The sequence below is a fragment of the Streptosporangium album genome, from assembly GCF_014203795.1.
Classification (GTDB): domain Bacteria; phylum Actinomycetota; class Actinomycetes; order Streptosporangiales; family Streptosporangiaceae; genus Streptosporangium; species Streptosporangium album.
Genome location: NZ_JACHJU010000002.1, coordinates 729,311 through 785,491, shown reverse-complemented (window position 1 = coordinate 785,491; position 56,181 = coordinate 729,311). Strand labels below are relative to the sequence as shown.

Below are 56,181 nucleotides of genomic sequence, written 5' to 3'. Positions count from 1 at the left end.
CAGGGAGTCGCTGACCTTCCAGACCGTCTCGGGGTCCGAGTCCTTCGTGGCCGCGGCCTTCTCGTAGAGCAGGAAGCCCCGGGGGATGCCGGGTGCGGCGGCGGCCGTACCCGCTACGAGGGCGGCGCAGGCCAGTGCGATGATCTTCTGCATCGAATCCACCTCCAGTGTGATCCGACGCACCATACGACCAAAAGGCTTATCCCCGCCCGAGACGTCGCAGAAGCAGCACCGAAGGAACCGGCCGCGCCCCCATCCGGCGCACGGACTCGGCCACCTCACGGTCGGAGGAGACCACCGCGACGGCACGGCCGGCGGGCTCGGCGCGGACCAGCTGGCGGATCAGGTCGTCGGCGATCTGATTGGGAGCGCTGAACATCACCCGGACCCCCCGGGGAGCCGAGACCGGGACCGGGGCGTTCAGCTCGGCCCCGTCGAAGACGCAGGTCAGCTCGGTGCGGGTCTGCGCGTAGAGCGCGCCGAGACCGGTGAGCAGACGGTTGCGCTGGTCGGCGAGGGTGAGCGTGCCGTAGCCGCTCTTGGTCACGTTGTAGCCGTCCACGATCAGGTGGATCTGCGGCAGCGCGAGCAACTGGTCGAGGAGGACCGGATCGTCGTCGGCGAGGGCCCTGGCGGGCACCGCCTGGACCCCCTGCCTGCCGGGCGCGACCGAGGCCACCGAGTCGGCGGGCCTGCTGATGCTGGAGGGCAGGGCGAGCTCCCTGCGCAGCCCCGCGGCGGCGTCCTGGAGCGCGTCGAGCAGCATGCGGACCTTGGTGTCCTCCACGCTGCGGCCCTCGCGTGCGGCCCGGCGGGTGGCCTCCAGCTGCCGCTCGGCGTCGGCCAGCCGCTCACGCAGGCGGCGCAGCTCGCTCTCCCCCGCGCTGCCCGCCGACGCGGCGGCGGCCCTGATCTCCTGGGCGGCCTCCTCCACCTCGGCGGCCCGCGCGTCGGCGGCCTTGGCCCGCTCGCGGGCGTCGTGCAGCTTGCGACGCAGGTCGGAGATCTCCGAGCGCGCCGTCTTGAGCTGGTCGCGCAGCCGGTCGGACTCCTCCTTGGCCGCGGTCTTCTGCGTGGCCAGCTGCTCGCGCAGCCGGTTGAGCGTCTGCTCCTGCGCCGAGCCCTCGGCCGCGACGGCCGACCGCTCCAGGTCGGCGCGGGCGGCCTCCACCATCTCCGCCCAGCCGGGCGGCCGGGTCAGGTAGGCGGCGGCGGCGACCAGGACGGGCTCGGCGGCCGGCGGCACGACGCCCTCGGCGAGGCTCGCCACCAGCTCGGGCCAGCCCGCGCTCAGAGTCTCGGCGACCAGCTCCCGGAACTCCTTGTCGCTCTCCAGTTGGGCGGCGATCGGGGCGCTGCCCAGTTTGGCTCGTTTACGGGGGTCGAATTTCGCGATCCCCCTGAGCGGCAGGGGCACGGTGGCGGTGGGCATCGACCCCAAAATCTGGGACGCCAGCTCCACGACATGTAAGCGGACCTGCTCGGGTAACGGACGAGACAGGCCTTCTCCGGCTGAACTCATCACGGCCCCTACTCGGATTGGTCTTCACGTCAAGGGTACGGCTACCTCACCCCGCCCCGGACATGGCTGGAAACCATGCTTTTGTCGGGCATAAAGGTGAACTGTATGTGGACAAGTGGTTGATCATAGGTATACGACTGTGCCCAGCGACTCGTGACGCACGCCACCGGGAGAGCGCGATGGGCGGACAGCGCGGCCAGACCGAACAGATTCGCACCTCCACCCGCGACCTCGGCGAGCTGCGCGAACGGCTCCGTTCATGGCTCACCGGCCGCCTGGGCGGCCCCGTCACGGTGTCGCGGCTGTCCGCCCCCTCGGGCAACGGCATGTCCAGCGAGACCCTGCTCTTCGACGCCTCATGGGACTCCGCCGGGGACGGCCGCGGGGTCAGCCCCGCACGGCTCGCGCCGGCGGCGTGACGCCCTCGGGAGTGAACGGCCGGGTGAGGAAGCGGATCGGGATCATGCCGACCGTCGCCGCGGTGGCGCAGGGCCGTGACCGTCGCGGCGGCCGGTACGCCGGGCGCCGGAGTGTTAAATGTCGGTCCGGGCTCCTATGGTCTGAGTCGTGGATTACGCCGTGCAGGGAACGCTGGACGAGCTCGGCACACCGCTCGACCAGATCACGTTCGTCGTGTTCGACCTGGAGACCACCGGGGTTTCGGCGGCCGAGCACGCGATCACCGAGATCGGGGCGGTCAAGGTCCGGGGGGGTGAGGTCCTGGGCGAGTTCGCCACCCTGGTCGATCCCGGGTCGCCGATCCCGCCCTTCATCTCGGTGCTGACCGGCATCACCGACGCCATGGTCGTGGCGGCGCCGAGGATCGAGTCGGTGCTGCCGTCGTTCCTGGAGTTCGCCGAGGGCGCCACCCTCGTGGCGCACAACGCGGGATTCGATCTGGGTTTCCTCAAGTCCGCCTGCGCCGCCCACGGCTATCCCACGCCCGCCCATCCGGTGGTCGACACCGTCGTGCTGGCGCGCAAGCTGCTGACCCGCGACGAGGCGCCCAACTGCAAGCTCTCCACGCTGGCCCGGATCTTCAGCAGGACCGAGCCCTGCCACCGCGCGCTCGCCGACGCCCAGGCCACCGTGGACGTGCTCCACGCGCTGCTGGAGCGGGCGGGCTCGTTCGGGGTGCACACCCTGGAGGAGTTGAAGGGTTTCGTCCGCGCGCCGACGCCGGAGCAGCGGCGCAAGCGGCACCTGGCCGACGCGGTGCCGAGCGGCCCCGGCGTCTACGTGTTCGAGGACGAGCGCGGCGACCCGCTCTACGTCGGCAAGAGCACCAACCTCCGTAACCGCGTGCGCAGCTACTTCACCGCCGGCGAGACCCGGCCACGGATCCGCGAGATGATCGGCATCGTCGAGCGGGTCCGGCCGATCGTCTGCGCGACCGCCCTGGAGGCCGAGGTCAGGGAGCTACGGCTGATCGGCTCGGCCAAACCGCGCTACAACCGCAGGTCGCGCTTCCCGGAGAAGATGGTCTGGCTCAAGCTCACCGACGAGCCGTTCCCCCGCCTGTCGGTCGTCCGCGAGATCAAGGACGACGACGCCGGCTATCTGGGCCCGTTCACCAGCACGCGCGCGGCCGAGGACGCCCGCACCGCGCTGCACGAGGCGATCCCGTTACGGCAGTGCACCGAAAAGATCACCCCGCGCACCAGGCGCTCCGCCTGCGCCCTCGCCGGGCTCGGCAGGTGCGGGGCGCCGTGCGAGGGCCGTCAGGGCGTCGAGGAGTACGGCCGGCACGCCACGGCCGCGCGGCGGGCGATGGAGCTGGACGTCACCCCGGTCTTCTCGGCCGTCCAGGAGCGGATGGAGCGCCTGGCCGCCGACGAGCGCTACGAGGAGGCCGCGGCCGACCGCGACCGGCTCGCCTCCTACGTCCGCGCCTCCGCCCGCATGCAGCGGCTGCGGGCGCTGACCGCGATCCCCCAGATGGTCGCGGCCTCCCCCGCGGCGGGCGGCGGCTGGCAGATCCACGTCGTCCGGTACGGCCGGCTGGCATCGGCCGGGGTGATGCCCCGTGGCGCCCATCCCACTCCGTTCGTGGACGCGCTGGTGGCCACCGCCGAGACCGTCGTGCCGGGACCGGGCCCCGTTCCCGCCGCCAGCGCCGAGGAGACCGAGTGCGTTCTGCGCTGGCTGGAGTCCCCGGGGGTGCGGCTGGTGCAGGTGGACGGCGCCTGGAGCCTGCCGATCGACGGCGCGGGACGGTTCAAGGCGCGCCTCGACCGCGCCTACCGGTCCTCCGAACCGCACCAGGCGCGTGAGGGCCGCCCGGCGCGCTGATAGCTTCAGACCTGCAAGCCGTACTCAACGAGGAGGAAGCTCGTGGTCACCGCGATCGTGCACATCAACGCCGAGGTGGACCGGATCCCCGAGGTCGCCCAGACGATCGCCGGGATCGACGGGGTGAGTGAGGTCTACTCCATCACCGGGGAGTACGACCTGATGGCCATGGTCCGCGTCTCCGCCTACGAGGAGATCGCCGAGGTCATCCCCGGTCGGATCAACAAGGTCGAGGGGGTGCTGCGCACCGAGACGCACATCGCCTTCCGCACCTACTCCAGGCACGATCTCGACGCCGCCTTCTCGATCGGGCTCGGCGAGTCCGACTGACACTCGCGCGAAGGGGCGGGGGTTGACTTCCTCCCCACGGCTGAAGCCGGAGGATTCCCACCCTCACGGGTGGAGTTTCCTGCTTCACCGCCAGTCGCCCGCCGGGCCTGCGCCCTTGAGGTCTTACACCGGCTCCACAGGCGTTTCACCTCTCCGCCAGCCCGGCGGCGAGGATGTTCTTCGCGGCGTTCACATCACGGTCATGGACCACGCCACAGGCGCACACCCAGTCGCGGACGTTCAGCGGCATGAACCGCTGGAGCGCGCCGCACGCCGAGCACAGCTTCGAGGAGGGAAACCACCGGTCCACCACCAGCAGCTCCCGCCCGTACCACTGCGCCTTGTACTCCAGCATGGTGCGCATCCGCCGCCAGCTCGCATCGGAGATCGCGCGGGCCAGGCTGTGGTTTTTCACCAGGTTACGCACGGTGAGATCCTCGATCACGACCACTTGGTTCTCGCGGACGATCGCGGTGGTGAGCTTGTGCAGGACATCGCGGCGACGGTCGGTGATCCGGGCATGCACCCGGGCGACCTTCACCCTCGCCCTGCCCCGATTCGCCGACCCCTTCTCCTTGCGGGCCGGTATCCGCTGCGCGCGGGCGAGTCTCCTGCGGTCGGCGCGTTCGTGGCGGGGGTTGGTGACCTTGCCGTCGTCGTCGGTCACGCCCGGAATCGGACGCGACAGGGTGACCAGCGCGGTGATCCCGGCGTCCACCCCGACCATGTCCGAGGTCGGGTCCAGAGGCCGGACGGTGTCCTCACACAGGATCGACACCGACCAGCGCCCGGCCGCGTCCTTCGACACGGTCACCGTGGACGGATCGGCCCCCTCGGGCAGCGGGCGCGACCACACGATGTTCAGCGGGGCGTCCATCTTCGCCAGGGTGAGCCGCCCGTCGTGGTAGCGGAACGCCGAGCGGGTGTACTCGGCCGACAGCCGGGACTTCTTCCGGGACTTGAACGCCGGGTACCCGGCCCGCTGGGCGAAGAAGTTCGCAAACGCCGTCTGCAGGTGCCGCAACGCCTGCTGCAACGGCACCGACGACACCTCGGCCAGGAAATCCAGCTCCTCGGTGCGTTTCCACTCCGTCAGCGCGGCCGACGATTCCACGTAGGAGACCTTGCGGCCTTCCGACCGGTAGGCGCGGGTCCGCTCCTGCAGGGCCTTGTTGTAGACGAGGCGGACGCAGCCGAACGTCCGGGCAAGCTCATCAGCCTGCTCGGGGGTCGGGTAGAAGCGGAACTTGAACGCCCGCTTCACGATCTGCGCCACGCCTCGCATCGTACCGAACGATCAGCTGAAAATCGCGCGCATGTTCGATTTAAACCGTGCGGCACCGTGCCGCGTTTCCTCCCCAGGGCCAAAGCCCGGGGTCTCCACGCTGGAGGTTTTCGATGACGGCCCCTCGCCCGCCGTGGGCAGCCGGGCCCGCACCTCGAACCCTCCTCCGGGGACGGCCACCGCGTCGAGCGTCCCACCGAAGAGCGCCGCCCGCTCGCGCATGCGCACCAGCCGATGATCGGGGGCCGCCGGCGCGCCTTCCTGGCCGTCGTCACGGACCACCACCTCCAGGAGGCCCGGCTCCCAGCGCAGGGCGACATGAGCCGACCGGGCCCGGCCTCGCCCGGAGGCGCCGCCGAGCGCCTCCTGGACGATCCGGTAGACCGACAGCTCAAGGGCGAGGCCGATCTCCGCGGGACTGTCGTCCTCGGCCATGTCCACCCGCAGGCCCGCCGTACGGGCCCGGGCGGGATCCTTCTCCATGACCATCCGGCCGGCGCCCACGCCGAGCGTCATCATGCTGATCCCGTGGGCGACCAGGCAGAGACCTGACGTCACGGGCAGCACCAGGATGAGCGGTATCGGCTCGGCCGGGAGGGCAACACGCCACATGGGCGCAATCTAGGGCGGAGCTCACCGGGGCCGCGTCCCCTCACAGGTGGATCTTCCATCCGCCCGTGAGGGGAGAGCCGGGGTCAGCGCGGCTTCAGCGACTGGCTGATCTCGACCCAGCGGTCGAGGGTGGCCGCGGCGGCGCCGGAGTCGACGGCCTGGACGGCCCGCGCGTAGCCGGCGGCCATCGCCGCGTCGAGGTCGTCGCCCGTGCGGTCGAGGGCGACCAGCGCGGCGGCGGCGTTGAGCAGCACCGCGTCGCGGACCGGGCCGGTCTTGCCCTGGAGCAGGTCGTGCACGGCCCGGGCGTTGAACGTGACGTCCCCGCCGCGCAGCGCGTCGGCCGCGGACCTGGGGATGTCCAGCACGGCCGGGTCGAAGACGGTCCGCGTGGCGGTGCCATCGCGCACCACCCAGACCGTGGAGGTGGTGGCGGTGGTGAGCTCGTCCAGCCCGTCGTCGCCGCGGAAGACCAGCGCCGACACCCCCCGTTCGGCGAAGACGCCCGCGACCACGGGGAGCATGCCCGGATCGAAGATGCCGATCGCCTGTGCCTGGGGCCGGGCCGGGTTCGTCAGCGGGCCCAGGAAGTTGAAGACCGTCGGGAGGCCGAGCTCCTTGCGCGTCGGCCCGGCGAAGCGCAGCGCCGGGTGGTAGAACGCCGCGAAGCAGAAGGCGATGCCCGCCTCGGCGGCGAGCGCGGCGGTGGCGGCGGGCGGGAGGTCGAGCACGACCCCCAGATGCTCCAGCACGTCGGCGGCGCCGCACAGGGAGGACGCGGAGCGGTTGCCGTGCTTGACCACCCGCGCGCCCGCGGCGGCCGCCACGATCGCGGCCATGGTCGAGACGTTGACGGTGTGCGCGCGGTCACCGCCGGTGCCGACGACGTCGACGATGGGCCCCTCCACCGACAGCGGGGTGGCCCGCTCCAGCATCGTGCGCGCCAGTCCGGTCACCTCCGCGACCGTCTCCCCCTTCGCCCGCAGCGCCACGGCGAAGCCGGCGATCTGCGCGGACGTGGCCGAGCCGGACATGATCTCGTTCATCGCCCAGGCGGTCTCATCGGCGGTCAGGTGCTCGCCGGCGATCAGGGCCGTCAGCAGCGCGGGCCAGGTGGTGCGCGCGTCCATGGGGGTCTCCAGGGTGTTTCTACCGGGCGGTCAGGCGGGTGGAGAGGCGGCGGCGCATCAGGTCGGCGACGGTGTCGGCCAGGACCACCGGGTCGATCGGCTGCGGCACGACGGCCTCGGCTCGGGACCATTCGGCCAGCCAGCGGTCGTCGCGGCGGGCGATCAGCAGGCAGATCGGCGGGCAGTCGTGGACCTCGTCCTTGGCCTGGCGGGCCACGCCCATGCCACCGGCGGGCTGGGTCTCGGCGTCGAGCACGGCGACGTCGATCTCGCCGGAGTCGAGGTGCTGGACGACCTTCGCGTGGGTGGCGCACTCCACGATCTCCACGAGGGGCACGTCGGCGGCGGGACGCCGGCCGATCGCCTGCCGCACCTTCTCGCGGGTGCTCGCGTCGTCGCTGTAGACGAGGACCCTCATCTTGTCGTCGGTGCTCACGGTCGCGCTCACTATCCCTTGTCGATGTATGGTCACCTGGGATGGTACCGGTCACCCGGCCCGAGGGCCCAGGCCGGAGGCATCGGCGAGAAAAAAGCCACATATATCCGGTTTGGATGTACCTTTGCGGCCGCTAGTGGGGGGTCGTGCGGCGACCCGAGCCGGAGAGCCGCAATAATGCTGGCGTGGCGACAGCATCCGCAATCTCAACGACGACGACAGCACATTCGTCCCGCAGGCCCGATCTGGTCAGCGTCGGGACGATCGTCTGGCTGTCCTCCGAGCTCATGTTCTTCGCGGCGCTGTTCGCGATGTACTTCACCATCCGGTCAGTGAGCCTCGGCCAGGGCCTGCCCTGGCCCGAGGCCGATTTGAACGTCAAGTTCTCGCTGGTCAACACAATCATCCTGGTCCTGTCGAGTGTGACCTGCCAGATGGGCGTGTGGGCGGCCGAGAAGGGCCAGGTCGCCAAGCTGCGCTTCTGGTACATCGTCAGCTTCCTGATGGGCGCCGTGTTCGTCGGCGGCCAGCTGTACGAGTACAGCCAGCTGGCCCATGAGGGGCACACCCTGTCGCACTCCGCGTACGACTCGGTGTTCTACCTGACCACGGGCTTCCACGGCCTTCACGTGACCGGTGGACTGATCGCGTTCCTGTTCATGCTGGGACGCACGTACGCCGCGAAGCGCTTCACCCGTGAGCAGGCGACCAGCGCGATCGTCGTGTCCTACTACTGGCACTTCGTGGACGTGGTCTGGATCGGCCTTTTCGTGACCATCTATGGCATTCATTAAGGAATCGGGGATCTCAGTGAACAGGATCACCGCTAGGCGGCGGCATCCCCTCGCGAGATACGCCGTCCTGCTCTTGGCCCTCGCGCTGGTCGGAGGGTTCTACACCCTCGTCGCCCCGCCGAGCGAGCGCGCTGACGCGGCCATCGCCTCCGGCAGGGCAGACGACGTCGCGCAGGGCAAGAAACTCTTCGAGACGAGCTGCGCCAGCTGCCACGGCCTCAACGCCGAGGGCACCGCGCAGGGCCCGTCGCTCATCGGCGTCGGCGCGGCGGCCGTGGACTTCCAGGTCAGCAGCGGCCGCATGCCCATGGCCAACCCCGGCTCCCAGGCCCCGCGCAAGCCTCCGGCGCCGTGGGTCAACGAAGAGACCGTCCGGCAGCTCGGGGCCTACATCCAGTCCCTCGGCGGCGGCCCGACCGTTCCCTCGCAGGAGCAGGTCGACCCCGCGAAGGGCAACAAGGCGAAGGGCGGCGAGCTGTTCCGTGCGAACTGCATCCAGTGCCACAACTTCGTCGGCTCGGGCGGCGCCCTGACCCAGGGCAAGTACGCTCCGCCGCTCCACGACTCCACCCCGACGCAGATCTACGAGGCCATGATCACCGGCCCGCAGGCGATGCCGGTGTTCAACGACAGCATCATCACTCCCGAGCAGAAGCGGGACATGATCTCCTACATCGTGGGCGTGCGTGAGGAGCCCAACCCCGGCGGCGCAGGTCTCGGCCGCATCGGCCCGGTAACCGAGGGCCTGGTGGCCTGGATCGCGGGCATCAGCCTGCTCGCCCTGGCCGCCATCTGGATCACCGCGAAGAAGCGACAGGCCCATCAATGACTGACAGCAATCACGACATCGAGCAGCCCGAGGGACGCGTGCCCAAGCGCGTCATCGGCACCCCCTCATCCGCGACGGGCACGCCCCTGCTGGGCGCGGCGGAGCAGCGCTCCGAGGACTACGACGTTCCCGGCGTGACCCTGCAGGACGAGGCGACGGCGAAGAAGGGCGAGAAGATCGCCGCCCTGTGCTTCACCGTCGCCCTCATCGCGGGCATCGGCTTCATCGTCGCCTACGTGGTGTTCCAGGTCGGCGACGTCGAGAAGACCAAGGTCTCCACCCTGGCCCTCGGTGGCGCGCTCACGGTGGCGCTGCTCACACTGGCCGCGGGCATCGTGGTCTGGGTCCGGATGATCATGCCGAAGTACAAGCTGGTCCAGGAGCGCCATGAGATGGCCTCCGACGGCTCGACCCGGGAATACGTCGCCGAGACCTTCACCCAGGGTGTGGCGGAGAGCGGCATCATCAAGCGGCCGCTGCTCCGCCGTACGCTGCTGCTGGCCGCGGCCCCGCTGGGCCTGGCCCCGCTGGTCCTGCTGCGCGACCTCGGCCCGGCCTACGCCAACTTCCCGAGCAAGCTCAGGCACACCGTCTGGGGCGAGAAGACCAAGGACGGCAAGCCCCGTAAGCTCGTCGTCGAAGGGACCGGCGCGCCGATCCGGGCGGCGGACTTCAACTCCCCCGGCGGCATCCTGTCGGTTGTGCCCGAAGGCTACGAGCACGACCTGAACGCACTGGCCAAGGCCACACTGATCCTGATCAAATTCCGCCCGGAAGAGATCAAGTCCGGAACGAACCTGAACTGGACGCACGACGGCATCGTGGCGTACTCCAAGATCTGCACGCACGTCGGCTGCCCCGCGGCCCTGTACGAGCAGAGCACGCACCACATCCTCTGCCCGTGCCACCAGTCCACCTTCGACGCCGCCGACGGCGCCAAGGTCATCTTCGGTCCGGCCGCCCGGCCTCTGCCGCAGCTGCCCATCGCCGTGGACAGCGAGGGCTACCTCGTCGCCACGGCGGACTTCGCCGTCCCACCCGGGCCCAGTTTCTGGGAACGCGGCGACGCTGAGGCCGAGGTCCGTGAGAACGGAGGCCACGCATGAGCACCGGAACCGTCCCGAAGCCCATAGCGGGCGCGAGCAGCTTCATCGACGACCGCATCGGCGCGGGAACCTTCCTCAAGCGCAACCTGCGCAAGGTCTTCCCCGACCACTGGTCGTTCCTGCTGGGCGAGATCGCGCTGTACTCGTTCATCGTCCTGCTGCTGACCGGCACCTTCCTGACCTTCTTCTTCAAGCCCAGCATGGGTCACGTCGCCTACGACGGCTCCTACGAGCCGCTCAAGGGCGTCATGATGTCGGAGGCCTACGCCTCGTCGCTGCACATCAGCTTCGACGTGCGCGGCGGTCTGCTGATGCGGCAGATGCACCACTGGGCCGCCCTGCTGTTCGTCGCCGGCATGATGGTGCACGCGCTCCGAGTGTTCTTCACCGGTGCGTACCGCAAGCCGCGCGAGCTCAACTGGCTGATCGGCGTCGGTCTGCTGACCCTGGCCCTGGCCGAGGGTCTGACCGGCTACTCCCTCCCCGACGACCTGCTCTCCGGCGCCGGTCTGCGGATCACCGAGGGTGTCGCGATCTCCCTGCCCCTGGTCGGCACCTGGATCACCTTCTTCCTCTTCGGCGGCGAATATCCCGGCGAGGACGTGGTCTCCCGGTTCTACTCGCTGCACATCCTGCTCATCCCGGGCATCCTGCTGGCGCTCATCACCGCCCACATGATCCTGATGTGGGTGCAGAAGCACACGCAGATGCCGGGCAAGGGCCGCACGAACAGCAACGTGGTGGGCGCCCCGTTCTACCCGGCCTTCATGGCCAAGGCCGGCGCGTACTTCATGTTCACCTTCGGCGTCATCGCGCTGCTGGGCACCTTCGCGCAGATCAACCCGATCTGGCTGTTCGGCCCCTACACCCCGGCCGACATCTCGGCGGGTTCGCAGCCCGACTTCTACATGGGATTCCTGGAGGGCGCGCTCCGCCTGATGCCCGCATGGGAGATCAACGTCCTGGGCTTCACGCTGCCGATGAGCGTGCTGATCCCGGCGCTGGTCCCGATGGGCATCATCATGACGGGCCTGGCCCTGTATCCGTTCATCGAGCAGTGGGTCACCGGAGACCGCAGCGAGCACCACATCGCCGAGCGCCCCCGCAACAACCCGCACCGCACCTCGATCGGCATCTCCGCGGTCACGTTCTACGGCATCCTGTGGCTGCTGGGCGCGAACGACGAGATCGCCTCGTTCTTCCACGTCTCGCTGAACTGGACGACCTACGTCGGCCGGGTGCTGATCTTCCTCGGCCCCGCGGTGGCCTACTTCGTCACCTACCGGTTCTGCCTGGGCCTGCAGCGCAGCGACGCCGCGGTGATCGGGCACGGCGTGGAGTCCGGTGTCATCAAGCGCCTGCCCTCCGGCGAGTACATCGAGGTCCACGTTCCGCCGAACGAGGACATCGCGGCTCACATGCGGGGCAAGGCGGCCGTCCCGATGATCGCCGGAACCGACGAGGACACCGACGGCATCCCCTCCAAGGGGATGCGCGGCCCGCTGGGCAGGCTCCGCGCCAAGCTGAGCAAGGCCTACGGCGGCGAGAAGATCCCGCTCGACGACGGCCACGGTCACGACGAGCACGCGGCCGTCGGCTCGGGCACGGAGAACGACAGGTCTCTCACCCACTGATCCGCTGATCGCCACGGACGGGGCCCGGACACCGCGAGGTGTCCGGGCCCCGTTGCTTCCCTGAGACGGCCCCTGACGTGCCCGCGGGTGCGATCCGGCCGGCAAGCGCCTGGCGCCCTTCATGGGGCGTACGGCCTCCTGGAGAGCCCGCTGGAGCCCTCCCGGGATTCTCCGGCCGACGGTCAGCGGGATTCCGTGGTGAAGTTCTTGACACTGCTCCACTGGAGCCACTGCTTCCAGTTCTCCTGCCAGTGCCCCCAGCCGTTCGTGGGCTCCAGCTTGCGGGGCGAGCCCGTGATGATGATCGGGTCGCCGATCAGGGTGTTGTCGATGAACCAGCTGGCGTTCTCGGGACTCACATTGACGCAGCCGTGGCTGACGTTGGCGTACCCCTGCGAGCCCGTCGACCAGGGGGCGCTGTGGATGTACTCCCCGCTGTTGGAGATCCTGACGGTGTTGTAGACGGTCATCTGGTAGTAGCCCGACTGTCCCGGCCCGATGCCGGGCGAGGTCATGATGGTGACCGGCTCGCGGGACATGGCCAGGTGGACGCCGCTGGTGGTGTAGTACTTCCAGTCGCCGCCCTGTCCCGCGCTCATGGGCATCTCGCGGATCTTCTTGCCGTCGCGTTTGACGATCAGGTAGTGGGACTGGGTGCTCCCCCGGGTGATCTGGGAGCGGCCGATCTTGAAGTTGATGTCCTGATTCCGCTTGCCGTACAGGCCGGCGCCGCCGCGCACGCCCGCCAGGCGGGCCTCGACCCGGACCTTGGTGTGGGCCGGCCAGAACTGCCTGGGGCGGAAGTGCACCGTCTTGTCGTCGAACCAGTGCCACGCCCCGAAGACCGGCTTGGAGCTGTGGACCAGCAGGTTCCGCTCCACGGAGACGCGGTCGGTGATGGGCTGGTCGAAAGTGATCATGATCGGCATGCCGACGCCAACGGTGAGGCCCGTCATGTCCTTGCTCGGCATGAAGCTGTCGATGGTGAAGGTCTTGTCGGCCTTGACGGTGGAGAAGGAGGTGGTGGTCTCGGTGATCTTTCCCGCCGGGTTCGCCACCGACGCGCTGACCTGGTAGGAGGTCCCAGGAGCCGCCGTGCCCCGGCTCCGCCACTGGGTGCCGTCGGCGCTCAGCACGCCCGGCAGCGAGCCCTTGGGGCCCCTCACGGTGACCTTTTTCAGGACCCCGCCCTCCGCCGCCACGAGAACGGTCGCGTCGGTGGGCACCCCGCCGGCCTTGTCGGCGGGCGCCACCGTGACGGTGGCGCCCTCGACGCCTTTGGAACTCGCCGTCACCGGCGCGCCGGCGCCACCGCCGGCCGCGCATGAGGTCACCAGCACCAGAGCCAGCAACCCGGCCCCCTGGCTTGAACCACGGATCGCCTGCCCCACGTGAACTCCCCCGTCCCGGACCGATCTACTGATTCTGTTACTACCCGGAGTAAGCGGTTCACCACGGAGGACATCCGACCTAACCTGTCAACAAACGCCAAAAAGCGGACCACAGAAATTTTCCGTGGTCCGCTTTCTGGTGGAAAGTCGGCAGAGATCAGTGGGAGAAATGCCCCCGGTAGTACTCGAAGACGAACCCGATCATGCTCATGATGACCGCGAAGACACCGATGATGAAGAGCCACCAGCCGATGACCAGGCCGACCGCGGTGAGCGAGACGGCCAGGCAGACGAACAGCGGCCACCAGCTGTGCGGGCTGAAGAAGCCGAGCTCTCCGGCCCCTTCGCTGATCTCACCCTGCTTGTTGTCCTCGGGCTGCGCGCCGATACGGCGGGCGGTGTACATGAGGTAATAGCCGATCATGAAGGCGAAGCCCACCGAGATGGCCATCGCCGTCGTGCCGACCGGTTCCCTGGACCAGAACCAGTAGACAACGGCCACCGCCGCGAAGAAGGCTCCGCAGAGGATGAACAACCAACCCTGAACCCTCATCGGACCTCCTCCAGCTCACGAGGGGACGTGGCGTACGGGTGCTTGAGATCGAACGCCGGTCGCTCGGACCGGATGCGCGGCAGCGAGGTGAAGTTGTGCCGCGGCGGCGGGCAGGAGGTCGCCCACTCCAGGGAGTTGCCGAAGCCCCACGGGTCGTCCACGGTCACCTTCGGCGCGGTCTTGTGGGTCTTCCACACGTTGTAGAGGAACGGCAGCGTGGAGGCACCGAGCAGGAAGGCGCCGACCGAGGAGACCATGTTCAGGTCGGTGAAGCCGTCGATCGGGCTGTAGTCGGCGTAGCGGCGCGGGAAGCCCTGGGCGCCGAGCCAGTGCTGGACCAGGAAGGTGGTGTGGAAGCCGATGAACAGCGTCCAGAAGTGCACCTTGCCCAGGGTGTCGTTGAGCATCTTGCCGGTGAACTTGGGCCACCAGAAGTAGAAGCCCGCGAACATCGCGAACACCACGGTGCCGAAGACGACGTAGTGGAAGTGGGCCACGACGAAGTAGGAGTCCGACACCTGGAAGTCCAGCGGCGGCGAGGCCAGGATGACGCCGGTCAGGCCACCGAAGAGGAAGGTGACCAGGAAGCCGATCGAGAACAGCATCGGCGACTCGAAGGACAGGTGCCCCCGCCACATCGTGCCGATCCAGTTGAAGAACTTCACCCCGGTCGGGACCGCGATGAGGAAGGTCATGAACGAGAAGAACGGCAGCAGCACCTGGCCGGTCGGGAACATGTGGTGCGCCCAGACGGTGATCGACAGGCCCGCGATGGCGATGGTCGCGCCGACGAGGCCGATGTAGCCGAACAGCGGCTTGCGGCTGAAGACCGGCAGGATCTCGGTCACGATGCCGAAGAACGGCAGCGCGATGATGTAGACCTCGGGATGGCCGAAGAACCAGAACAGGTGCTGCCAGAGCAGCGCGCCGCCGGTGGCCGGGTCGAAGATGTGGGTGCCGAGCTTGCGGTCGGCCTCCAGGGCGAGCAGCGCGGCGGCGAGCACCGGGAAGGCCATCAGCACCAGGATCGAGGTGAGCAGCACGTTCCAGGTGAACAACGGCATCCGGAACATGGTCATGCCGGGTGCGCGCATGCAGACGATCGTGGTGATGAAGTTCACCGAACCGAGGATCGTGCCCAGACCGCTGATGGTCAGGCCGACGATCCACAGGTCACCGCCGACGCCGGGCGAGCTGATCGCGTTCGACAGCGGGGTGTAGGCGAACCAGCCGAAGCTGGCCGCGCCGCCCGGGGTGATGAAACCCGACAGGGCGATGGTGCTGCCGAAGGTGAAGAGCCAGTAGCTGACCATGTTCAGCCGGGGGAACGCCACGTCGGGCGCGCCGATCTGCAGCGGCATGAGCTCGTTGGCGAAGCCGGCGAACAGCGGCGTCGCGAACATGAGCAGCATGACCGTGCCGTGCATGGTGAACAGCTGGTTGAACTGCTCGTTGCTGGTGAGCTGCAGGCCCGGCTGGGCCAGCTCGGCTCGCATGATCAGCGCCATGACGCCGCCGATCAGGAAGAAGACGAACGAGGTGATCAGGTAGAGATGTCCGATGATCTTGTGGTCGGTGGACGAGGTCCACTTCGCGATGATCGAACCCTTGGAGGACGGCACCGGCGCGATGGCGACGGGCTCGTTAAGTGCGGTCACTGGGCACCCGCCTGGCTAGCGATGTACTGATCGAACTCGGCCTGCGGCACGAGCTTCACGTTGAAGAGCATCCGGCTGTGGTCCACGCCGCAGAGCTCGGCGCACCGGCCGGCGTAGACGGCGGGTTTGTCCAGCGTGTCGACCTCGAACTTGTTCTCGACACCCGGGATCACGTCGCGCTTGAAATGGAAGGCCGGGACCCAGAAGGAGTGGATGACGTCCGGGGAGACGAGGTCGAACTCGACCTTCTGATTCACCGGGAGCACCAGCTGCGGACCCTTGGTGTAGTCGCCGGCGGGCCTGCCGATGACTTCGACCTGCTTGCCGTTGTAGTCCGTCGTGAAGCGCCAGCTCCACTGGAACCCCTCGACCTTGACCTTCACGGGAGCCTGGCCGGACACCGCGTTGACGTAGTTCTGGTCACGCGCGGTGAAGAAGAAGAACACGCCGACCATGATGATCGGCACCACCGTGTAGAGGATCTCGATGGGGAGGTTGTAGCGCACCTGAGGCGGCAGCTCATCCTTCGAGTGCTTCTTCTTGCGGTGGAAGGCAACGGACCACAGGATCAGGCCCCACACGACCACACCGGTGGCGAGAGCGGCGATCCAGGATCCGTTCCAGAGATTCTGGACGGTCTCGGCCTGCTTGGTGATGCCGCCGGGCAAGCCACCCCGGGACCAGTCTTCGGCACTACACGCCGTCGCGGACACCAGCAGCAGCGCCAGAGCGGCAGCGCGTGGCACCCGGCGGCGGGCCAACGGACGCCGTGCAGAACGGCGGGTCGGACTCACGGATCGCCTACCCCACAGATGAAGCCCAGGAGTCGCTCCTGAGCGGTCGTTTATTCGTGCTTACAACATGTAGTTCACAGCTTTACGCTGGGGGACACACTAGCGCGGACTGCCCTCGCCCCCCCGCGCAGCCCCCGCCTGCGTCGCACTTGGTGCGACGATTGAGGAGTGGCGTACTTCGACGCGGCCTCCACCGAGCCGCTGCACCCTCAGGCACGCGAGGCTCTGATCGCGGCGCTCGACGTCGGCTGGGCCGACCCGGCAAGACTGTACGGCCCCGCCCGCCGGGCAAGGATGTTACTGGAACAGGCGCGGACCGAGGTCGCCGAAGTTCTCGGCGTCCGGCCCGACGAGGTCTCCTTCACCGCCTCGGGGACTCAGGCCGTGCATCTGGGCGTGCTGGGCGCCCTGCACGGACGGCGCCGCGCCGGGCGCCGCCTGGTGGCGTCGGCGGTGGAGCACTCCAGCGTGTTGCACGCCGCCGGGGTCCACGAGCGCACCGGCGGTTCGGTCGAGACGGTCGGCGTCGGCCGTACCGGCGTGGTGGACCTGGCGGCCTTCGGGGAGGCGGTCCTCACCCAGGGCACGGCCCTGGCGTGCCTGCAGAGCGCCAACCACGAGGTCGGAACCGTCCAGCCGGTCACCGAGGCCGCGGCCCTGTGCGCCGAGGCGGGTGTGCCGCTGCTGGTGGACGCGGCGCAGACCGTGGGCCGGATGCCGCTGCCGGGCGGGTGGTCGGTCCTGACGGCGAGCGCGCACAAGTGGGGCGGGCCCGCGGGAGTCGGCGTGCTGGTGGTCCGCAAGGGCACCCGCTGGCGCAGCCCGCTCCCCGAGGACGACCGGGAGCAGCGCCGGGTACCCGGCTTCGAGAACGTCCCGGCGATCGTCGCGGCCGCCACCGCGTTGCGCGCCATGACGGCCGAGTCGGCGCGGGAGTCGGCGCGGCTGTCGGAGCTCGTGGACCGGATCAGGGCGGAGGTGCCCCGGCTCGTCCCGGACGTCGAGGTCATCGGCGACCCCGTCGCGCGAGCCCCGCACATTGTCACCTTTTCGTGTCTTTACGTAGAGGGGGAGGCTCTGCTGACGGAGCTGGACAAGGCGGGATTCGCCATATCCTCCGGCAGTTCGTGTACGGCGAGCACGCTCCGCCCGTCGCACGTTCTGGAGGCCATGGGCGTCCTCACCCACGGGAACGTCCGGGTGTCGCTGCCCCAGGGCACGTCCTCGGCGGATGTCGACCGCTTCCTCACCGTTCTTCCTGACATGGTGAAGAAGATCCGCGAAGATGCGGGAGTAAGGTTGTGACCGGCATCCGGGGAGAGAAGGCTTCATGACGTCAAGGCAGGCCTCCACCGAGGGATCCACCCAGCCTCCGGCGCTGACCATCGACGCGCTGGGCAAGAAGTGCCCGATCCCCATCATCATGCTCGCCGAGCAGATCAACCAGGTGCCGCGCAACGCGATCGTCTCGGTCCTGGCCGACGACCCCGCGGCCTTCACCGACATCCCGGCGTGGTGCCGCCTGAAGTCCCATCACCACGTGGCCAGCCACGAGCTCCCCGGGGGCGGCTGGGCCATCCACGTCCGGCGCAACTACTGATTTAGCGGAAAACAGGGTAGGAACCTCCCGAAAAGTCCACATACGTTTCGGGGGGAACATATGAGCGGGGAAACTGCCAAGGACCTGATGGGTTCGGGCGCCCGGTGCATAGAGGCACACGAGACGCTCGACCGGGCCGCGCAGCTGATGCGGGAGCTGCGGGTGGGGGCGCTGCCCATCTGCGGGAGTGACGATCGCCTCAAGGGCATCATCACCGACCGCGACATCGTGGTGAAGTGCGTGGCCGACGGCAAGGACCCGTCGAAGGTCACCGCCGGGGAGATGGCCACCGGCCTGGTCTGGGTGCCCTCAAACGCCACCGTCTCCGAGGTCCTGACCAAGATGGAGGAGAACCAGATCAGGCGCCTCCCGGTGATCGAGAACAACCGCATCATCGGAATGATCAGCGAGGCGGATCTGGCCAAGCACCTCCCGGACGACCAGCTCGCCGACTTCGTCCACCACATCTACGCGGGCGCCTGACCCTCCGGCCGCGGCGCGGGCTCTCCGCCTCGATCCCGGCGGCCCGAGGTCCCGGCGTCGCGGCGGGCGGCGGTGTCCGGCGAGGAGCGTGGAGTACGGCGAGCACGGTGGGGGGCGAGTGGCCCCCCACCGTGCTCGCCGTAGCGAGAGATCAGGCGTGGTGGCACTTCACGGAGGGCGCCACCTCGTCGGCGGCCTCGGCGCCGTAGGCGGCGGCGAAGCGCTCCAGGAAGGCCTTCTGGCCAAGCTGGTACTCCTGGCCGCCGACATGCTCCAGGACATGGGTGGCGGTGAGGTTGCCGACCTGGGCGCAGCGCTCCAGGGGCAGGCCCCAGGCGAGGGCGGACAGGAAACCGGCGCGGAAGGCGTCGCCCACACCGGTGGGGTCGGCCTTGCCGAGCTCGGGGGCCGCGGGAACGTGCAGGGACGGCTCGCCCTTGCGGTCGATCACGACACCCTTGGGGCCGAGCGTGGTGACCCGGGCATCGACCCGGCTGAGGACCTCCTCGTCGGACCAGCCGGTCTTCTGCTCGATGAGGCCCTTTTCGTAGTCGTTGCTGAAAAGGTAGGCGGCGCCGTCGATCAGCAGCCGGATGTCCTCACCGGGCATGCGGGCGAGCTGCTGCGACGGATCGGCCGCGAACGGGATGCCCCGCCCGCGGGCCTCCTCGGTGTGCCGGAGCATCGCGTCGGGGTCGTTGGGGCTGACCAGCACCAGGTCCAGGCCGTCGAGACGCTGGGCGATCGGGCCGAGCTCGATCAGCCGAGCCTCGGCCATCGCACCGGTGTAGAAGGACGCGATCTGGTTGTGATCCTCGTCGGTGGTGCACAGGAACCGGGCGGTGTGATGGAGCTCGGAGATGTGAACCGACTCGCAGTCGACCCCGTGCCGCTCCAGCCAGGAGCGGTAGTCGGCGAAGTCCGTGCCGACGGCGCCGACCAGGATGGGGGTCAGTCCCAGGCAGCCCATGCCGAAGGCGATGTTGGCCGCGCAGCCGCCGCGGCGGATCTGCAGGTCGTCGATGAGGAACGACAGGGACACCCGGTCGAGCTGTTCGGCGATGAGCTGGTCCCGGAAACTCCCGGGAAAGGTCATCAGGTGGTCGGTCGCGATAGAGCCGGTGACGGCGATGCGCACGGGATCTTTCTCCTCGTTGTCAGCATCTGAGAAAAGAGCGGGCAGTGAAACCCAGCAAGAATACGCGACCTTGCAGACACACGACGGCCCCGCAGGGTGACAGATCTCACCCTGCGGGGCCGTCGCTCCACACCTTTTCGCCTGGCGGGCGGCGTTTGGGCGACTAGTTGAACGAGTCGCCGCAGGCGCACGAACCCGTGGCGTTCGGGTTGTCGATCGTGAAGCCCTGCTTCTCGATCGTGTCGACGAAGTCGACCGTGGCGCCCACGAGATAGGGTGCGCTCATCCGGTCGGTGACCACGCTGACACCGTTGAAGTCCGTGACGACGTCGCCGTCCATGGAACGATCGTCGAAGAAGAGCTGGTAGCGCAGGCCGGAACAGCCTCCGGGCTGCACGGCCACGCGAAGCTGGAGGCCTTCTTCGCCCTGCTGCTCCAGCAGGCTCTTGACCTTGGCGGAGGCCGCGTCACTAAGGATCAGACCCTGCGCCGTGGTCTCGCTGCTCTCAACCGACATGTGGTGACTCCCGCGTCTGCGTCAACCGCCCGATCGGAACGGCTGTCTGTTTCCGACGTCCTTCTTAGACGCTACCAACACCCACTGGCAGCTACACATTCCTGTGGTCCGGAACTACCCCCCTGCCCCTGGAATAAAGCCTCCAGTGCCGTGTGTCATCATAGTGTCAGTTAGACGATAAGGGGGTGTGGTCGTGACGACCACCGAGACCGGACTTCCGCTCTTCATCCTCGGCAGGGGCACCGACTCGCACAGCGAGCGCGGCGTCGACTGTCCCGGCGAATTGCCGTCCGCTTCAGATCCGGCGCTCGTGGAGCGCGCCAGGCGGGCCAAGGCGGCGCTCGGCGACCGGGTCTTCGTGCTGGGGCACCACTACCAGCGCGACGAGGTCATCCAGTTCGCCGACGTGACCGGAGACTCCTTCAAACTCGCCCGGGAGGCGGCGGCCCGGCCGGATGCCGAGTACATCGTCTTCTGCGGCGTGCACTTCATGGCCGAGTCGGCCGACATCCTCACCGGCGACACGCAGAAGGTCGTCCTGCCCGACCTCGCGGCGGGATGCTCGATGGCCGACATGGCGACCTTCGACCAGGTCGAGGAGTGCTGGGAGGCGCTGGAGGACGCCGGGATCGCCGATGCCACGGTCCCGGTCACCTACATGAACTCCAGCGCCGACATCAAGGCGTTCTGCGGGCGCAACGGCGGCGCGGTGTGCACCTCCTCCAACGCCAGGCGGGCCCTCGACTGGGCGTTCTCCCGCGGCGAGAAGGTGCTCTTCCTGCCCGACCAGCACCTGGGGCGCAACACCGCGGTGCTGGAGATGGGCCTGTCGCTGGACGACTGCGTCGTGTACAACCCGCATCGGCCGAACGGCGGGCTGACCACGGAGCAGCTCGAGAACGCCAAGGTGATCCTCTGGAAGGGACACTGCTCGGTGCACGGCCGCTTCAGCCCCGAGTGCGTGGACGACGTCCGCGAGCGGATCCCCGGCGTCAACGTGCTGGTACACCCCGAATGCAGGCACGAGGTGGTCACCAAGGCCGACCACGTCGGCTCGACCGAATACATCATCAAGAAGCTCGAAGAGGCCCCGGCGGGATCCTCCTGGGCGGTGGGGACCGAGCTGAACCTGGTCAAGCGGCTCGGGCAGATGTTCCCGGACAAGAACGTGACGTTCCTGGACCGGACCGTCTGCTACTGCTCGACGATGAACCGGATCGACCTGCCGCACCTGGTCTGGGCGCTGGAGTCGCTCGCGGCCGGTCAGGTCGTCAACCAGATCACCGTGGACGAGGACACCACCCGCTGGGCCAAGGTCGCCCTCGACCGGATGCTGGCTCTTCCCTGAGGTTCCCGGGGCGTGGGACGGCGGCTCCGTCCCACGCCCAAGGGGGCTAGAGCAGTCCGTAGACCACCCGGACATCGACCGAGACGGTCTGCTGGCCGGGGCTGATGGACGCCTTGTCGGCCAGCGCGGCACCGGCGAACCTGATCGGCGGGGGCGACGCGTCCTCCTCGCTGATCGTCAGGACGGGGCCGAGCTCGCGGCCGGCCAGCCTGGCGTACTGGGCGGCGCGGGCGCCCGCGTCCCGGAACGCCGCGTCGCGCGCGGCCCGCAGCAGCCTGCGGTTGTTGGACACCTCGAAGGAGATGCCGTTCAGGCGGGCCTCCTCTCCGACGGCGGCCACCGCGTCGATCACCTTGTCCGCGGAGCCGATGTCGCGTACCACGGCCTCGACGCCCTGCGCCGCCCGGTAACCGGAGATGGTGGGGTAGGTGCTGTACTCGGGGCCGAGGGACAGCTCGTTGGTCCGCAGGTCCCTGGCCTGGATCCCGGCCGCCAGCAGCGCCTCGGTCAGCTTCGCGGCGGCCTTGCGCGCGTCGGCGAAGGCGGCGCCCGCGGTGGCGCGGCGCGCCTCGGCGCCGGCGTTCAGGCGCATGACGTCGGGGACGGCGGACCGTTCCCCCTCCCCCATGACTGTGATCTTCGACTGGCTGTCGTCCATCGTCACCTTCGCGGGGCCGGGGCGGGGACCGGGGCCGGGGCGAGGGGCGGGGTCGGCGAACGCGGTACCGCCGAACATGCCCATGGTGAGGAGCGCGGCCGTGGCCGCGGCCACGGCATGAGTCATCTTGATCATAGGATCATGGCAGCACGGGGCGGGGACGGCGGCGGGGAGCCGCCGGTGTGCCCTGTCATACCTTGAACGTCAGATCACCGTGCGTTCTCGCCACCAGCCGAGCAGCCGCAGCAGCGCCTCTCCCGTGCTGGGCCGCAGGCCGGCGTCCTTGGACAGGCACCGCCCGATCAGGTCGCGCAGCGCCGGATCGTCGATCGTCCTCTGTGCGGGCTGATGGTCACAGCTGGTGTGTCAACCGCGAGGCCGGACCAACGGGAAGGTCAGCGTCTGCCTGATCGACTTCCCGGTCAGCAGCATGATGAGCCGGTCGACGCCGATGCCGAGCCCCCCGGTGGGCGGCATGGCGTACTCCAGCGCCTGCAGGAAGCCCTCATCCAGCTCCATCGCGTCCGGATCTCCGGCGGCGGCCCGAAGCGACTGCTCGGCCAGCCGGCGGCGCTGCTCGACGGGGTCGGTCAGCTCGGAGCAGGCGGTGCCGATCTCGACGCCGAAGGCGACCAGATCCCACTGCTCGGCCAGCCTCGGATCACGGCGGTGCGGCCGGGCGAGGGGTGCGGTCTCGGCCGGGAAGTCGGTGTAGAAGGCCGGCTCGACGGTCCGCTCCTCCACGAGCCGCTCGTACAGCTCCACGAGCATCGCGCCCCGCTCCCATCGCGGGTCGTACGGCATCGCCAGCCGGTCGGCCAGCTTGCGGAGCTCCTGGACGGAGGTGTCCGCGTTCACCTGCTCCCCCGTGACCTCCGAGACGGCCTCGTTCACGGCGACGACCGGCCAGGCCCCGGAGATGTCGATCTCCTGCCCGTGCCTGCGGAGCACCGGCGCGCCGAACGCCGCGGTGGCCGCCTCCTGGACGAGCTCGCGGGCGAGGTCCAGCATCGTCCGGTAGTCGGCGTAGGCCTGGTAGGCCTCCAGCATCGTGAACTCGGGGTTGTGCTTGTAGGAGACCCCCTCGTTGCGGAAGGCCGGGCCGAGCTCGAAGACCCGCTCCACACCGCCCACGCACAGGCGCTTCAGGTACAGCTCCGGCGCGATCCGCAGGGAGAGGCCCAGGTCGTAGGCGTTCATGTGGGTGGTGAACGGCCGCGCGCCGGCGCCGCCGTGGACGGACTGCAGGATCGGCGTCACGGTCTCCAGGAAACCCCGGCGGACCAGCGCGTCACGCAGGCCGTGCAGGACGGCGCCCTGGATCCGCAGTGTCTCGCGGGCCTCGGCGTCGGTCACCAGGTCGAGGTAGCGTCGCCGTACCCGCGCCTGGGGACCGGCCGTGCCATGGTGCCCGCCGGGTAGCGGGCGCAGGCATTTGGCGGTCAGCGCCCACTCCTCGGCGAGCACGGAGAGCTCCCCGGTCCGGCTGGTGACGACCTCGCCGGTGCAGCCGACCTGGTCGCCCAGGTCGACGGTGCGGCGCCAGCGTTCCAGGTCAGCGCTCTGAGTGATCATGAGCTGCAGGGCGCCGCTCCAGTCGGCGAGGGTGGCGAACAGCAGCTTTCCGTGGTCGCGAACCAGCATCACCCTTCCGGCCACCGCGACCCGCTCTCCGGTCCGGACGTCGGCGGGGACACCGGGGTGGGCCCGCCGTACCTCGGCGGCGGTATGGGTGCGCGGATGACCCACCGGGTACGGATCACTCCCCTCTGCCCGGATCCGCTCCAGCTTGGCGAGGCGGACCCTCATCTGCTCCGATACGGCGGGGCCCCGCCGGCTCTCACCCGTCTTCGGCGTGCGGGCCGCCGGGATCCCGGGGGGAGCCCCCACCACCGGCCGGGCCGGTCTCTCCCCGCGTCGCAGCAACGTGGGCAGGCTCGGCCCGTGTCCCAGGAAGCCTTCGGCGATCACCGAGGCGAGACCGACCTTGACCAGGTCGCGGCCGTCCTCGTAGGCGAGGTAGCGCGGCACCCACGCGGGGCGGTACTTCACGTTCGACCGGTACAGCGACTCCAGCTGCCACCACCGGGAGAAGAACAGCAGCATCCCCCGCCAGGCCCGCAGCACCGGCCCGGCGCCGATCCTGGCACCCTCCTCGAAGGCGGCGCGGAAGACCGCGAAGTTCAGCGAGATGTGCTCCACCCCCAGCGCCGGGGCCTGCTCGACGAGACCGGAGACCATGAACTCCGTCAGGCCGTTGTCGGCCTCGCGGTCGCGGCGCATCAGGTCCAGGGACAGGCCGCGCTCCCCCCAGGGCACGAAGGACAGCAGTGCGGCGTGGCCGCCGTCAGGGGCGAGGGCCTCGACCAGCACGCACCTGCCGTCCGCCGGGTCCCCCAGCCTGCCCAGCGCCATCGAGAAGCCGCGTTCGGCCTCGGTGTCCCGCCATACCTCGGCCCGGTCGATGATCTCGCGCATCTCCCGCGGGGTCAGCTCCTCGTGCCGCCGGACGCGCACCGTGTATCCGGCCCGCTCGACCCGGTTGACCGCCTGCCGCACGCCGCGCATCTCCCGGCCGCGCAGGGTGAAGGCGGCCACCTCGATCACCGCCTCGTCGCCGAGCTGGAGCACCCGCAGCCCGGCCCGGTTGTAGGCCCTGGCGCCCTCCTCGCTCGCCCCGATGGCCGCCGCCGTCCAGCCGTACTCCCCTGCCTGGTCCATCCACATGCGGATGGCCGGCTCCCACGCCTCCACGTCGCCGATCGGGTCTCCCCCGGCCAGGCTGACGCCCGCGACCACCCGGTAGGAGACCGCCGCCTTGCCGCTCGCCGAGAAGATGGCGGTCCGGTCCCTCCGGGTGGCGAAGTATCCCAGCGAGTCGCGCTCTCCCGTGGCGGCCAGCAGCTCGCGCAACCAGGCCTCCTCCGACGGGGGCAGCTCGGCGCTGGCCCGCTGGGAGTGGAACAGCACCAGGAACGCCGACAGGATCGCGGCGGCCGTCAGCAGGCCCACGACGAGACCGACCCAGGTGGGCGGGTGCCCGACACGGTCGAGGTCGAGGGTGACCGCGCCGCCCAGCGCCTTCTCCAGCGCCCAGGCGGTCCTGCCCGGCGGCGTCAGCGTGCCGGGGAAGAGGCTGACCAGCAGGTAGGCGACGCCGAAGGAGGCCGCGAGCAGGACGACGAGGGTCAGCAGCGCCTTACGGAAGGCGCCGCGCTGGACCTTGGCGTAGAACTCGCGGCGGGCCAGCACCAGTACGGCCAGCAGGCCGGTGACGAAGGCCAGGTTGATCGTGCCCGCGACCAGGAACCAGGTGGATCCGATCCGCCGGATGACGTTGTCCCCCAGAGGGGAGAACGGCGGCAGGAGGATCACGTCGAGCAGCGCGGTCAGCGACAGCAGCACCACCAGCAGCCAGTACGCCGCGCGCTTGTGGCGGGCGACGGCCCCGGCCAGGATCGCCAGGAACACGGCGTAGCCGAGGTTCGCCTCGACAGAGAAGATGCTGGTGCTGACCGCGTCGGTGACCGGCCGCAGCAGCCTCCGCACCGGCCCGACCAGGGTGATGACGGTCGAGTAGGCCGACAGCACCGCGAAGAACACACCCAGCGCCCGGGGCACCACCGCCGTCCAGCGCCGGTTCTTCAGCCGAGATGCCATCACCACACCCCCGAGATGACCGCTACCCAGATCGTATACCCGGCTACGTATCGTGAAATCTACTGATCGCCCGTACCGCTCCGGCGATCGCCTCCGGCCGTTCCAGCTCGACCTCGTGCCCGGTGTCCGGAAGGGAGATCAGCTTGGCGTTCAGCAGCGCGGCGAGGTCACGGTGGCAGGGGTCCTCGGGGCCCGCGCTGAGGATGACGACGGGGACGTCGGGGAAAGGACAGGTCGCACGCAACCCGCGTAGCTCGACGGCCATGTCCCGGTAGGCGAGCCACTCGGCCACCGTGGCGGCCAGGACACGGCCCCTGCCGTACACGCTCCGGGCGCGGTCGTGCGCCCCCATGAGAAGGCGGTGCGCGAAAGGCAGCGTGAGAGAGGCGAGGACGGTCGCGCCGAACGTGCCGCCGAGGGCGGGCAGCGCACGCTGCACGGCGCGTACGGCGGCCGCGCGCGCGGCGCCCCGGGGCCGCACCACGGAGTCACAGCTGGGGTCGACCAGCACCAGCCCCGCCACCCGCCCGGGATGGAGCCGGGCGAACGCCTCCGCGTGCCGGCCCGCCGCCGAGTGGGCCACCACCAGGGGGACGTCGGCCAGCGCGCCGATCCGCTCCGCCTCCTGGCGCAACGTGGGCGGACGGCGGTGGCCGGAGCTGAGCCCCAGACCTGGCCGGTCGAACCGGATCACCGCATGGTCGCGGCCCAGGTCGGCGGCGACCCGGTCCCAGTGGAACCATGCCGCCGCCATTCCGGCGCAGATCAGCACCGGCGGCGTGCCGGCCCCCTCCAGCAGGATGTGCGACTTCGGCGGGGGCGCCGCCGTCCGGTCCCGCCAGAGGGCGACCGCCACCAGCAGCAGCCAGAGCCCGATGACGGCGACCTGGAACCGCTGCGCGACCCCCACCGGGGCACCGGACGCGACGGCTGCCAGGGTCCAGACCGTGGCGGCGGCCATGAGCACGGCCAGCACCGCCCCGCCGTACCCGATGAGCGGCCACCTGCGCCGCCGCAGCGCGCTCACCGGCAGCGCCACGAGGCTGAGCACGGCTCCCGCGGACGCCAGGGCACTGGTCACCGTGTGGATCCGGTGGGCGGCCGAGACCCGTCCCGCCGCCTCGGCCGCGGCGCAGGAGGGGTCGCTCAGCACGGCGCAGTCCAGCGGGAAGGCCCCGCTGTCCAGGACCGTCATCACCCCCAGCAGCGCGAGACCGAGCCAGCCCGCCGTCGCCCACCGGCAGGGACGCTCGTCGGGCGCCAGCGCCACCGCGACCAGGCACGCGATCCCGGAGAGCACGTCGGCGGCCCGTACCAGCCACGACCACGGCTGGTCGGCCGCGGCCAGCTCGCTGACGTACGCGCCCGGCCCGCCGATCCTCGTGTTGAGGAACTGCACCGGCACCCACGCGCTGTACCCCAGGGCCGCGACGGCGAACGCGCAGGCCGCGACCCTGGTCAGCCTCCGCCCGGCGCGCATCTCCTCAGAGCCCTGGAGCGCCCCACAGGGGAAACCATCGGCCGAGATCGGGTTCGAGCGGCAGCTCGCCCTCGACCGCGCCGCGCATCTGAAGCTCCAGCGCGTTGTCCCGGTGCTGTCCGGACAGCGGCGCGAACGGGTAGAAGGTGCCTCGTTTGTAGAGGTAGACCAGGGCGACGTTGCGGGCGGAGCTGTCGGTGAACGAGACCAGCGAGCAGAGCAGGGACGGGCCGAAGCCCGCCGCCTCCAGGGAGGAGTTGACCGCGTGCAGGTCGGTGACCAGCTCGCTGAGCTGATCGGGCGGGCGGCGCACCAGCAGCCAGCTGTAACCGTAGGTGTCCTTGGACTCCTCCACCGGCGGGCCGCCCCCGGCGGCGAGCAACTGGGTGACGTCGCGCTCCAATTCGGCGAAGGCACCGCCCTCGGCTGCTCGGAAGCAGACCGCCCCCGTCCCGGCCGGCACCAGCCCGGTCGCGGCCTGCAGGGTCACCGCCGCCGACGGCAGCGCGAACAGCGCGTCCAGGTCCGGTTGGACAGGGTCGGTACGGCCCAGCAACGCGTCCCACCACTTCACCGTTACACTCCCTGTCCGAGCTGGGCGGATATCCTGGCGAGCTGCTCCAGGCGCCGGTTCAACGGCGGGTGGGTCGCGAACAGCGCGGCCAGGCTGGTGCCCCCGGACAGCGCCGGGACGAAGAAGAAGGCGTTGAACGGCTCGGCCTCACGCAGGTCCCTGGTCGGGATGCGGGCCATCTCACCGCTGATCTTGACCAGCGCACTCGCCAGAACCGAGGGGCGCTGGGTGAGGAGCGCCCCGGCGCGGTCGGCGGCCAGCTCACGGTAGCGGGACAGGGCGCGGGTGAGCAGGAAGCTGACTGCGTACACCAGACCCGAGACCAGCATGATGATCAGGCCGATCGGCAGGCCGCCCCTGTCGTCGCGGCCACGCCCCAGACCGGTGTAGAGCGCGAACCTCGTCATGAGGCCGGCGGCGATGCCGAGGAACGAGGCGATGGTCATCACGGCGACGTCGCGGTGGGCGACATGGGACATCTCGTGGGCGAGCACGCCCTCGAGCTCGGCCCGATCAAGGCGGCGCAGCAGGCCGGTGGTCACGCACACCACGGAGTTCTTCTGGTTGCGGCCGGTGGCGAACGCATTCGGGATGTCCGAATCGGCGATCGCCACCCTCGGCTTGGGCATGTCGGCCATGGCGCTGAGCCGGTCGATCATGCCGTGCAACTCGGGTGCCTGCTCCGGAGTGACCTCATGCCCGTGCATCGCGAACAGCGCGATGCGGTCGGACATGAAGTACTGGACCAGCAGGGTGCCTCCGGCGATGAGCAGCACCAGGAGGGTCTGGACCCCCAGGGCGACCAGCACTCCCACGAAGATCACATACAGAAGTCCGAGCAGGAACATGGTCGCAACCATGCGGCTGGTCAAGCCCCGGTCCGGGGCAAACCGGGTCTGTGCCATATGCCCAAACTATCCGGGAATCAGCCCCTCATCGCCGAGCATCTCCCGCACTTCTTCCATGGAAGCGTCAGCCGGAGGCAAAATCAGCTCGGAAGGCTCCAGGCTGTCGTCCGGAAGCGCCCTCCCCACATGACGCACCTTGTCCAGCAGGTCGTGCAGGCGAGATCTGAACGTCTCCTCGTCGCCGGCCTCGATGGCCGCCTCCAGCTCACCGTCCAGGGCGTTGAGGACGTCGAGGTCACTCGGAGCGATCTCGGTCTGCCCCTCACCCATGATGCGAACGATCACAGTCCCTCCCCCGGCTGACGGTACTGCTGCGTCTGGGGGGACTGCTGCGGCTGCTGCTGCGGCTGGGGGGCCCCGGACTCGATCGCGCTCTTGGGCGCGGAGCCCTGACCGAGCTCGGCCTTCATCCGGGCGATCTCCAGCTCCACGTCATGGCCGCCGCCCATGCGGTCCAGCTCGGCCTGGATGTCGTCGCCGCGCTGTCCGCTGAAGTCGTCGAGCGCCCCGCTGGCCAGCAGCTCGTCGATGGCACCCGCACGGGCCTGCATCGAGGCCGTCTTGTCCTCGGCCCGCTGGATCGCCAGACCGACGTCGCCCATCTCCTCGGAGATGCCGGAGAAGGCCTCGTTGATCCGCGTCTGCGCCTCGGCCGCGGTGTAGGTCGCCTTGATCGTCTCCTTGCGCGTACGGAAGGAGTCGACCTTGGCCTGCAGCCGGTGCGAGGCGGTGGTGAGCTTCTCCTCCTCGCCCTGCAGGTTGTCGTGCTGCACGCGGAGGTCGGCGATCTGGGTCTGCAGGCTCGACCGGCGGGTCAGCGCCTCGCGGGCGAGGTCCTCGCGGCCGACGCCGAGCGCCTTGCGCCCCTGCTCCTCAAGCTTGCGTGACTGGGCCTCGATCTGGTTGATCTGCAACTCCACCCGCTTGCGCGAGGTGGCGACGTCGGCCACCCCCCGGCGCACCTTCTGCAACAGCTCAAGCTGGCGCTGATATGAGTAGTCCAGGGTTTCGCGAGGATCTTCCATCTTGTCCAACGCGTTGTTCGCCTTGGACCGGAAAATCAGCGAAAGTCTCTTCATCACGCTCATGCGCGTCGGCCGTCCCCTTCTTCAAATGCCTTCGGGTCACCCAGTGATTCCAGCCCCCCGAGAAAGCACTGGAGCCACTAGGTTCACCCTACGCATAACGCACGAGGGCGTCACTAAGTTGCAGTCCCGGTAGGCTGACGATGTGTTCCGACGTACCCAGACCACTGCGGACGACTCCCCCGCCTCCGCTAACGATCCTAAGCCTGCGGGCAAGGGGCGTCCCACACCCAAGCGCCGGGACGCCGAAGGCCGTCGCCGCCAGCCGGTGAACGCCCCCCAGAACCGCAAAGAGGCCTACAAGCAGCTCCGCGAGCGCCAGGCCAACGACCGCGTCAAGGCGCGGGAGGGCATGATGCGCGGCGACGAGCGCTACTTCCCGGCACGCGACCAGGGCCCGGCCCGCAAGTTCGCCCGTGACTGGGTCGACTCCCGCCGGATCGTCAGCCAGTATTTCCTGCCCTTCTCGCTGCTGATCCTGCTTCTCACCTGGGTCCCCTTCCCCGCCGAGATCCGCGGTTACATCAACGTCGCCGTCATCACGATCGGCTGGCCGATCATGATGGTGGGCGTGCTGCTCACCTCGGTCTGGGTGTCGTGGAAGGTCAAGAAGCTGGTGGCCGAGAAGTTCCCCAACGAGAGCACCAGGGGGGTCGGCTTCTACGCCGCCATGCGCGCGCTGCAGATCCGCAAGCTGCGCTTCCCGCCCCCCGCCCTCCTGCCCGGCGGCAAACCCGTCCCGCCGAAGAATTAGGCCACGAGAGCCCCGTCCCCTTCTCCGGGGACGGGGCTCTCCTTTTTTGCGGGACGTCTCCGGGTCATTCAAGGGAGAGACCCCAGGTTTCTCACGGGCCCCTCCGGATCCGAAGGGTCGTGTGCGGGTCCGAGGGGCCGTCTCCGGGCGGCCGTACGACCGCGCCTCTCACTCCGCGACCTCCCAGTCGAACGCGCCCTCGGTCACCACGGGTCTCCAGTAGCCGACGGATCCGCCGGTCTCCATCGCGTCGGCGGTCGCCTTGAGCAGCGCGTAGTGCGAGCGGACCGGGACGCCGCCCGGCGTGAAACTCATCTGGCCCTCGTTGTCGGTGTCCCCCACATCGCGCCTGACCGAGTCGACCACGAGGTGGTTGCCGCTCCCGTCGGAACCGAAGGGGATCATGCGGCCGTCCCACCACTCCACACGCGGGTCGCCACCCTCGTCGGTGTCGTCGATCCCGCACAGCGTCCGCCAGGTGTCGCGGATCTCCCGGACGTTCATCCCCGTGGTGCCCAGGAAGCCGAACGGCCGGCTCCCGCGCTCCGCCGCGGCCCCGTTGTGCCGCAGCAGCGAGGCGCGCAGGTCGTCGGGGAAGCGCAGGCCCATCTGCGACTCCGCGACCGCGATCGTCCGGGCCCGGGCGGGTGGTCCGAGCGTGCGGTAGCTCGCGGGGTCGTTGGCCTTCAGCCACCTCTCGATCCGCGCCCACTGCCTGCCGACCGCCCGGACCACCCTCGGGCTGAGCGCCCGCACCCGCGGTGCCCGCGCCGCGGGGTGGCAGTCGGCGTCGGGAGCCGATCCGTACGGATCCTCCGTGGCGGCGGGGTCCCGCGCCCGGGTGACGGCGCGGAACAGGTCGTCCGCGCGTTCCCCATCCGTCAGGTCGTTGACCCTCACGTCACAGAGCGTGCTGACGTAGACGCCCGGTGGCACCGTGGGCACCCCCCTTTCCGGGCCGCACGGACCGGTCGCGGAAGAGTCCTCTCCCTCGAACCTGGCCTCCCCGACGGCCTCCACGCCCGCCGTCGTCTCCTTGGAGAAGGTCGCGTCCTCCAGGGCCTGGGTGGCGAAGGCCAGCAGGCACAGCGCGGCCGCGACGGTGCCCCAGCGGGTCAGACGGCGGCGGGTGGCGGCGTCCAGGGGCTGTCGCGGGGAAGGCTCGGCACTGAGGAAGCCGGGGATGTAGGGCCTTTTGGCATAGCGTCCGAGGTCGTCGGCGGTGGGGACGCCGAGGATCGGAACGGGGGGCCACGGAGGCACGGCCTCGGCGCGGGGGGCGTTCCGCCCGGCCGAGGCGGCGCGGGCATCCGGTCCCGCCCCGACGCGGCGGGCGGTTCCGGGGACGGCAGGGGGACGGCGCAGGCGCAGGACCACCACGACGATCGCCGCCGCCACGGCAGCCACAGCCGCAAGCCGTACCCATCGAGAAGTGATCAAGCGCAGCACGCCGGGCAGAGTATCCCGAATCAATCCGTCCCATGGCACCTACTAGGGTCGGAGTATGGAATTCCGTCACCTTGGCCGCAGTGGTCTCATGGTTAGCGAGATCAGCTACGGCAACTGGATCACTCATGGCTCCCAGGTCGAGGAGGACGCCGCCAAGGAGTGCGTGCGGGCCGCGCTCGACGAGGGGATCACCACCTTCGACACCGCTGACGTCTACGCGGGCACCAAGGCGGAGGAGGTGCTCGGGCGCGCGCTGAAGGGTGTCCGCCGCGAGTCCTTGGAGATCTTCACCAAGGTCTACTGGCCCACGGGTGCCGGCCCCAACGACCGCGGCCTGTCGCGCAAGCACATCACCGAGTCCATCCACGGCTCCCTGCGCCGCCTGCAGACCGACTACGTCGACCTCTACCAGGCCCACCGCTTCGACGTCGAGACGCCGTTGGAGGAGACCCTCAAGACCTTCGACGACCTCGTACGGCAGGGCAAGGTCCTCTACGTCGGCGTCAGCGAGTGGACCGCCGACCAGATCGCCCAGGCGTTGAAGATCGCCGACGAGATGGGCTTCGACCGCCTGGTCTCCAACCAGCCGCAGTACTCGATGCTGTGGCGGGTCATCGAGTCCGAGGTCGTGCCGCTCTCCGAGAAGGAGGGCCTCAGCCAGGTCGTCTGGTCCCCGATCGCCCAGGGCGTGCTCACCGGCAAGTATCTGCCGGGCCAGCCGCCGCCCGCGGGCTCCCGGGCCACCGACCCCAGCGGCGGCAACTTCATCTCCCGGATGCTGAACGACGACGTGCTGACCCGCGTCCAGGAACTGAAGCCGATCGCCGGCGACCTCGGGCTGAGCATGGCCCAGCTCGCGGTGGCGTGGGTGCTGCAGAACCCGAACGTGGCCTCCGCCATCATCGGGGCGACGAAGCCGGAGCAGGTCCGTGACAACGTCAAGGCCTCCGGGGTGAAGCTGGACGCCGAGGTGCTGAAGAAGATCGACGACGTCCTCGGCCCGGTCGTCGAGCGGGACCCGGCCAAGACCGTCAGCCCGGAGAAGCGCCCGTAGTCACCGGTGTTAAAAACCCCCGGGGTCTCCATCGTCCAGTGGAGGCCCCGGGGGTTTTCCGCTTATTCGGATTATTCGGAACGCAGCGACATCTTCTCGTATTCGACCCGGTCACCATCGAGCAGAGTGACCTTTTCGACACCGGATTCCAGCAGCTCACGCCAGCTTTCACCAAGCCATGACTCCGCGTCCGCCTGGCTCGGGAACGTGTCGGACGGGGTGACTCCCTCTGTCACGATGCCGCCATTCGCGTTTTCATAACGCCAGTGCCACGTCATGCCATACGGTCCTTTCGCGCGTTTTCCCGGTGCCGCCGACGGCTCAGCGAACCCTACATCTCCCATCATGGAGGCAGGCGCTCAGCGGCACCCGTGGCGCGTTCCCCCGCCGGCCCCGCCCGTACGCTGAGCCGGTGAAGGTCCTGATCTCCGGCACGGCGGCCGGTGCCGGCTGGCCGGCGCCGGACTGCGGGTGCGCCTCCTGCGCGCGACTCGCCCCCGGTCACCGCCGCCCCACCGAAGTCGTCCTCATCGAGCCCGCGACCGCCCTCGCCGGCCCCGTACGGCTCCTGCCCGCCGGCCCCCTCCCACCCGGGCACCGGGCCTCGGCCGGCCCCGACGGGCTCACCCTCACCGTTCCCGGCGGGGGCCGGATCCTCTACGTGCCCTCGGGCCGCCACGGAGAGCGGGACGGGCGGCCGAGCCCGTCGCACGCGGGGGGCTCCCCGGACCCGGTGGGCGAGGAGGGCGGACGGCCCCCGTACGAGCTGGTGCTGATGGACGTGCTGGACCGGCCGGAGCGGCTGGGGGACCTGCGCCGCCGCGGCGTGGTCGGCGAGCGGACCCAGGTCGTGGCCGTGGACATCGATCACCGGGTGCCGGCGGAGACGGAGCTGGCGCGGCGGGCCGCGCTCTGGGGGGTGCGGGCCGTACCGGACGGGACGGTCCTCGACATCGGCGAGCCGGCGCCCGCCAGGCCCGCCCGAGCGCGGCGGACCCTGCTCCTGGGCGGGTCGCGCTCGGGCAAGTCGGCCGAGGCCGAGCTCCGGCTGGCGGCCGAACCCGAGGTCCTCTACGTCGCGACCGGACCTGCCGGCGACGACGACGCCGAGTGGGACCGCCGGGTCCGGGCGCACCGGGAGCGCCGGCCCGCCCACTGGGGCACGGCCGAGACCACCGACCTGGCCGGGCTGCTGCGGACCGCCGAGGTCCCGATGCTGATCGACGGGCTCGGCACCTGGATCACCGCGGTCTTCGACGCGTGCGACGCCTGGGGCGGGGGCGGAGGGGAAGCGGTCACGGCCCGGTGCGACGAGTTGGTCGCCGCCTGGCGGCAGACCCGCGTCCCGGTCGTGGCGGTCTCCGACGAGGTCGGGCTCGGCGTGGTGCCCGCCACCTCCAGCGGCCGGATGTTCCGCGACGCCCTCGGCCGCCTGAACCAGCGGCTGGCGCTCGAATCCGAGGACGTCGCGCTGGTGGTGGCGGGCCGTGTCCTCCCCCTGCCCGTCTGATCACCGGGCCCGGTGCCCCGCATCCATCCGGGGACAGCGCACTTTGCCCGCCCTGCCCATCCCGCTGAGCGCTCGACCCACGCGAGGACCGCTCCCCTGCCCGTCCGGCCAGGCACCCGCTCACCCACCCGCCTGACGGAAGCCGCCGTCCGGCCGGACAGCCGCCGGACGGCCGTGCGGACTACGATCGTCGACCGTGTCTGGAACGTCGCCTTCGGGGAGCCCGTCCACGTTCGCCGACGGGGTGCGCCTCGCGATCGGCACGCTGAGCGTGTTCCCGGTCCGTCCGGGGACGGTCGACCGCGGGACCGCGAGGATCGCGATGACGGCCGCCCCGCTCGTGGGAGCGCTGCTCGGGGCCGTCGGCGGAGCCGTGCTCGTGGTGGCGCTCTGGCTGGGGATCACACCGCTCCCGGCGTCGGTGCTGGCCGTGGCCGCACTGGCGCTGCTCACACGGGGACTGCACCTGGACGGGCTGGCCGACCTGGCCGACGGGCTGGGCAGCGGCAGGCCGGCCGGGCAGGCGCTGGAGGTCATGAAGAGGTCCGACATCGGCCCGTTCGGCGTCGTGACACTGGTCCTCACCCTGCTGGTCCAGGTGGCGGCGCTGGCGGAGGTCACCGCCACCGGGATGGGCCCGGTCACGCTGGTCACCGCCTGCGCGGCGGGGAGGCTGGCACTCACCTGGGCCTGCCGCGCGGGCGTCCCCTCCGCCCGTCCCGACGGGCTCGGTGCGATGGTCTCGGGCACCGTACGGCGAGGCCCCGCGCTGGCCGTGACGGCGCTCGTGCTCGCCGGGGCGGCCGCGCTGGCGTTCCTCCACTCCGCCGGAGCCTTCGGGCCGTGGTCCCCGGGGGCACTGCCGTGGTCCCTCCCGCACGGTGAATACGAGATCAGTCAGGAGATCGGCGACCTCGGTGCGTTCGACCTCGGCGGGACCTCCCCGGTGGACGGCCTGCTCCTGCGCTGGGGGAATACGTCCGCGGCGGTCTGGGGTCCGCCCGTCGCCGTCCTGGCCGGGCTGCTGGCCGCCTGGGCCCTGCGGCGCAGGGCCGTGCGGCGACTGGGCGGGATCACCGGGGACGTGCTCGGCGCGCTCGTCGAGACCGCCACGGCCACCGCGCTGGTGGTGTGCGCGATGGCCGTGGGCTGACCGGGGCGACGGGCCCACTCACGCCGGGTGTTCTCAGGCTCTTCCCGCCGCCTGCCGTACAGCCGGACGGCGAGGACGCCGAGCGTGGGGGTGAACATGATCGCGATGGCGAGCAGTGTGATCATCGGGGAGCCGAGCGGGGCGTCGGTCAGCCAGATGGGGAGGGCGACCAGCCAGGACAGGCCGAACGCGGTGAGCAGGAACAGCCACAGGTCAGGGGAACGACGTGACATGACGCCACCTTCGGGAACGCCGGAAACCGGGTGGGGGCCGGCCCGTCTCGTGATCCGGGCCGGGAGAGAGCCGAGGGCGGGATGGATGAGGGCGGGCCGGTAGGGCTCGTGGCGGCGGATCACGAGCCGGACCGCTCGGCGACGTAGGCGTTCAGCAGGGCCGCGCCGCGCTCGGCGTCGTCGGCGGAGACGGCGAACTCCCCTCCCCCGGTACGCCGGATGACCAGGTGGTCCCCGCCGCGCAGCATGACCGTCATCCGTCCCGTGCCGGGCAGACCGCGCAGGCCCCAGCCCCCGACCTGGGTGGGGAGGCGCTCCTCCGCCCAGGCCGACTCGATCCTGCCGATCGGGATGCGGTAGGCGAGCCGGCCGAACGGGCCGAAGCCGACGCGCAGGCCGCCGCCGTCGACGCGGACGCCAACCGAACTCGTGGCGAATCCCAGCAGGGTCACCACCAGCAGGGGGATGAGGATGCCCCAGGCCAATTGGCCGGCCAGCACGCCCGCCGCGTAGAGCCCGCCCACGGCCACGGTGGCCACCAGGGCCACGGTGGAGGCACCGACCAGCCAGGGATTGGAGACGTGGCCCACCCAGACCGCGCGCTGTCCCGGCCGCAGCCGCATGGCCGGGGTCTCCGTGTGGTCGCGGGGCCGGTCGGGCTCTCCCCTGCCGAGATAGCCCGCCAGCACGCCGACCGCGACGGCGGCGCCGACCACGACGGCGATCAGCCAGCCGGGCAGCGCGGCCTGCCGCCAGTCGGCGACATCGAGGTTCGCGTAGAGAGTGGAGCCCATCACGCCGAGGGCGAGCACCGCCCAGCCGAAGAGGAAGGCCCACCAGTGGGCGCGCCACAGCCGGGTGTGCCGTGTCGCGCCACGGAGCGCGGCGCCGAGCAGGAAGGCCCAGACCACCAGCCAGAGTGCCAGGCCGAACGCGAGGTTGCCGGCGAAGGACATGGCACGGTCGGGGGCGGACCCGTTCCAGTGCGTCGCGAGCGGGTCGGGCAGGCGGTCGCGCAGCGTGAGGGGGACGGCGGTCAGGAGGGCGGTGACGAGCGCGCCCCAGACCACGGCGACGGTGACGGTGACGGTGACGGTGACGGTGCGGCCTCGGGCGGCCATGTCGCCTCCTTTTCCTTGGGTGTCGGGTGGGGGCGGTAGCCGTACCGGCCGGGTCATGACAGCTCCCTGATGATGTGGATGACTTCCTCGGGGCCGTAGCCGTACCGGTCGGCCTCGGCGAGCAGCTCACGCGCCGCCTCCTCCAGCACCACGCGGGCGTCGGGCCGGCTGAGCACGCTGACGCCGCGACCGCGGCGGAACTCCAGCAGGCCCTCGTCGCGCAGCTCACGCAGCGCGCGCAGCACGGTGTTGGCGTTGATTCCCAGCGCGTCCGCCAGGTCCCGGGCAGGTGGCAGCCGGTCTCCGGGGGCGTAGGAGCCGTCGGCGATGGCACGCCGGATCGTCCCGGAGACCTGCTCGTGCAGGGGCCGGGGATCGTTCAGGTCCAGGGTGAGCAACATGATGCTATTGACACTAGCACCATGGCCAGGATGGTGCTAGCCACATTAGCTTCATAAGGGGGTGTAAATTCGTAGGACGAACCCGCGTTTATGCGTACGGCCAAAGCCCGACTAGCATCGGGCGACGTGACCACTGTGCGGCTGAACTCAACTGACAACGCTGTCTCGTTCGATACCGACGCGCTGGTCGTCGGCGTCCACACCGGCCCGGACGGCCCTCGCCCCGCCCCGGGGGCCGAGAGCCTGGACGAGGCGCTCGGTGGCAGGCTCGCCGCGACACTCGGCGCGATGGGCGTCAAGGGCAGAGCCGGCGAGATCGTCAAGCTCCCGACCTTCGGCGCGCTGACCGCCCCGCTGCTGGCCGTCGTCGGCCTCGGTGACGCCCCCGAGGGCGACTACGACCCCGAGACGCTGCGCCGCGCCGCCGGTACGGCCACCCGGGCCCTCGCGGGGACCGCCCGCGTCGCGCTCGCCCTGCCCGCCGCCGACGCCGAGCGCGCCGGAGCCGTCGCCCTGGGCGGCCTGCTCGGCGCCTACTCCTTCACGACCTACCGGACCACCGGCGAGCAGGCCGCCCCGGTGGCCGAGCTGACCGTGCTGAGCGGCGCCGACGGCGCCCAGGCCGCGGTCGAGCGCGCCGCCACCGTGGCCGAGTCGGTCACCCTGGTCCGCGACCTGGTCAACACCCCGCCCTCGGACCTGTGGCCGGCCCGCTTCGCCGAGATCGCCGAGCAGACCGGCTCGAAGGCGGGCCTGTCGGTGGAGGTCCTGGACGAGGTCGCCCTCAAGGAGCAGGGCTTCGGCGGCATCGTCGCGGTGGGCCAGGGGTCGGCCAGGCCGCCGCGCCTGGTCCGTCTCGCCTACAGCCACCCGGAGGCCACCAAGACGGTCGCGTTCGTCGGCAAGGGCATCACGTTCGACTCGGGCGGCCTGTCGCTCAAGCCGTCGGCCGCGATGGACTGGATGAAGTCGGACATGGGAGGCGCGGGCGCGGTCTTCGGCTCGCTCGTCGCGATCGCCAAGCTGGGTCTCAAGGTCAACGCGGTCGGCTACCTCTGCCTGGCGGAGAACATGCCGAGCGGCACCGCCCAGCGCCCCTCCGACGTCTTCACCAGCTACGCGGGCAAGACCGTCGAGGTGCTCGACACCGACGCGGAGGGCCGTCTGGTCCTGATCGACGGCATCGCCCGCGCCGGCCAGGACAACCCCGACGTGATCGTGGACATCGCCACGCTCACCGGGGCGCAGATCGTGGCGCTCGGCTGGCGTACGGCCGGCGTCATGGCCAACGACGACGAGCTCCGCGAGGAGGTCGTCCGGGCCGCGGGCGAGCAGGGCGAGGCAGCCTGGGGCATGCCCCTGCCGGAGGAGCTCCGCAAGGGGCTCGACTCCCCCGTCGCCGACATCGCCAACCTCCACCCGGAGCGCTTCGGCGGGATGCTGACGGCGGCCATCTTCCTGCGCGAATTCGTGCCGGAGGGGGTCAGCTGGGCGCACATCGACATGGCCGGCCCCGCCTTCAACAAGGGCGAACCGCACGGTTACACCCCGAAGGGCGGCACCGGGGCGATCACCCGGACCCTCGTCGGCCTCGCCGAACGGTACGCGAACTAGCCTGCGCGCAAGCGGGTCACGAACGACATGGACAGATGAAAAGATGCGGTGCCGGGGCCGGACCACGAGTCAGGCCCCGGCGATGCGGCGAGCCGTCCCGGGGGAAGGCGTGGAGACGAGAACGGTCTCCACGGACCAGCCCGGGCACGGAGCGGGCGCGGCCGTGAAGACGGTATTCCGATCCGACAAGGAGCTTTCCTGTGGCTGATGGCAGCGGCCCCTACGACATCGTCGTCCTGGGGGGCGGTAGCGGCGGTTATGCCTGCGCCCTACGGGCGGCCGAGCTGGGCAAGACGGTCGCGCTGATCGAGAAGGACAAGATCGGCGGCACATGCCTGCACCGGGGATGCATCCCCACCAAGACCCTTCTGCACTCGGCGGAAGTGGCCGACGAGACGCGGGAGAGCGCGGCGTTCGGTGTCAAGGCCCGGTTCGAGGGCATCGACATGGACGGCGTCCACGCGTTCAAGGACAAGATCGTCACCCGCGCCTGGAAGGGCGTCCAGGGCCTGCTCAAGAGCAAGGGCATCACGATCATCGAGGGTGAGGGCCGTCTCACCGGCCCGAACCGGGTCACCGTCGGCTCCGACGTCTACGAGGGCCGCAACATCGTGCTGGCGACGGGCTCGGCGCCCCGGTCGCTGCCCGGCCTGGACATCGACGGTGAGCGGGTCATCACCAGCGAGCACGCGCTCAAGCTCGACCGGGTCCCGACCTCGGTCATCGTGCTGGGCGGCGGCGTCATCGGCGTGGAGTTCGCCAGCGTGTGGCGTTCCTTCGGCGCCGAGGTGACGATCGTCGAGGCACTGCCGCACCTGCTCCCCCTGGAGGAGGAGTCCAGCTCCAAGCTGCTGGAGCGCGCCTTCCGCCGCCGCGGCATCAAGCAGGAGCTGGGCGTCTTCTTCGAGGGCGTCAAGACCACCGACACCGGTGTGGTCGTCACGCTCGCCAACGGCAAGACCCTCGACGCCGAGCTGCTGCTCGTCGCCGTCGGCCGCGGCGCCGTCTCCTCGGGCATGGGCTTCGAGGAGGCGGGCGTCGCGATCGAGCGCGGCACCGTCACCGTCGACGAGTTCTGCCAGACCAGCGTGCCTGGCGTGTACGCGGTCGGTGACCTGATCCCGACCCTGCAGCTCGCCCACGCGGGCTTCGCCGAGGGCATCCTGGTGGCCGAGCACATCGCCGGGCTCAACCCGGTGCCGATCGACTACGACGGCGTGCCGCGGATCACCTACTCCGACCCCGAGGTCGCGTCGGTGGGCATCACCTCCGCCCAGGCCCGCGAGCGCGGCCACGAGATCGTCGAGTTCACCTACGACCTCGCCGGCAACCCCAAGAGCCAGATCCTGCAGACCCAGGGCGCGGTCAAGGTCATCACCGCGAAGGACGGCCCGGTGCTCGGTGTGCACATGGTCGGCCGCCGCGTCGGCGAGCTCGTGACCGAGGGTCAGCTGATCTACAACTGGGAGGCGCTGCCCTCCGAGGTCGCGCAGCTCATCCACGCGCACCCCACCCAGTCCGAGGCCGTCGGCGAGGCGATGCTGGCTCTCGCCGGCAAGCCTCTGCACGTCCACAACTAATACAAGCCCTCACTCGGAACACGAGAGAAGACACCCCATGCCGAAGTCCGTACAGATGCCCCAGCTCGGCGAGAGCGTCACCGAGGGCACCGTCACCCGCTGGCTGAAGAAGGAAGGCGAGCGCGTCGAGGCCGACGAGCCGCTCCTCGAGGTCTCGACCGACAAGGTCGACACCGAGATCCCGTCCCCTGCCGCGGGCATCCTCACCAAGATCGTCGTTGCCGAGGACGAGACCGTCGAGGTCGGCGCCGAGCTGGCCATCATCGACGAGAACGGCACCGCGGGCGCGGCCCCGGCTCAGGAGGCCGCGCCGGAGCCGGCGCCTGAGCCGGCCCAGCCGATCTCCTCGATCCCGCAGCCCGCCCCCCAGGCCGCCGCCCCTGCCCCGGCGCCCGCCCCGGCCCCGCAGGCTCCGGCCCCGCAGGCTCCGGCTCCCGCCGCGACGCCGTCCTCCGGCGACAGCCCGTACGTCACGCCGCTGGTGCGCAAGCTCGCCGGTGAGCACAACGTCGACCTCGACGCGCTGAACGGCACCGGCGTCGGTGGCCGCATCCGCAAGCAGGACGTGCTCGAGGCCGCCCGCAACCAGCGCGAGCAGGCCGCCGCCCAGGCTCCGGCCCCCCAGGCCGCCGCCCCGCAGGCCGCTCCGGCCCAGGCGGCCGCCCCCGCCCCGGCCGCCGAGCCGGTCGCGGTGGACACCACGCTGCGTGGCCGTACCGAGAAGATGTCGCGTCTGCGTCAGACCATCGCCAAGCGCATGGTCGAGTCGCTGCAGGTCTCGGCCCAGCTCACCAGCGTGGTCGAGGTCGACGTCACCAAGGTCGCGCAGCTGCGCGACCGGGCGAAGGCCGAGTTCCAGCGGCGTGAGGGCGTCAAGCTCTCGTTCATGCCGTTCTTCGCCCTCGCCGCGATCGAGGCGCTCAAGCAGCACCCGAAGCTGAACGCCACGATCAACAGCGAGACCAACGAGGTCACCTACTTCGACGCCGAGCACCTCGGCTTCGCGACGGACACCGAGCGCGGCCTGCTCGTCCCGGTGATCAAGGACGCGGGCGACCTCAACATCGCCGGCCTCGCCCGTAAGATCGCCGACCTGGCCGAGCGCACCCGCACCAACAAGGTGAGCCCGGACGAGCTCGGTGGCGGCACGTTCACGCTGACCAACACCGGCAGCAGGGGCGCGCTGTTCGACACGCCGATCCTCAACCAGCCGCAGGTCGGCATGCTGGGCACCGGCGCGGTCGTCAAGCGCCCGGTCGTCCTGGACACCCCCGAGGGCGAGGTCATCGCCGTCCGCTCGATGGTGTACCTCGCGCTCAGCTACGACCACCGCCTGGTCGACGGCGCCGACGCCGCCCGCTTCCTGACGACGATCAAGCGTCGCCTGGAGGAGGGCCGTTTCGAGAACCAGCTGGGCCTCAACGGCTAATCGCCGTTCCGACCCGCCGGGCCGGTCCGCGTTCCGCGGGCCGGCCCGGTCCGTTCTCGCCGCCCGTCCTTTCACTCGCGGCCTTTCACGCGTGTCTTTTCACGGGCCGTCTTCTCGCGCGCGACACATCCGGCGACCACCGGGCTCCCGGAGATCACAGGGGAGGTCGACTAGATTGGACGACATGGCGATCATCGTGACCGGGTCCTCGGGCCTGCTTGGATCGGCTCTGGTCAAGGCCCTGCGGGCCGACGGCATCCGGGTGGTCCGGTTGGTACGGCGGGCGCCGCAGGGCGCCGACGAGTCGTTCTGGAACCCGGGGAAGGGGCTCATCGACCCGGCGGCCCTACGGGGCGCGCAGGCGGTGGTCCATCTCGCCGGAGCGGGGATCGGCGACCGGCGCTGGACCGACGACGTCAAGCGCGAGCTGGTCCGCAGCCGGGTCGAGGGGACCAGGACGCTGGTGAGGGCGCTGACGGAGCTGCCGGACAGGCCGCCGACGCTGCTGTCGGCGTCCGCGATCGGCTACTACGGGGACACCGGGGACCGCGAGGTGGACGAGACGGCCCCCCCGGGCGAGGGTTTCCTCGCCCGGGAGGTGGTGGTGCCCTGGGAGGCGGAGACGGCACCCGCCGAGGAGGCGGGCATCCGGGTGGCCCGGCTCCGCACCGGTCTGGTGCTGAGCGGCGAGGGCGGCATGCTGGCCAAGATCCTGCCGATCTTCAAACTGGGGCTGGGAGCGCCTCTGGGCTCGGGAGAGCAGTACTGGTCGTGGATATCGATCGACGACTGGGTGCACGCCGTACTGCGCATCCTGAACGGTCCGGAGATCTCGGGCCCGGTCAACCTCACCGCGCCGCGACCGGTCACCAACGCGGAGTTCACCAGGACGCTCGGGAAGGCCCTGCACCGGCCCACGATGCCGCTCGCCGTGCCCGGGTTCGCGCTGCGCACGGCCATCGGGGGGTTCGCGGAGGAGGGGGTGCTGACCGGGCAGCGGGTGCTGCCCCGGCGCCTCCTGGAGTCTGGTCACACGTTCCGGCATACGTGTCTCAGTGAGGCGCTGGCCGCCGTACTCTAGGGTCCCTGTTTCCGCCAAAGCCGTCGAAGAGGTCACGTATGCGTAGTTCCGGGCAGTCTCACATCCTTGCCATCGGAGGCGGCTCGTTCCGCCCGTCTGAGCGCCACGGGTTCATAGAGGCGAGTGCGCTGCTGCGGTACGCCCTCGACCTGACCGGCCAGGACCGGCCGAAGCTGGGCCTGCTCGCCACCGCGCTGGGAGACGACTCCGACTGGCTGCTGAAGATGTACGGCGCGTTCCGCGACTGGGACGTGGAGGTCAGCCATCTGACAGTGTTCTCCATGCCCAACGTCGAGGATCCCCGCGAGTGGATCCTGAGCCAGGACGTCATCTACGTCAGCGGCGGCAGCGTGGCCAACCTGGCGGCGCTGTGGCGGCTGCACGGCCTGGACGAGGCGTTCGAGGAGGCGTGGCGGGCGGGCGTGGTCCTGTCCGGGCAGAGCGCCGGGGCGCTCTGCTGGCACGTGGGCGGCAACACCGACTCCTTCGGGCCGACCTTGCGGACGTGGGCCGACGGCCTCGGGCTTCTCCCGCACTCCTGCGGCGTCCACTACAACTCCGACCCGCAGCGCCGTGCGCTGCTGCACGAGGCGGTGGCCTCGGGCGAGCTGCCCGGCGGCTACGCCGCCGATGAGGGCGTCGCACTGCACTATGTGGGCACCGAGTTCATCCAGGCCGTCACCGTGGATCCGGAGGGCTACGCCTACCGGATCGAACACGACGGAACGGACGGCGTGAAGGAGTTCCGCATCGAGCCTCGACTTCTCACGGCATGACCACGAGTGGGTCAACTACTCTTGATGCGTGAGTGACCTGGCAATCGTCCGTCTTGGCGTTGACTTCCCCTACGAGCAGGCCTGGGATCTCCAGCGGCGGATCCACGCCCGCCGGGTGGCCGGCGAGATTCCCGACACCTGCCTGATGCTCGAACACGCGCCGGTCTACACGGCCGGCAAGCGCACCGCCCCGAACGAACGGCCCACCGACGGCACCCCGGTCATCGACGTCGACCGGGGTGGCCGGATCACCTGGCACGGTCCCGGCCAGCTCGTGGGCTATCCGATCGTCGGACTGGGCGAACGGCTGGATGTGATCTCCTACGTCCGCCTCCTGGAGGACACGCTCATCCGTGTCTGCGCCGACTTCGGGGTGCATGCCGGCCGGGTGGAGGGACGCAGCGGCGTCTGGGCGGCCGGCGACCCCTCGCACGGCCTGCCCGACCGGCAGGTCGGCGCGATCGGCATCCGGATCGCCCGGGGGGTCACCATGCACGGGTTCGCGCTCAACTGCTCCAACGACCCGAGCTGGTACAACCGGATCGTCCCGTGCGGAATCAGCGACGCCGGGGTCTCCTCGCTGTCGGCCGAGACCGGCCGCAGGATCGTCGTCGACGAGGTCATGCCGTACGCCGAGAAGCATCTGGCCGAGGCGCTCGGCGCGCAGGCCTTCGAGCTTCCGGAGGAGGACCTCTTCCGGCGTTGAGCGGCGCCCGGGAGGCCGCGCCCCCACGCACGGTCATGCTCCGGCGGGACATAAGCTGAGCCGGTGAGCGAGCGTAGCGAGCGAGCGAATAGACAAGGCATCTCGGTCCCGCGACCGACGAAGGAGGTCGCATGACCGTGGCTCCGGAAGGCCGGAAACTCCTCCGCCTGGAGGTCCGCAACGCCGAGACCCCCATCGAGAAGAAGCCCGAGTGGATCAAGACCAAGTTCAGGACCGGTCCCAACCACACCGAGCTCCGCGCGCTGGTCAAACGGGAAGGTCTGCACACCGTCTGTCAGGAGGCCGGATGTCCCAACATCTCGGAGTGCTGGGAGGACCGCGAGGCCACCTTCCTCATCGGCGGCGACCAGTGCACCCGGCGATGTGACTTCTGCCAGATCGACACCGGCAAGCCCAAGGAATACGACGTCGACGAGCCCCGGCGGGTGGCGGAGTCGGTCCAGCAGATGGGCCTCAACTACGCGACCGTGACCGGCGTCGCCCGTGACGACCTGCCCGACGGCGGCGCCTGGCTGTACGCCGAGACCGCCCGGCAGATCCACGCGCTGCTGCCCGGCTGCGGCGTCGAGCTGCTGGTGCCCGACTTCAACGGCGACGAGGACCAGCTCCGGGAGGTCTTCTCCGCCAGGCCCGAGGTGTTCGCGCACAACATCGAGACCGTGCCGCGGATCTTCAAGCGGATCCGTCCCGGGTTCCGTTACGAGCGGTCCCTGGGGGTGATCACCAAGGCCCGCGAGGCGGGACTGGTGACCAAGTCCAACCTGATCCTCGGCATGGGCGAGGAGCGCGAGGAGGTCGTCCAGGCCATGCGCGACCTCCACGAGGCCGGCTGCGACCTGCTGACCGTGACGCAGTACCTGCGGCCCACCCCGCGCCACCACCCGGTGGACCGTTGGGTGAAGCCCGAGGAGTTCGTGGAGCTCCAGAAGGAGGCCGAGGCCATCGGTTTCGCCGGGGTCCTGTCCGGCCCGCTGGTCCGTTCCTCCTACCGGGCCGGCCGCCTCTACAAGCAGGCCATCGAGGCCCGTCAGCACGCCTGACGCCCGCCTCTGTCACGGGCCCCGCGCCGGAGCGCGGGGCCCGTGGCGTTTTCACCGTGGGCCGGACGTCCCCGTCGGCGTTGTGTGAAACGTCACATCACCCGCCGGACCGCTGCGCGCGGAAGGTCACGTTTTCATTTCTTGACCCCTGAATTTGTATCCTTCAGAGCATGGCCAAGAAGCCCGAAGACCCAGAGCGCCCGGGGCGCATCAAGCAACTCCGTATGGTCGCGCAGATCGTCAAGGAGGTTAACCCCAAGGGGATGCCGATCGTCTACGCGTCGGCACTTGGCACGCTCGCGCTGTGCATCGTGATCGGCCTGGTCACGGGCTGGTTCTGGTATCTGCTGTTCATCGGAGTCATGCTGGCTCTCACCGTTGGGCTGGTGGTCTTCGGACAGATCGCCCAGAGGTCGCAGTATTCGATGCTGCACGGCCAGCTCGGCGCCGCCGCCTCGATCCTGCAGGGGATGCGCGGCAACTGGGAGGTCACCCCTGCCGTCGCGCTCAACCGCGACCAGGACCTCGTGCACCGCGTGGTCGGCTACCCCGGCATCGTCCTGGTCTCCGAGGGGCCGGGCAGCCGTGTGCAGAAGATGCTGGTCGCCGAGAAGAAGCGCGTCCAGCGGGTCGCGCTCGACGTCCCGGTCTATGACATCCAGTCCGGTGACGGGGAGGGTCAGATCCCCCTCGCCAAGCTGCAGCGCCACCTGATGAAGCTGCCGCGCAACCTCAAGAAGCCCGCGGTCTACGAGATCAACAACCGTCTCAAGGCCCTCCCCCAGACGGTGCAGATGCCCAAGGGCCCGCTGCCGCGCGGGGCGAGGATGCCCCGGCCGAAGATGCGCTGATGGACCTCGCAGGGGTCGACCGGCGCCGGGTGGACGCCACCGGCACCTCTCGGGCCAACCGCGGCTGGTGGGACGGCGCCGCCGACGAATACCAGGCCGAGCACGGAGACTTCCTCCGTGACTCCGGCTTCGTCTGGTGTCCGGAGGGCCTCGACGAGGCCGACGCCCACCTGCTGGGCGACGTCGCGGGCAAGGACGTCCTGGAGATCGGCTGCGGGGCGGGGCAGTGCGGACGGTGGCTGGCCGCACAGGGGGCCAGGGTGGCGGCCTTCGACCTGTCCTTCCGCCAGCTCCAGCACTCCCGCCGGATCGACTTCGGCGGCGACGCGTCGCTCCCGGTGGTCCAGGCCGACGCCGAGGTCCTGCCCTTCTCCGACGGGTCGTTCGACCTGGCCTGCTCGGCCTTCGGCGCGCTGCCGTTCGTGGCCGACGCCGCGGCCGTCCTCACCGAGGCCCGCCGGGTGCTGCGTCCCGGTGGGCGCCTGGTCTTCTCGGTCAGCCACCCGGTCCGCTGGGCCTTCCCCGACGATCCGGGCCCTCGCGGGCTGACCGCCGACCGGTCCTACTTCGACCGCTCGCCGTACGTGGAGATCGGCGACGACGGGCGGCCCTCCTACGTCGAGCACCACCGCACGATGGCCGACTGGATCGGGCACATCGTCGCCTCGGGACTGGCCGTCACGGCACTGACCGAGCCGGAGTGGCCCGAGGGCCACGACCGCGAGTGGGGCGGCTGGAGCCCGCTGCGCGGACGTCACCTGCCCGGCACCGCGATCTTCACCTGCGAGAGACCGGCGTAGAGCCCGGCGTAGAGCCCGCCGCGCGTCCACCCGGCCCGGCCCGGCCCGCGAGCGGCCCGGATGCTTGACCCGGCCCGCGAGCAGTCCGCCCCGAGCGGGCGGGAGAGCCGCCTCGCTCCCTGGGGGAGCGTCTCAGATCCGCACGACCACGGTGTTCGCCGCACGGTCGTGCAGGCCGCGCTGGTCGCGGTCCCAGATGAGAGCCGGTACGGCCAGGCAGAGCAGCAGGGTCCGCGCCAGCACCGCGACGAAGCCCGGACGGCCGCCGCCGAGCGCGGCGACCCGGATGTTGAGCAGCCGCATGCCGAAGGTCATGCCCATGGTGCCCACCAGCAGGATGTTGACCACCGCGAAGATCACAAGCGGCACCCACCCCTGCTCGGCCGCGTTCACCCGCAGGAGCCCCTGGGCGATGGCCCAGGTGCAGATCAGCCAGTCGATCACGAGGGCCCCGATCCGGCGGCCGAACCCGGCCACCGCGCCGCTGCCCTGCCGGGGCAGCCCGAGCCGCTCCCCCGGATATCCCAGGTCGACTCCGGCCGACCGGACGCCGCCGAGCCATGTCTGGGTCCAACGGGGCTGCTGCCTGCTGCTCATGGTTAAACGGTATCCGCCCCGGGGGGCGCTCTCGCATCCGCCCGAGCCTGCCGGCCGGCGTCCCGGACCTGAGATTCGAGCAGATCCGGACGTGAGATCCGGGCCGCCAGAATGTGAGATTTGAGTCGATCCGTAGGTGAGATCCGGGCGACCCGACCACAGAACCCGGACAGTCCCGAACATAGGTCGCGGGCAGGCCCAGGCGTAAGACTCGGGCAAAGAACGCCTTTCACGACCTGTCCGGCCGCGCGCCGGGGCTAGCGTGGAGACTGCTTTCCCTTAACACGAGTGAAACAAACGAGACACGGGGCGGTAACGGCACAGGCCTACCTTCGGCTCTGATAGCCCGTGCCCCTTGGGAGGTTCGCGTGTTCAACTCCGCCGACGACGTCCTGAAGTTCATCAAGGATGAAGGGGTGCAGTTCGTCGATGTCAGGTTCACCGACCTGCCGGGGACGACGCACCACTTCACTTTTCCCACGGAGAACTTCGGTGCGAGTGTCTTCACCGACGGTCTCATGTTCGACGGTTCGTCGATCCGTGGTTTCCAGGCCATCCACGAGTCGGACATGCTCCTGCTGCCCGACCCGTCCACGGCCGTGCTGGACCCGTTCCGGCAGCACAAGACGCTCAACATCAACTTCTTCGTGCACGACCCGCTGACGGGCGAGGCCTACAGCCGCGACCCGCGCAACGTCGCCCGCAAGGCCGAGGAGTATCTCAAGGGCACCGGCATCGCCGACACCGTCTACTTCGGCCCCGAGGCCGAGTTCTACATCTTCGACGACGTGCGGTTCGAGACCAGTGCGCACTCGAGCTACTACCACATCGACTCGATCGAGGGCGCCTGGAACACCGGCAAGGCCCAGGACGGCGGCAACCTCGGTTACAAGCCGCGCTACAAGGGCGGCTACTTCCCGGTCCCGCCGATGGACCACTTCACCGACCTGCGCTCGGAGATGGTCCGCCGGCTGATCGACGCCGGCATCGACGTGGAGATGCAGCACCACGAGGTGGGCACGGCCGGTCAGGCCGAGATCGACTTCAGGTTCAACACGCTGCTCAAGGCCGCCGACACCCTGATGCTCTACAAGTACATCGTCAAGAGCACGGCTCTGGAGCACGGCCACACGGTCACCTTCATGCCCAAGCCGCTCTTCGGTGACAACGGCTCCGGCATGCACTGCCACCAGTCGCTCTGGAAGGACGGCGGGCCGCTCTTCTACGACGAGGTCGGCTACGCGGGCCTGTCCGACACCGCCCGCTACTACATCGGCGGCCTGCTCAAGCACGCCCCGTCGCTGCTGGCCTTCACCAACCCGACGGTCAACTCCTACCACCGCCTGGTCCCCGGCTACGAGGCCCCGGTCAACCTGGTCTACTCCCAGCGCAACCGCTCGGCGTGCATCCGCATCCCGATCACGGGTTCCAACCCGAAGGCCAAGCGCATCGAGTTCCGCGTCCCGGACCCGTCCTGCAACCCCTACTTCGCCTTCGCCGCCCAGCTCATGGCCGGCATCGACGGCATCCGCAACAAGATCGAGCCGGTCGAGCCGGTCGACAAGGACCTCTACGAGCTTCCTCCCGAGGAGGCCCGTAACATCCCGCAGGTCCCGGGCTCGCTGCCCGAGGTGCTCGCCGCCCTTGAGGCCGACCACGAATACCTGCTGGAGGGCGGCGTGTTCACGCCGGACCTGATCGAGACCTGGATCGCCTACAAGCGCGAGAACGAGGTCGACCCGATCCGTCTGCGCCCGCACCCGCACGAGTTCGAGCTGTACTACGACGTCTGAGCCACTGAGCTTCTGACCTGCGCAAACACTGGCGGTTGAGCCGCCAGGGCACACACAGGGCACTCAGGCCTCCTGCGAAAGGCCGTCGACCGTCCCGCCGTTGAGGGCACGCTCGACGGCCTTTCGCATGCGCTCCTCCCCCGACGGCATGAAGTGTGTGTAGGTCCGCAGCGTGAACCCGGGGTCCTCGTGGCCGAGGAACTCGGCGAGGCTGCGGATATCGACGCCGTCCGCCAGGAGAACGCTCGCGAAATGGTGCCGCAGGGCGTGAAACCCCTCCTCCCTGCTCTCGGTCCATCTGCGCGTGCCCGTCTCACGGACCGGGATGACTCCCGCGCCTTCGAGGGCCGGCTTCCAGATGAACGAGTTGAAGTAGTTCCGGTTCATCGCCTTGTGCTCCCGCGAGCTGAAGACCAGCCGGGCGCTCACCGGTTTACCCTCGGGATGCTTCCAGGGCAGCGTCACCAGGACGGCGGGATAGGCAGCCAGGTGCTCGGTGAGGCGGAGCACCACCGTCTCCGGCAACGGGATGTCCAGCGGCTTTCCGCCTTTCGGCGGAGCGAAGCAGAGCCTTGCCCCCACGATCTTCACCTGCCGGACCACATGGACGACCCCTGATACGAAGTCGACGTCGTCCACCGCCAGGCCGAAGACCTCTCCTTGGCGCATGCCGAGACCGGCGCCCAGATCGACGCTGGCCTGGTAGCGGGACGGCAGGAGCGAGCGCATGAGCACAACCCGCTCCCGGCTCCAGGCGCGAATCTTCTTCCGGGACGGAGCTGGAGGTTTGACCGAATCCGCCCGGCACGGATTCTTGGCGATCACCTCGTCATCCACGGCGGCCGTGAGCACAGCGGAGAGGTTGGCGAAGATGGTCCGCACGTAGTTGGGCGCAAGGGTCTTCTGGAGGATGCGCGTCCAGCCCTGTACGGCCGAGGGACGGAGCGACCGCAGTTCCCTGGCCCCCAGATGCGGATAGACATGCAGCCGCAACCTGAGCTCCACAGCCTCACGGGTGGACTCCTCGAACGTCTGGGCCTCAAGCCACTTCTCGCCGTACTCCTTGAGCGTGATCTTCCCGGCGTTCGGATCGATGTAGGTCCCACGGTTCAACTCGTTCGTGATCTGGGCATCGAACGCCTCGGCACAGGTGTTCGGGTCCTTACCGGCCTTCTTGGCGAAGTTCCTCTTGCGCTGGCTCCCGGACTCGTCGCGCCAGCGATCGCCGATGCCGTACTCGGAGCTTCGGGCCTTCTTGGTGGTGCCGTCGGGTTGCTTCACCATCTTGTGCCAGCGGTCGTAGACGGTCATGGCTGCCTCCGCACCCAGGCCATGACGTCTTCGGGCAGGTAACGGACGTGACGGCCGACCTTGTGACTCTCCGGACCAGTGCCGAGATGGCGCCACTGATAGAGGGTCGCCACCGGTACTCCCAGGTAGCCGGCGACCTCGTCCACCGTCCAGAGACGATCAAGCGTCTTCATCGGTGCCCCCTGGAATCAGCCGGAGGTACTCCGGTCAGCGCGGCAGCGAGGAGTGCATCGCCGAGTGAGTAGCCCTTTCCGGCGTACTCCCATTCGGCGATGACGAGGACGGTGTCCTCGTCGAAGAGGGGCAGTCGGCCGGTGCTGATCTCCTCGTCGCGGGCGTAGGCGGTGCGGTCGGCTCGGATGTCGCCGAGGGTGGTGGAGTAGTGGCGGGAGCGGGTCGAGAAGTGGGATCTGGCAAGATTTTCGTGACGAGGTGACGGAGCCGGAGGGATACCGCGCGCTGGTGGTGCTGCGGGTGGACGACCTGGACGCCGCCCACGCCAAGCTCACCTCACGGGGGGCGGAGTTCACCAGGGACCCGGGCCCGATGGGCGAGCGGATACGGGTCGCGTACCTGGAGGACCCGGAAGGGAATCTGATCGAGCTTCAGGAATGGCTGGCGCTGCGCGAGCAGGCTGGTAGCGCACCGGCGTAATAGGTGCAGCAGCGGTGTCCGTCCGCGGCCGAGCCTCTGCCGCATAGCCAGCTGGCCGACGTGTGGTCGTCGAGCCTCGCTACGGTCGGCGAGCGCCTGGGCCGGGGGACGGATGTTCTACGTGAATGCCTGACACAACGAAGAGCCCCTGGTAGGGCAGGAGTTGTCTACGCTTCAGCCCTACCAGGAGCTCTCGTGTCATTGTCGCCTGTCTGCCTCTGCCTGTCATGCCCTGCCCTGCCCGCGACCAGGCTGCGGCGGGGTCCGGCTGCCGGGCCTACCCGTCCTCGTCGATGACGGACCAGCAATGGGCGATTGTCGAGCCACACCTGCCTTCACCAGGCAATACGCGGGGCAGAGGCGGTCGGCCGGAGAAGCATCCGCGCCGATTGGTGCTCGACGCGATCTTCTACGTCGTGCGCGGCGGCATTCCGTGGCGGCAGTTGCCGCGCGAGTTCCCACCACCGATGACGGTGTACGGGATCTACCGGCGCTGGGTACGCGACGGATCATGGCAGCGCCTCCACGACGCCCTGCGCGATCAAGTACGCGTACGTCAGGGCCGCAAGCCCCTGCCCACTGCAGCGGTGATCGACTCACAGTCGGTGCGCGGAGCCGACACGGTCCCGACCAGCAGTCGCGGGTACGACGGCGGCAAGCGGGTCAACGGACGCAAGCGGCACATAGCAGTCGACACGGGCGGCCTGCTGCTCGCCGTGGTCGTCACGATGGCGGGCATCCAGGACCGGGACGCGGCCTTCCGATTGCTGACCTCGCTACGCTCCGCGTGCAGCACGATCGCACTGGTCTGGGCCGACGGAGGATACGCAGGACGCCTGGTGATCTGGGCGAAGACGGTCCTGAACCTGACTGTGGAGGTAGTCAAGCGCACCGACGACACGAAGGGCTTCGTGGTGCTCCCGCGACGTTGGGTAGTCGAGCGCACCGTCGCGTGGATCAGCAAGCACCGCCGCTGCGTCCGTGACTACGAGACCCGCCCCGAACACCACGAGGCCATGGTCTACCTTGCCATGATCATGGTCATGTCTCGCCGACTCGCCCACGAATGACCTCCACGAGCGAGTTCAGCGACGCACTCTAAGCTTGCGATTTAAGCAGGTCCGGGTGTTGGTGCAGTCTGGGGCAGATAGCGGCCGATAGTAGGACTATTGCGACATGGCGGGATGCACCGGAATGTAACCGTCGTGGTACGGCGTGTCGCGCCCAAGAGAGCGGCCACCATCTCCATCTTCGGTGTTGTCAAGACGCCGGAGACCCGAGAGGTGGCCGCAGATGCCGACTATCGCAGCAGCGCGCGAGGTGACGGAGCACATTGGGGCATCCGGTCGGTCACATCTTCGTCCCCTGATCGATTTCCGGGCCGGCCTCCACCGGCTCTTGTGGCGCCGGGCGGACGCGTTGTTCGAGCTCACCGATGCGTTGCTGTGCGCGCAGGGGCCGGTGCGCTCGCCGGTGGAGTTGTCGATGGAGCCGGAGTTCCGCCGCGGGCACGGCTCGGTCTACGCCGCTTTGGATCAGGGCCGGATCGACGCGGGCGGGCTGCGGCGCCTGCTGCTCGGGGTGTCTGCCGCGGCCCGGCCGGGCGAGCCGTTGATGTTCGCGCTGGACATCACGCCGGACGCGCGGCCCGACGCCGAATATGCCGACGAGCGGGTGATGGTGCAGGTACGCGGCAAGGGCGGCGACAAGTTCCTGCCCGGCTGGCCCTACAGCCTGCTGGTGGGTGTGCAGTGGGGAGACTCCTCATGGGTGGACCCGATCGAGGCGCGCCGGCTGCGGCCGAGCCAGGAGCACACCGATGTCACCATCGAGCAGATCACCGGCCTGCTGGCGGACCTGGAGTCGACCGGCCGGCTCACCGGGGGCGATCCGCCGCCGCTGATCATGCTGGACGCCGGGAACTACGCCACCGACATCTCCCACGCGCTGACCGGTCGGCACGTTCAGGTCCTGGTTCGGCTGCGCGCCACCCGCGTCTTCTACGCCGACCCCGAACCCCGGCGACCTGGCGAAATGGGCGCGGGTAAGCGTCACGGCCAGGAGTTCTCCTGCTCGGATGCGGCCAAGCGGTATGCCCCGGACATCGACCTGACCGCAGGATCGGCCCGGTACGGCACCGTGAGGGTACGCGCGTGGAAGGGCCTGCATCAAAAGCTCACCCGCACCGGTCGCTGGGCCGGTCACCCCGCCGATGAGCGGCTGCCCATCGTGCGCGGTACCGTCCTGCAGATCGTCGTGGACCGGCTGCCCGACGGCCGCAAGCCCACCAAAGATCTCTGGCTGTGGCATGCCGGGCCCGTCGAGGTCGACCTGGATCTGGTGGATCTGCTGTGGAAGGCCTACCTGCGTCGCTTCGACCAAGAGCATTTCCACCGGTTCGCCAAGGTCTACCTGGGCATGGCCCGCGCCCACCTTTCCTCCGCGCAGGCCACCGACCGCTGGATGCATCTGATCATGGCCGCCTACGCCCAACTCCGGCTGGCCAGCCCGCACGTCGATGACCTGCGCCGCCCCTGGCATCCACGCCCCGAACCGGGAAGGCCGCTCAGCCCGTACCGGGTCCGCCTCGGCTTTCGCCGTCTCCGTGCGAAATTGGGGACGCCCGCCGGCTCGCCGAAACTCACCCGACCCGGACCCGGACGCCCAAAAGGATCAAGGAACCGGCCGAAGGACAAGCGTCCGCCCTACCGAAAGACCGTAACGACCGGCAACGAACACCGAGAGTGACGTTAAATCGCAAGCTAAGTAGGGCTTGGTTAGGTGGGGACGGGCTGGGCATGTCTGGGTAACGCGCGGCGGCAGGTGGGGCAGATACCGGCCCAGCAGGCCAGAAGCAGCTGCAACTCGGCGATGACCCGGTAGGTGCTCAAGCCGCAGCCGGCGCTTTTGGGTTGAGCCTTTCAAGGGTGCAGAACGCGTGAGCGACCGAGACCAGGGTGACGTGATGATGCCAACCGCTCCACGTGCGACCCTCGAAGTGGTCCAGGCCCAGGCCGGTCTTCAGCTCACGGTAGTCGTGCTCGATGCGCCAGCGGATCTTCGCCAGACCCACCAGACGCCGCAATGGAACATCGGCCTCCAGCGTGGACAACCAGTACTTGACCGGCTCCGGCTCACCGGGCGGCCATTCGGCTAGCAGCCAGCACACCGGCAACTCCCCGCCCGCGTAAGCGCGGCGGATCCGCACGCCCGCCGGCCGTACCCGCAGCGCGGCAAAGCGCGAGCGCAACGGCCCCTTGGACCCCATCCGCCACCGCACTGTGTGCAGCGCGCGCCGCCCGCCCTCCAGCACCAACTGCCGGGCGCTGATCCGCCGCTGCCGGTAGCGGGGCACCGGCCGCCGCCCGGTCCCCGCATACGGCGCGACGCTGCGGCAGGCCTCGGCCTCCAGCAGCGCGGTATCGGAACGCACCCCCACCACGTAGGGAATATCGCGCTCGGTCAGGCCCAGGCGAAAGGCCCCGTCTTGACCGTAGCCCTCATCGGCGACCACCAACGGCGGATCCAGCCCCCAACTCTCCAGCTCGTCGATCATGTCCAGAGCCAGCTGCCACTTGGGCACATGACCGACGTCGGCGGGGATCCGGCAGCGCTGCCGGCGTGCCGCCACCGCGGCCGGATCCTCCGTGCGCGGCGAGGCCGCATCCCACTGCTCGGGCACGAACAACCGCCAGTTCACCGGACACGACGCGGCGTCGGTGACCAGATGCAAACTCGGCGCGACCTGGCAGTTCGCGGTCTTGCCCAGCGCCCCGCAATACTGCGCGGCCACCCCCGGCGACTCATCGCCGTCCTTGACAAAGGACACATCATCGACCACCCATGCCACCGGGCCGATCGCCGCATCCATCCGCCAGGCCAGCTCGGCCAAAACCAGCTGATGCGACCAGGGGGCATCGGTGCAGAACTGCTGCAGCCCTTGGCGATCCACGCCCAGCCGGGCCGCCATCGGCTCCATCGATTTCCGCGCCCCGTCGGTCAGCAGGCCGCGCACATACCGCTCGCCCCACCGCCGCTGATCAGCACGGGCGAAACCGGAGAACACCTCAGCGGCAAACGTCTCCAGCCGCGCCCGCACGGCCTCGAGTTCTTGAGGGGTCATCTTCCCTCACCCCCAAACAGGTGACATACCGTCCCCTACCCGAGGTAACCAAGCCCTATAAGTGGTCCGGTTCGTAAGTCCTTCGGGGGTTCACGCGGCTGCTGGTAGTACGGCAGGCTGGTGACCGCAGCCGGCGGGCTGCTGGGAGTGGCACTCGTTCTGTTCGTGTCGCTCGATCCGGGCCATCAGGTCCTCGAGATCAGCCGGGGTGAACTTCCATCTGAAGGGCCGGGCGGTCTCGTTGTAGCGGCGCTCGAAGGCGATCAGCCGGTCTTCGACCTGGTCAAGACTGGCGAAGTCATTGGGTGTGACA

55 protein-coding genes and 2 pseudogenes (2 of these 57 only partly in view) are annotated in these 56,181 nt (G+C 69.8%); 28 read left to right on the top strand and 29 right to left on the bottom strand.

Translation table 11 applies throughout. From position 1 onward, the window contains the following. On the bottom strand, positions 1-153 hold the start of the coding sequence (locus FHR32_RS27400; protein WP_184757407.1) for a hypothetical protein. It extends 462 nt beyond the left edge of the window; only the first 153 of its 615 coding nucleotides appear in the window; its start codon is at positions 151-153; its stop codon lies off the left edge, out of view. A gap of 46 nt (positions 154-199) precedes the next feature. Further along, positions 200-1,432, bottom strand: a complete 1,233-nt coding sequence (locus tag FHR32_RS27395; RefSeq protein ID WP_246467449.1) for an NYN domain-containing protein — start codon at positions 1,430-1,432, stop codon at positions 200-202. A 269-nt stretch (positions 1,433-1,701) separates the two neighbouring features. On the opposite strand from FHR32_RS27395, the gene FHR32_RS27390 reads away from it, so the two are divergent. The 3 genes from FHR32_RS27390 to FHR32_RS27380 all read left to right on the top strand — a co-directional run bounded on the left by FHR32_RS27390 (position 1,702) and on the right by FHR32_RS27380 (position 4,144). Continuing rightward, complete coding sequence (locus FHR32_RS27390; RefSeq protein WP_184757405.1) at positions 1,702-1,941, top strand: hypothetical protein; 240 nt, start codon at positions 1,702-1,704, stop codon at positions 1,939-1,941. A gap of 148 nt (positions 1,942-2,089) precedes the next feature. Further along, positions 2,090-3,814 (top strand): DEDD exonuclease domain-containing protein, encoded by a 1,725-nt coding sequence (locus FHR32_RS27385; protein ID WP_184757404.1) that lies wholly within the window; start codon positions 2,090-2,092, stop codon positions 3,812-3,814. 42 nt (positions 3,815-3,856) lie between these two features. After that, positions 3,857-4,144: an Lrp/AsnC family transcriptional regulator gene (locus FHR32_RS27380; protein ID WP_184757403.1), complete on the top strand. Its 288-nt coding sequence runs from the start codon at positions 3,857-3,859 to the stop codon at positions 4,142-4,144. 76 nt (positions 4,145-4,220) lie between these two features. Here the strand turns inward: FHR32_RS27380 and FHR32_RS27375 are convergent. The 4 genes and pseudogenes from FHR32_RS27375 to FHR32_RS27360 form a co-directional block, all read right to left on the bottom strand. Beyond that, positions 4,221-5,429: pseudogene (locus FHR32_RS27375) on the bottom strand (RNA-guided endonuclease InsQ/TnpB family protein); the annotation flags it as partial. Positions 5,430-5,441: 12 nt separating this feature from the next. Further along, entirely contained in the window at positions 5,442-6,041 is a 600-nt protein-coding gene (locus FHR32_RS27370; protein WP_184757401.1) for a sensor histidine kinase, read from the bottom strand. A gap of 83 nt (positions 6,042-6,124) precedes the next feature. Next, positions 6,125-7,171 carry an anthranilate phosphoribosyltransferase gene (trpD, locus tag FHR32_RS27365; protein ID WP_184757400.1) on the bottom strand — a complete coding sequence of 349 codons (1,047 nt, stop codon included), beginning with the start codon at positions 7,169-7,171 and terminating at the stop codon, positions 6,125-6,127. Positions 7,172-7,190: 19 nt separating this feature from the next. Next, a complete protein-coding gene (locus tag FHR32_RS27360) occupies positions 7,191-7,589 on the bottom strand; it encodes a DNA-binding transcriptional response regulator (RefSeq protein WP_184757852.1) in 399 nt (132 codons plus the stop codon). Between the two features lie 203 nt (positions 7,590-7,792). Here FHR32_RS27360 and ctaE point away from each other — a divergent pair, with 203 nt between their 5' ends. From ctaE to qcrB, 4 genes are read left to right on the top strand one after another with little or no spacing between them, the layout of a single operon-like run. Further along, entirely contained in the window at positions 7,793-8,401 is a 609-nt protein-coding gene (gene ctaE / locus FHR32_RS27355; protein ID WP_184757399.1) for an aa3-type cytochrome oxidase subunit III, read from the top strand. Between the two features lie 16 nt (positions 8,402-8,417). Further along, positions 8,418-9,230, top strand: a complete 813-nt coding sequence (gene qcrC, locus FHR32_RS27350) for a cytochrome bc1 complex diheme cytochrome c subunit (RefSeq protein ID WP_184757398.1) — start codon at positions 8,418-8,420, stop codon at positions 9,228-9,230. Next, positions 9,227-10,336, top strand: a complete 1,110-nt coding sequence (gene qcrA, locus FHR32_RS27345) for a cytochrome bc1 complex Rieske iron-sulfur subunit (protein ID WP_184757397.1) — start codon at positions 9,227-9,229, stop codon at positions 10,334-10,336. The genes qcrC and qcrA overlap by 4 nt, the downstream gene beginning before the upstream one ends. Beyond that, positions 10,333-11,970, top strand: a complete 1,638-nt coding sequence (gene qcrB, locus FHR32_RS27340; RefSeq protein WP_184757396.1) for a cytochrome bc1 complex cytochrome b subunit — start codon at positions 10,333-10,335, stop codon at positions 11,968-11,970. Before qcrA ends, qcrB begins: the two co-directional genes overlap by 4 nt. Positions 11,971-12,152: 182 nt before the next feature. Here the strand turns inward: qcrB and FHR32_RS27335 are convergent, their stop codons facing one another. The 4 genes from FHR32_RS27335 to ctaC form a co-directional block, all read right to left on the bottom strand. Next, positions 12,153-13,361: a L,D-transpeptidase gene (locus FHR32_RS27335; RefSeq protein WP_184757395.1), complete on the bottom strand. Its 1,209-nt coding sequence runs from the start codon at positions 13,359-13,361 to the stop codon at positions 12,153-12,155. A 157-nt stretch (positions 13,362-13,518) separates the two neighbouring features. Further along, on the bottom strand, positions 13,519-13,914 hold the full coding sequence (locus FHR32_RS27330) for a cytochrome c oxidase subunit 4 (RefSeq protein ID WP_184757394.1): 396 nt from the start codon (positions 13,912-13,914) through the stop codon (positions 13,519-13,521). Next, positions 13,911-15,572 (bottom strand): aa3-type cytochrome oxidase subunit I, encoded by a 1,662-nt coding sequence (gene ctaD, locus FHR32_RS27325; RefSeq protein ID WP_184757393.1) that lies wholly within the window; start codon positions 15,570-15,572, stop codon positions 13,911-13,913. The genes FHR32_RS27330 and ctaD overlap by 4 nt, the downstream gene beginning before the upstream one ends. Further along, positions 15,569-16,318, bottom strand: a complete 750-nt coding sequence (gene ctaC, locus FHR32_RS27320) for an aa3-type cytochrome oxidase subunit II (protein WP_312882719.1) — start codon at positions 16,316-16,318, stop codon at positions 15,569-15,571. The genes ctaD and ctaC overlap by 4 nt, the downstream gene beginning before the upstream one ends. 216 nt (positions 16,319-16,534) lie before the next feature. Here ctaC and FHR32_RS27315 point away from each other — a divergent pair, with 216 nt between their 5' ends. From FHR32_RS27315 to FHR32_RS27305, 3 genes are read left to right on the top strand one after another with little or no spacing between them, the layout of a single operon-like run. Beyond that, positions 16,535-17,671: a cysteine desulfurase family protein gene (locus tag FHR32_RS27315; protein WP_184757391.1), complete on the top strand. Its 1,137-nt coding sequence runs from the start codon at positions 16,535-16,537 to the stop codon at positions 17,669-17,671. Between the two features lie 25 nt (positions 17,672-17,696). After that, a complete protein-coding gene (locus FHR32_RS27310; RefSeq protein ID WP_184757390.1) occupies positions 17,697-17,966 on the top strand; it encodes a sulfurtransferase TusA family protein in 270 nt (89 codons plus the stop codon). Between the two features lie 60 nt (positions 17,967-18,026). Then, positions 18,027-18,449, top strand: a complete 423-nt coding sequence (locus FHR32_RS27305; RefSeq protein WP_184757389.1) for a CBS domain-containing protein — start codon at positions 18,027-18,029, stop codon at positions 18,447-18,449. 151 nt (positions 18,450-18,600) lie between these two features. Here FHR32_RS27305 and FHR32_RS27300 read toward each other — a convergent pair whose 3' ends face one another. After that, positions 18,601-19,587 (bottom strand): carbohydrate kinase family protein, encoded by a 987-nt coding sequence (locus FHR32_RS27300; RefSeq protein ID WP_184757388.1) that lies wholly within the window; start codon positions 19,585-19,587, stop codon positions 18,601-18,603. Positions 19,588-19,750: 163 nt separating this feature from the next. Beyond that, entirely contained in the window at positions 19,751-20,104 is a 354-nt protein-coding gene (erpA, locus tag FHR32_RS27295) for an iron-sulfur cluster insertion protein ErpA (protein WP_184757387.1), read from the bottom strand. Between the two features lie 193 nt (positions 20,105-20,297). On the opposite strand from erpA, the gene nadA reads away from it, so the two are divergent. Further along, positions 20,298-21,452, top strand: coding sequence for a quinolinate synthase NadA (gene nadA / locus FHR32_RS27290; protein WP_312882718.1), 1,155 nt, complete (start codon positions 20,298-20,300; stop codon positions 21,450-21,452). A 46-nt stretch (positions 21,453-21,498) separates the two neighbouring features. Here nadA and FHR32_RS27285 read toward each other — a convergent pair whose 3' ends face one another. The 7 genes from FHR32_RS27285 to FHR32_RS27255 form a co-directional block, all read right to left on the bottom strand. Continuing rightward, positions 21,499-22,245: an SIMPL domain-containing protein gene (locus tag FHR32_RS27285; RefSeq protein WP_184757385.1), complete on the bottom strand. Its 747-nt coding sequence runs from the start codon at positions 22,243-22,245 to the stop codon at positions 21,499-21,501. 231 nt (positions 22,246-22,476) lie between these two features. After that, positions 22,477-25,770 (bottom strand): bifunctional lysylphosphatidylglycerol synthetase/lysine--tRNA ligase LysX, encoded by a 3,294-nt coding sequence (lysX, locus tag FHR32_RS27280; protein ID WP_184757384.1) that lies wholly within the window; start codon positions 25,768-25,770, stop codon positions 22,477-22,479. A 43-nt stretch (positions 25,771-25,813) separates the two neighbouring features. Further along, complete coding sequence (locus FHR32_RS27275; RefSeq protein WP_184757383.1) at positions 25,814-27,250, bottom strand: alpha/beta fold hydrolase; 1,437 nt, start codon at positions 27,248-27,250, stop codon at positions 25,814-25,816. A 4-nt stretch (positions 27,251-27,254) separates the two neighbouring features. Next, a complete protein-coding gene (gene pspAB / locus FHR32_RS27270) occupies positions 27,255-27,824 on the bottom strand; it encodes a PspA-associated protein PspAB (RefSeq protein ID WP_184757382.1) in 570 nt (189 codons plus the stop codon). A gap of 2 nt (positions 27,825-27,826) precedes the next feature. After that, a complete protein-coding gene (gene htpX / locus FHR32_RS27265) occupies positions 27,827-28,729 on the bottom strand; it encodes a zinc metalloprotease HtpX (RefSeq protein ID WP_184757381.1) in 903 nt (300 codons plus the stop codon). A gap of 9 nt (positions 28,730-28,738) precedes the next feature. Next, a complete protein-coding gene (gene pspAA / locus FHR32_RS27260; protein WP_184757380.1) occupies positions 28,739-29,017 on the bottom strand; it encodes a PspA-associated protein PspAA in 279 nt (92 codons plus the stop codon). After that, entirely contained in the window at positions 29,014-29,820 is an 807-nt protein-coding gene (locus FHR32_RS27255; protein ID WP_184757379.1) for a PspA/IM30 family protein, read from the bottom strand. Before FHR32_RS27255 ends, pspAA begins: the two co-directional genes overlap by 4 nt. Before the next feature lie 142 nt (positions 29,821-29,962). On the opposite strand from FHR32_RS27255, the gene FHR32_RS27250 reads away from it, so the two are divergent. After that, positions 29,963-30,571 (top strand): DUF3043 domain-containing protein, encoded by a 609-nt coding sequence (locus tag FHR32_RS27250; protein ID WP_184757378.1) that lies wholly within the window; start codon positions 29,963-29,965, stop codon positions 30,569-30,571. A gap of 168 nt (positions 30,572-30,739) precedes the next feature. On the opposite strand, the gene FHR32_RS27245 is transcribed toward FHR32_RS27250, so the two are convergent. Next, positions 30,740-32,020: an SMI1/KNR4 family protein gene (locus FHR32_RS27245; protein ID WP_184757377.1), complete on the bottom strand. Its 1,281-nt coding sequence runs from the start codon at positions 32,018-32,020 to the stop codon at positions 30,740-30,742. 55 nt (positions 32,021-32,075) lie between these two features. Here FHR32_RS27245 and FHR32_RS27240 point away from each other — a divergent pair, with 55 nt between their 5' ends. Then, a complete protein-coding gene (locus FHR32_RS27240; RefSeq protein WP_184757376.1) occupies positions 32,076-33,074 on the top strand; it encodes an aldo/keto reductase family protein in 999 nt (332 codons plus the stop codon). A 71-nt stretch (positions 33,075-33,145) separates the two neighbouring features. Here the strand turns inward: FHR32_RS27240 and FHR32_RS27235 are convergent, their stop codons facing one another. Continuing rightward, complete coding sequence (locus tag FHR32_RS27235) at positions 33,146-33,352, bottom strand: hypothetical protein (RefSeq protein ID WP_184757375.1); 207 nt, start codon at positions 33,350-33,352, stop codon at positions 33,146-33,148. A 134-nt stretch (positions 33,353-33,486) separates the two neighbouring features. On the opposite strand from FHR32_RS27235, the gene FHR32_RS27230 reads away from it, so the two are divergent. Together FHR32_RS27230 and FHR32_RS27225 are read left to right on the top strand one after the other, a co-directional pair. Then, positions 33,487-34,584, top strand: a complete 1,098-nt coding sequence (locus FHR32_RS27230) for a bifunctional adenosylcobinamide kinase/adenosylcobinamide-phosphate guanylyltransferase (protein ID WP_184757374.1) — start codon at positions 33,487-33,489, stop codon at positions 34,582-34,584. A 196-nt stretch (positions 34,585-34,780) separates the two neighbouring features. Further along, complete coding sequence (locus FHR32_RS27225) at positions 34,781-35,737, top strand: adenosylcobinamide-GDP ribazoletransferase (protein WP_312882717.1); 957 nt, start codon at positions 34,781-34,783, stop codon at positions 35,735-35,737. Between the two features lie 352 nt (positions 35,738-36,089). Here FHR32_RS27225 and FHR32_RS27220 read toward each other — a convergent pair whose 3' ends face one another. Next, on the bottom strand, positions 36,090-37,091 hold the full coding sequence (locus FHR32_RS27220; protein ID WP_184757373.1) for a phosphatidylglycerol lysyltransferase domain-containing protein: 1,002 nt from the start codon (positions 37,089-37,091) through the stop codon (positions 36,090-36,092). A 53-nt stretch (positions 37,092-37,144) separates the two neighbouring features. After that, the gene (locus FHR32_RS27215) at positions 37,145-37,492 is read right to left on the bottom strand and encodes a GntR family transcriptional regulator (protein ID WP_184757372.1); all 348 of its coding nucleotides are present in this window, start codon (positions 37,490-37,492) and stop codon (positions 37,145-37,147) included. A gap of 90 nt (positions 37,493-37,582) precedes the next feature. On the opposite strand from FHR32_RS27215, the gene FHR32_RS27210 reads away from it, so the two are divergent. The 9 genes and pseudogenes from FHR32_RS27210 to FHR32_RS27170 all read left to right on the top strand — a co-directional run bounded on the left by FHR32_RS27210 (position 37,583) and on the right by FHR32_RS27170 (position 47,390). Further along, positions 37,583-39,106 carry a leucyl aminopeptidase gene (locus tag FHR32_RS27210; protein ID WP_184757371.1) on the top strand — a complete coding sequence of 508 codons (1,524 nt, stop codon included), beginning with the start codon at positions 37,583-37,585 and terminating at the stop codon, positions 39,104-39,106. Positions 39,107-39,306: 200 nt separating this feature from the next. Further along, positions 39,307-40,686 carry a dihydrolipoyl dehydrogenase gene (lpdA, locus tag FHR32_RS27205; RefSeq protein WP_184757370.1) on the top strand — a complete coding sequence of 460 codons (1,380 nt, stop codon included), beginning with the start codon at positions 39,307-39,309 and terminating at the stop codon, positions 40,684-40,686. Next, positions 40,679-42,115: pseudogene (gene sucB, locus FHR32_RS27200) on the top strand (2-oxoglutarate dehydrogenase, E2 component, dihydrolipoamide succinyltransferase); the annotation flags it as partial. The gene lpdA and the pseudogene sucB, both read left to right, overlap by 8 nt. A 184-nt stretch (positions 42,116-42,299) precedes the next feature. Then, positions 42,300-43,196, top strand: coding sequence for a TIGR01777 family oxidoreductase (locus tag FHR32_RS27195; RefSeq protein WP_184757368.1), 897 nt, complete (start codon positions 42,300-42,302; stop codon positions 43,194-43,196). A gap of 38 nt (positions 43,197-43,234) precedes the next feature. Continuing rightward, positions 43,235-43,972 (top strand): Type 1 glutamine amidotransferase-like domain-containing protein, encoded by a 738-nt coding sequence (locus FHR32_RS27190; RefSeq protein ID WP_184757367.1) that lies wholly within the window; start codon positions 43,235-43,237, stop codon positions 43,970-43,972. 28 nt (positions 43,973-44,000) lie between these two features. Further along, positions 44,001-44,678 carry a lipoyl(octanoyl) transferase LipB gene (lipB, locus tag FHR32_RS27185; protein WP_184757366.1) on the top strand — a complete coding sequence of 226 codons (678 nt, stop codon included), beginning with the start codon at positions 44,001-44,003 and terminating at the stop codon, positions 44,676-44,678. Between the two features lie 131 nt (positions 44,679-44,809). Then, on the top strand, positions 44,810-45,739 hold the full coding sequence (gene lipA, locus FHR32_RS27180; RefSeq protein ID WP_184757365.1) for a lipoyl synthase: 930 nt from the start codon (positions 44,810-44,812) through the stop codon (positions 45,737-45,739). A gap of 170 nt (positions 45,740-45,909) precedes the next feature. Further along, positions 45,910-46,590: a DUF4191 domain-containing protein gene (locus FHR32_RS27175; RefSeq protein WP_184757364.1), complete on the top strand. Its 681-nt coding sequence runs from the start codon at positions 45,910-45,912 to the stop codon at positions 46,588-46,590. After that, positions 46,590-47,390 carry a class I SAM-dependent methyltransferase gene (locus FHR32_RS27170; protein WP_184757363.1) on the top strand — a complete coding sequence of 267 codons (801 nt, stop codon included), beginning with the start codon at positions 46,590-46,592 and terminating at the stop codon, positions 47,388-47,390. Before FHR32_RS27175 ends, FHR32_RS27170 begins: the two co-directional genes overlap by 1 nt. A 132-nt stretch (positions 47,391-47,522) precedes the next feature. Here FHR32_RS27170 and FHR32_RS27165 read toward each other — a convergent pair whose 3' ends face one another. Next, positions 47,523-47,987, bottom strand: coding sequence for an RDD family protein (locus FHR32_RS27165; protein WP_184757362.1), 465 nt, complete (start codon positions 47,985-47,987; stop codon positions 47,523-47,525). A gap of 368 nt (positions 47,988-48,355) precedes the next feature. Here FHR32_RS27165 and glnA point away from each other — a divergent pair, with 368 nt between their 5' ends. Further along, on the top strand, positions 48,356-49,780 hold the full coding sequence (glnA, locus tag FHR32_RS27160) for a type I glutamate--ammonia ligase (RefSeq protein WP_184757361.1): 1,425 nt from the start codon (positions 48,356-48,358) through the stop codon (positions 49,778-49,780). Positions 49,781-49,843: 63 nt separating this feature from the next. On the opposite strand, the gene FHR32_RS27155 is transcribed toward glnA, so the two are convergent. The 3 genes from FHR32_RS27155 to FHR32_RS46790 are packed head-to-tail and all read right to left on the bottom strand — an operon-like array spanning position 49,844 to position 51,452. Continuing rightward, positions 49,844-51,091, bottom strand: a complete 1,248-nt coding sequence (locus FHR32_RS27155; RefSeq protein WP_184757360.1) for a tyrosine-type recombinase/integrase — start codon at positions 51,089-51,091, stop codon at positions 49,844-49,846. Further along, positions 51,088-51,264 (bottom strand): helix-turn-helix transcriptional regulator, encoded by a 177-nt coding sequence (locus FHR32_RS27150; protein ID WP_184757359.1) that lies wholly within the window; start codon positions 51,262-51,264, stop codon positions 51,088-51,090. The genes FHR32_RS27155 and FHR32_RS27150 overlap by 4 nt, the downstream gene beginning before the upstream one ends. Beyond that, the gene (locus tag FHR32_RS46790; RefSeq protein WP_376773409.1) at positions 51,261-51,452 is read right to left on the bottom strand and encodes a hypothetical protein; all 192 of its coding nucleotides are present in this window, start codon (positions 51,450-51,452) and stop codon (positions 51,261-51,263) included. Before FHR32_RS46790 ends, FHR32_RS27150 begins: the two co-directional genes overlap by 4 nt. 71 nt (positions 51,453-51,523) lie before the next feature. On the opposite strand from FHR32_RS46790, the gene FHR32_RS27145 reads away from it, so the two are divergent. The 3 genes from FHR32_RS27145 to FHR32_RS27135 all read left to right on the top strand — a co-directional run bounded on the left by FHR32_RS27145 (position 51,524) and on the right by FHR32_RS27135 (position 54,493). Continuing rightward, a complete protein-coding gene (locus tag FHR32_RS27145) occupies positions 51,524-51,745 on the top strand; it encodes a VOC family protein (RefSeq protein WP_221466230.1) in 222 nt (73 codons plus the stop codon). Positions 51,746-51,972: 227 nt separating this feature from the next. After that, a complete protein-coding gene (locus tag FHR32_RS27140; RefSeq protein WP_184757358.1) occupies positions 51,973-52,815 on the top strand; it encodes an IS5 family transposase in 843 nt (280 codons plus the stop codon). A gap of 223 nt (positions 52,816-53,038) precedes the next feature. Then, positions 53,039-54,493 (top strand): transposase, encoded by a 1,455-nt coding sequence (locus FHR32_RS27135; RefSeq protein WP_281391053.1) that lies wholly within the window; start codon positions 53,039-53,041, stop codon positions 54,491-54,493. A 139-nt stretch (positions 54,494-54,632) separates the two neighbouring features. On the opposite strand, the gene FHR32_RS27130 is transcribed toward FHR32_RS27135, so the two are convergent. Further along, entirely contained in the window at positions 54,633-55,868 is a 1,236-nt protein-coding gene (locus tag FHR32_RS27130; RefSeq protein ID WP_184757356.1) for an IS701 family transposase, read from the bottom strand. Between the two features lie 90 nt (positions 55,869-55,958). Beyond that, on the bottom strand, positions 55,959-56,181 hold the 3' portion of the coding sequence (locus FHR32_RS27125; RefSeq protein ID WP_184757355.1) for a hypothetical protein. It continues 29 nt past the right edge of the window; only the last 223 of its 252 coding nucleotides appear in the window; its start codon lies off the right edge, out of view; the stop codon is at positions 55,959-55,961.

What these genes read in the sequence shown, in the direction of transcription:
- htpX (WP_184757381.1), bottom strand. Translation starts at nt 28,729, where the DNA reads ATGGCACAGACCCGGTTTGCCCCGGACCGGGGCTTGACCAGCCGCATG.
- lysX (WP_184757384.1), bottom strand. Translation starts at nt 25,770, where the DNA reads ATGGCATCTCGGCTGAAGAACCGGCGCTGGACGGCGGTGGTGCCCCGG.
- FHR32_RS27130 (WP_184757356.1), bottom strand. Translation starts at nt 55,868, where the DNA reads ATGACCCCTCAAGAACTCGAGGCCGTGCGGGCGCGGCTGGAGACGTTT.
- FHR32_RS27305 (WP_184757389.1), top strand. Translation starts at nt 18,027, where the DNA reads ATGAGCGGGGAAACTGCCAAGGACCTGATGGGTTCGGGCGCCCGGTGC.
- FHR32_RS27310 (WP_184757390.1), top strand. Translation starts at nt 17,697, where the DNA reads ATGACGTCAAGGCAGGCCTCCACCGAGGGATCCACCCAGCCTCCGGCG.
- FHR32_RS27370 (WP_184757401.1), bottom strand. Translation starts at nt 6,041, where the DNA reads ATGTGGCGTGTTGCCCTCCCGGCCGAGCCGATACCGCTCATCCTGGTG.
- FHR32_RS27140 (WP_184757358.1), top strand. Translation starts at nt 51,973, where the DNA reads ATGCCCTGCCCTGCCCGCGACCAGGCTGCGGCGGGGTCCGGCTGCCGG.
- FHR32_RS27170 (WP_184757363.1), top strand. Translation starts at nt 46,590, where the DNA reads ATGGACCTCGCAGGGGTCGACCGGCGCCGGGTGGACGCCACCGGCACC.
- FHR32_RS27135 (WP_281391053.1), top strand. Translation starts at nt 53,039, where the DNA reads ATGCCGACTATCGCAGCAGCGCGCGAGGTGACGGAGCACATTGGGGCA.
- FHR32_RS27330 (WP_184757394.1), bottom strand. Translation starts at nt 13,914, where the DNA reads ATGAGGGTTCAGGGTTGGTTGTTCATCCTCTGCGGAGCCTTCTTCGCG.
- FHR32_RS27195 (WP_184757368.1), top strand. Translation starts at nt 42,300, where the DNA reads ATGGCGATCATCGTGACCGGGTCCTCGGGCCTGCTTGGATCGGCTCTG.
- trpD (WP_184757400.1), bottom strand. Translation starts at nt 7,171, where the DNA reads ATGGACGCGCGCACCACCTGGCCCGCGCTGCTGACGGCCCTGATCGCC.
- FHR32_RS27155 (WP_184757360.1), bottom strand. Translation starts at nt 51,091, where the DNA reads ATGACCGTCTACGACCGCTGGCACAAGATGGTGAAGCAACCCGACGGC.
- FHR32_RS27240 (WP_184757376.1), top strand. Translation starts at nt 32,076, where the DNA reads ATGGAATTCCGTCACCTTGGCCGCAGTGGTCTCATGGTTAGCGAGATC.
- lipA (WP_184757365.1), top strand. Translation starts at nt 44,810, where the DNA reads ATGACCGTGGCTCCGGAAGGCCGGAAACTCCTCCGCCTGGAGGTCCGC.
- FHR32_RS27210 (WP_184757371.1), top strand. Translation starts at nt 37,583, where the DNA reads ATGCGTACGGCCAAAGCCCGACTAGCATCGGGCGACGTGACCACTGTG.
- FHR32_RS27220 (WP_184757373.1), bottom strand. Translation starts at nt 37,091, where the DNA reads ATGGCCGCCCGAGGCCGCACCGTCACCGTCACCGTCACCGTCACCGTC.
- FHR32_RS27275 (WP_184757383.1), bottom strand. Translation starts at nt 27,250, where the DNA reads ATGCGCGCCGGGCGGAGGCTGACCAGGGTCGCGGCCTGCGCGTTCGCC.
- FHR32_RS27255 (WP_184757379.1), bottom strand. Translation starts at nt 29,820, where the DNA reads ATGAGCGTGATGAAGAGACTTTCGCTGATTTTCCGGTCCAAGGCGAAC.
- FHR32_RS27390 (WP_184757405.1), top strand. Translation starts at nt 1,702, where the DNA reads ATGGGCGGACAGCGCGGCCAGACCGAACAGATTCGCACCTCCACCCGC.
- FHR32_RS27165 (WP_184757362.1), bottom strand. Translation starts at nt 47,987, where the DNA reads ATGAGCAGCAGGCAGCAGCCCCGTTGGACCCAGACATGGCTCGGCGGC.
- FHR32_RS27150 (WP_184757359.1), bottom strand. Translation starts at nt 51,264, where the DNA reads ATGAAGACGCTTGATCGTCTCTGGACGGTGGACGAGGTCGCCGGCTAC.
- qcrB (WP_184757396.1), top strand. Translation starts at nt 10,333, where the DNA reads ATGAGCACCGGAACCGTCCCGAAGCCCATAGCGGGCGCGAGCAGCTTC.
- erpA (WP_184757387.1), bottom strand. Translation starts at nt 20,104, where the DNA reads ATGTCGGTTGAGAGCAGCGAGACCACGGCGCAGGGTCTGATCCTTAGT.
- FHR32_RS27215 (WP_184757372.1), bottom strand. Translation starts at nt 37,492, where the DNA reads ATGTTGCTCACCCTGGACCTGAACGATCCCCGGCCCCTGCACGAGCAG.
- FHR32_RS27235 (WP_184757375.1), bottom strand. Translation starts at nt 33,352, where the DNA reads ATGACGTGGCACTGGCGTTATGAAAACGCGAATGGCGGCATCGTGACA.
- FHR32_RS27285 (WP_184757385.1), bottom strand. Translation starts at nt 22,245, where the DNA reads ATGATCAAGATGACTCATGCCGTGGCCGCGGCCACGGCCGCGCTCCTC.
- FHR32_RS27175 (WP_184757364.1), top strand. Translation starts at nt 45,910, where the DNA reads ATGGCCAAGAAGCCCGAAGACCCAGAGCGCCCGGGGCGCATCAAGCAA.
- FHR32_RS27395 (WP_246467449.1), bottom strand. Translation starts at nt 1,432, where the DNA reads ATGCCCACCGCCACCGTGCCCCTGCCGCTCAGGGGGATCGCGAAATTC.
- FHR32_RS27360 (WP_184757852.1), bottom strand. Translation starts at nt 7,589, where the DNA reads ATGAGGGTCCTCGTCTACAGCGACGACGCGAGCACCCGCGAGAAGGTG.
- FHR32_RS27190 (WP_184757367.1), top strand. Translation starts at nt 43,235, where the DNA reads ATGCGTAGTTCCGGGCAGTCTCACATCCTTGCCATCGGAGGCGGCTCG.
- qcrA (WP_184757397.1), top strand. Translation starts at nt 9,227, where the DNA reads ATGACTGACAGCAATCACGACATCGAGCAGCCCGAGGGACGCGTGCCC.